This window comes from Gordonia sp. ABSL11-1, from assembly GCF_030315685.1.
Taxonomy (GTDB): domain Bacteria; phylum Actinomycetota; class Actinomycetes; order Mycobacteriales; family Mycobacteriaceae; genus Gordonia.
Genome location: NZ_JASXSI010000015.1, coordinates 1 through 57,529, shown reverse-complemented (window position 1 = coordinate 57,529; position 57,529 = coordinate 1). Strand labels below are relative to the sequence as shown.

Annotated in this window: 50 protein-coding genes, 1 tRNA gene and 6 pseudogenes (1 of these 57 cut by a window edge); 27 read left to right on the top strand and 30 right to left on the bottom strand. The window is 64.5% G+C overall.

Translation table 11 applies throughout. The annotated features are described in order from the left end of the window. Positions 1-415, top strand: the final stretch of a protein-coding gene (locus tag QSJ19_RS17020; protein ID WP_286322075.1) for an alpha/beta hydrolase. The gene continues 701 nt to the left of window position 1, outside the view; only the last 415 of its 1,116 coding nucleotides appear in the window; the start codon falls outside the window, past its left edge; the stop codon is at positions 413-415. A 38-nt stretch (positions 416-453) separates the two neighbouring features. Then, positions 454-1,101, top strand: a complete 648-nt coding sequence (locus tag QSJ19_RS17015) for a DUF5701 family protein (RefSeq protein WP_286322073.1) — start codon at positions 454-456, stop codon at positions 1,099-1,101. 39 nt (positions 1,102-1,140) lie between these two features. On the opposite strand, the gene QSJ19_RS17010 is transcribed toward QSJ19_RS17015, so the two are convergent. Both QSJ19_RS17010 and QSJ19_RS17005 read right to left on the bottom strand, forming a co-directional pair. Then, entirely contained in the window at positions 1,141-2,373 is a 1,233-nt protein-coding gene (locus tag QSJ19_RS17010; RefSeq protein ID WP_286322072.1) for a multidrug effflux MFS transporter, read from the bottom strand. A gap of 158 nt (positions 2,374-2,531) precedes the next feature. Beyond that, positions 2,532-2,616: transfer RNA gene (locus QSJ19_RS17005), tRNA-Ser, on the bottom strand. A gap of 44 nt (positions 2,617-2,660) precedes the next feature. Here QSJ19_RS17005 and QSJ19_RS17000 point away from each other — a divergent pair. Beyond that, complete coding sequence (locus QSJ19_RS17000) at positions 2,661-3,626, top strand: NAD(P)H-quinone oxidoreductase (RefSeq protein ID WP_286322071.1); 966 nt, start codon at positions 2,661-2,663, stop codon at positions 3,624-3,626. A 22-nt stretch (positions 3,627-3,648) separates the two neighbouring features. Here the strand turns inward: QSJ19_RS17000 and QSJ19_RS16995 are convergent, their stop codons facing one another. Continuing rightward, a complete protein-coding gene (locus tag QSJ19_RS16995; RefSeq protein ID WP_286322069.1) occupies positions 3,649-4,122 on the bottom strand; it encodes a MarR family winged helix-turn-helix transcriptional regulator in 474 nt (157 codons plus the stop codon). Between the two features lie 109 nt (positions 4,123-4,231). After that, complete coding sequence (locus QSJ19_RS16990; RefSeq protein WP_286322067.1) at positions 4,232-5,428, bottom strand: cysteine desulfurase-like protein; 1,197 nt, start codon at positions 5,426-5,428, stop codon at positions 4,232-4,234. Positions 5,429-5,510: 82 nt separating this feature from the next. Here QSJ19_RS16990 and QSJ19_RS16985 point away from each other — a divergent pair, with 82 nt between their 5' ends. The 4 genes and pseudogenes from QSJ19_RS16985 to glfT1 all read left to right on the top strand — a co-directional run. Further along, the gene (locus QSJ19_RS16985; protein ID WP_286322066.1) at positions 5,511-6,050 is read left to right on the top strand and encodes a bacterial proteasome activator family protein; all 540 of its coding nucleotides are present in this window, start codon (positions 5,511-5,513) and stop codon (positions 6,048-6,050) included. Positions 6,051-6,075: 25 nt separating this feature from the next. Continuing rightward, entirely contained in the window at positions 6,076-6,939 is an 864-nt protein-coding gene (wzm, locus tag QSJ19_RS16980) for a galactan export ABC transporter permease subunit Wzm/RfbD (protein ID WP_286322065.1), read from the top strand. 12 nt (positions 6,940-6,951) lie between these two features. Further along, positions 6,952-7,761: a galactan export ABC transporter ATP-binding subunit Wzt/RfbE gene (gene wzt, locus QSJ19_RS16975; protein WP_286322064.1), complete on the top strand. Its 810-nt coding sequence runs from the start codon at positions 6,952-6,954 to the stop codon at positions 7,759-7,761. Beyond that, positions 7,758-8,624, top strand: a pseudogene (gene glfT1, locus QSJ19_RS27000) (galactofuranosyltransferase GlfT1); the annotation flags it as partial. The gene wzt and the pseudogene glfT1, both read left to right, overlap by 4 nt. Here glfT1 and QSJ19_RS16965 read toward each other — a convergent pair. Next, entirely contained in the window at positions 8,566-10,098 is a 1,533-nt protein-coding gene (locus QSJ19_RS16965; RefSeq protein WP_353507152.1) for a DHA2 family efflux MFS transporter permease subunit, read from the bottom strand. The pseudogene glfT1 and the gene QSJ19_RS16965 overlap by 59 nt on opposite strands. Before the next feature lie 100 nt (positions 10,099-10,198). Between QSJ19_RS16965 and QSJ19_RS16960 the strand changes: the two genes are divergently transcribed. After that, positions 10,199-10,678, top strand: a complete 480-nt coding sequence (locus QSJ19_RS16960; RefSeq protein ID WP_286322060.1) for a winged helix-turn-helix transcriptional regulator — start codon at positions 10,199-10,201, stop codon at positions 10,676-10,678. 38 nt (positions 10,679-10,716) lie between these two features. On the opposite strand, the gene QSJ19_RS16955 is transcribed toward QSJ19_RS16960, so the two are convergent. Continuing rightward, a complete protein-coding gene (locus QSJ19_RS16955) occupies positions 10,717-11,160 on the bottom strand; it encodes a pyridoxamine 5'-phosphate oxidase family protein (protein WP_286322058.1) in 444 nt (147 codons plus the stop codon). 132 nt (positions 11,161-11,292) lie between these two features. On the opposite strand from QSJ19_RS16955, the gene QSJ19_RS16950 reads away from it, so the two are divergent. Further along, entirely contained in the window at positions 11,293-12,171 is an 879-nt protein-coding gene (locus QSJ19_RS16950) for a TIGR03619 family F420-dependent LLM class oxidoreductase (protein WP_286322056.1), read from the top strand. Between the two features lie 12 nt (positions 12,172-12,183). On the opposite strand, the gene QSJ19_RS16945 is transcribed toward QSJ19_RS16950, so the two are convergent. Together QSJ19_RS16945 and QSJ19_RS16940 are read right to left on the bottom strand one after the other, a co-directional pair. After that, on the bottom strand, positions 12,184-13,599 hold the full coding sequence (locus tag QSJ19_RS16945) for a phytoene desaturase family protein (protein WP_286322055.1): 1,416 nt from the start codon (positions 13,597-13,599) through the stop codon (positions 12,184-12,186). A gap of 4 nt (positions 13,600-13,603) precedes the next feature. Next, positions 13,604-14,107: a GtrA family protein gene (locus tag QSJ19_RS16940; protein WP_286322054.1), complete on the bottom strand. Its 504-nt coding sequence runs from the start codon at positions 14,105-14,107 to the stop codon at positions 13,604-13,606. A gap of 127 nt (positions 14,108-14,234) precedes the next feature. On the opposite strand from QSJ19_RS16940, the gene QSJ19_RS16935 reads away from it, so the two are divergent. Then, positions 14,235-14,906: a DUF3137 domain-containing protein gene (locus tag QSJ19_RS16935; protein WP_286322053.1), complete on the top strand. Its 672-nt coding sequence runs from the start codon at positions 14,235-14,237 to the stop codon at positions 14,904-14,906. 154 nt (positions 14,907-15,060) lie between these two features. Here QSJ19_RS16935 and QSJ19_RS16930 read toward each other — a convergent pair whose 3' ends face one another. Both QSJ19_RS16930 and QSJ19_RS16925 read right to left on the bottom strand, forming a co-directional pair. Beyond that, a complete protein-coding gene (locus tag QSJ19_RS16930) occupies positions 15,061-17,070 on the bottom strand; it encodes an MDR family MFS transporter (RefSeq protein ID WP_286322052.1) in 2,010 nt (669 codons plus the stop codon). An 88-nt stretch (positions 17,071-17,158) separates the two neighbouring features. After that, a complete protein-coding gene (locus QSJ19_RS16925; protein ID WP_286322051.1) occupies positions 17,159-17,989 on the bottom strand; it encodes an aldo/keto reductase in 831 nt (276 codons plus the stop codon). Positions 17,990-18,057: 68 nt separating this feature from the next. On the opposite strand from QSJ19_RS16925, the gene QSJ19_RS16920 reads away from it, so the two are divergent. Then, positions 18,058-19,275, top strand: coding sequence for an alpha/beta hydrolase family protein (locus QSJ19_RS16920; protein ID WP_286322050.1), 1,218 nt, complete (start codon positions 18,058-18,060; stop codon positions 19,273-19,275). Between the two features lie 7 nt (positions 19,276-19,282). Continuing rightward, positions 19,283-20,836 (top strand): phytoene desaturase family protein, encoded by a 1,554-nt coding sequence (locus tag QSJ19_RS16915; protein WP_286322049.1) that lies wholly within the window; start codon positions 19,283-19,285, stop codon positions 20,834-20,836. 40 nt (positions 20,837-20,876) lie between these two features. Here the strand turns inward: QSJ19_RS16915 and QSJ19_RS16910 are convergent, their stop codons facing one another. Then, positions 20,877-21,143, bottom strand: coding sequence for a hypothetical protein (locus QSJ19_RS16910; protein WP_286322048.1), 267 nt, complete (start codon positions 21,141-21,143; stop codon positions 20,877-20,879). A 110-nt stretch (positions 21,144-21,253) separates the two neighbouring features. Here QSJ19_RS16910 and QSJ19_RS16905 point away from each other — a divergent pair, with 110 nt between their 5' ends. The 4 genes and pseudogenes from QSJ19_RS16905 (at position 21,254) to eutC (ending at position 25,996) form a co-directional block, all read left to right on the top strand. Next, positions 21,254-22,786, top strand: a complete 1,533-nt coding sequence (locus QSJ19_RS16905) for an acyl-CoA carboxylase subunit beta (RefSeq protein WP_286322046.1) — start codon at positions 21,254-21,256, stop codon at positions 22,784-22,786. 50 nt (positions 22,787-22,836) lie between these two features. Then, a pseudogene (locus QSJ19_RS16900) lies at positions 22,837-23,817 on the top strand (permease); the annotation flags it as partial. Continuing rightward, positions 23,814-25,223, top strand: a complete 1,410-nt coding sequence (locus QSJ19_RS16895) for an ethanolamine ammonia-lyase subunit EutB (RefSeq protein WP_286322045.1) — start codon at positions 23,814-23,816, stop codon at positions 25,221-25,223. The pseudogene QSJ19_RS16900 and the gene QSJ19_RS16895, both read left to right, overlap by 4 nt. Then, the gene (eutC, locus tag QSJ19_RS16890; RefSeq protein ID WP_286322044.1) at positions 25,220-25,996 is read left to right on the top strand and encodes an ethanolamine ammonia-lyase subunit EutC; all 777 of its coding nucleotides are present in this window, start codon (positions 25,220-25,222) and stop codon (positions 25,994-25,996) included. Before QSJ19_RS16895 ends, eutC begins: the two co-directional genes overlap by 4 nt. 9 nt (positions 25,997-26,005) lie before the next feature. Here the strand turns inward: eutC and QSJ19_RS16885 are convergent, their stop codons facing one another. Next, positions 26,006-26,359, bottom strand: a complete 354-nt coding sequence (locus QSJ19_RS16885) for a type II toxin-antitoxin system PemK/MazF family toxin (protein WP_286322043.1) — start codon at positions 26,357-26,359, stop codon at positions 26,006-26,008. 175 nt (positions 26,360-26,534) lie between these two features. Between QSJ19_RS16885 and QSJ19_RS16880 the strand changes: the two genes are divergently transcribed. Beyond that, positions 26,535-27,473, top strand: a complete 939-nt coding sequence (locus tag QSJ19_RS16880; RefSeq protein WP_286322040.1) for an AurF N-oxygenase family protein — start codon at positions 26,535-26,537, stop codon at positions 27,471-27,473. A gap of 8 nt (positions 27,474-27,481) precedes the next feature. On the opposite strand, the gene QSJ19_RS16875 is transcribed toward QSJ19_RS16880, so the two are convergent. Together QSJ19_RS16875 and QSJ19_RS16870 are read right to left on the bottom strand one after the other, a co-directional pair. After that, on the bottom strand, positions 27,482-27,697 hold the full coding sequence (locus QSJ19_RS16875; RefSeq protein ID WP_353507154.1) for a DUF1905 domain-containing protein: 216 nt from the start codon (positions 27,695-27,697) through the stop codon (positions 27,482-27,484). Next, positions 27,698-29,197, bottom strand: coding sequence for an IS1634 family transposase (locus tag QSJ19_RS16870; protein WP_502876208.1), 1,500 nt, complete (start codon positions 29,195-29,197; stop codon positions 27,698-27,700). It lies immediately after the preceding gene. 414 nt (positions 29,198-29,611) lie between these two features. Between QSJ19_RS16870 and QSJ19_RS16865 the strand changes: the two genes are divergently transcribed. Continuing rightward, positions 29,612-30,816, top strand: a protein-coding gene (locus QSJ19_RS16865; protein WP_286322187.1) for an IS3 family transposase whose coding sequence is annotated in 2 segments (ribosomal slippage) — positions 29,612-29,872 and positions 29,875-30,816 — 1,203 coding nt in all. Because the reading frame shifts where the segments join, the coding sequence is not laid out codon by codon here. A gap of 38 nt (positions 30,817-30,854) precedes the next feature. Continuing rightward, positions 30,855-31,135, top strand: a pseudogene (locus QSJ19_RS16860) (transposase); the annotation flags it as partial. A 158-nt stretch (positions 31,136-31,293) separates the two neighbouring features. Here the strand turns inward: QSJ19_RS16860 and QSJ19_RS16855 are convergent. The 11 genes from QSJ19_RS16855 to QSJ19_RS16805 all read right to left on the bottom strand — a co-directional run bounded on the left by QSJ19_RS16855 (position 31,294) and on the right by QSJ19_RS16805 (position 46,480). Further along, on the bottom strand, positions 31,294-32,412 hold the full coding sequence (locus tag QSJ19_RS16855; RefSeq protein WP_286322039.1) for an iron-containing alcohol dehydrogenase: 1,119 nt from the start codon (positions 32,410-32,412) through the stop codon (positions 31,294-31,296). After that, positions 32,409-33,509: a phosphoglycerate kinase gene (gene pgk / locus QSJ19_RS16850; protein ID WP_286322037.1), complete on the bottom strand. Its 1,101-nt coding sequence runs from the start codon at positions 33,507-33,509 to the stop codon at positions 32,409-32,411. Before pgk ends, QSJ19_RS16855 begins: the two co-directional genes overlap by 4 nt. Before the next feature lie 134 nt (positions 33,510-33,643). Next, positions 33,644-34,750, bottom strand: a complete 1,107-nt coding sequence (gene argC, locus QSJ19_RS16845) for an N-acetyl-gamma-glutamyl-phosphate reductase (protein ID WP_286322036.1) — start codon at positions 34,748-34,750, stop codon at positions 33,644-33,646. Then, entirely contained in the window at positions 34,747-35,793 is a 1,047-nt protein-coding gene (locus QSJ19_RS16840) for a zinc-dependent alcohol dehydrogenase (RefSeq protein WP_286322035.1), read from the bottom strand. The genes argC and QSJ19_RS16840 overlap by 4 nt, the downstream gene beginning before the upstream one ends. Before the next feature lie 22 nt (positions 35,794-35,815). Continuing rightward, positions 35,816-36,772 carry an NAD(P)-dependent oxidoreductase gene (locus QSJ19_RS16835; protein WP_286322034.1) on the bottom strand — a complete coding sequence of 319 codons (957 nt, stop codon included), beginning with the start codon at positions 36,770-36,772 and terminating at the stop codon, positions 35,816-35,818. A gap of 36 nt (positions 36,773-36,808) precedes the next feature. Beyond that, entirely contained in the window at positions 36,809-37,462 is a 654-nt protein-coding gene (locus QSJ19_RS16830) for a pyridoxal 5'-phosphate synthase (RefSeq protein WP_286322033.1), read from the bottom strand. A 94-nt stretch (positions 37,463-37,556) separates the two neighbouring features. Next, complete coding sequence (locus QSJ19_RS16825; protein WP_286322032.1) at positions 37,557-39,770, bottom strand: FAD/NAD(P)-binding protein; 2,214 nt, start codon at positions 39,768-39,770, stop codon at positions 37,557-37,559. Then, entirely contained in the window at positions 39,767-40,873 is a 1,107-nt protein-coding gene (locus QSJ19_RS16820) for a pyridoxal-phosphate-dependent aminotransferase family protein (protein WP_286322031.1), read from the bottom strand. The genes QSJ19_RS16825 and QSJ19_RS16820 overlap by 4 nt, the downstream gene beginning before the upstream one ends. Positions 40,874-40,942: 69 nt before the next feature. After that, positions 40,943-42,400 (bottom strand): MFS transporter, encoded by a 1,458-nt coding sequence (locus QSJ19_RS16815; protein ID WP_286322030.1) that lies wholly within the window; start codon positions 42,398-42,400, stop codon positions 40,943-40,945. Then, a complete protein-coding gene (locus QSJ19_RS16810; RefSeq protein WP_286322029.1) occupies positions 42,397-45,531 on the bottom strand; it encodes an AMP-binding protein in 3,135 nt (1,044 codons plus the stop codon). The genes QSJ19_RS16815 and QSJ19_RS16810 overlap by 4 nt, the downstream gene beginning before the upstream one ends. A 91-nt stretch (positions 45,532-45,622) precedes the next feature. Further along, positions 45,623-46,480: an isocitrate lyase/phosphoenolpyruvate mutase family protein gene (locus QSJ19_RS16805; RefSeq protein WP_286322028.1), complete on the bottom strand. Its 858-nt coding sequence runs from the start codon at positions 46,478-46,480 to the stop codon at positions 45,623-45,625. Positions 46,481-47,095: 615 nt separating this feature from the next. On the opposite strand from QSJ19_RS16805, the gene QSJ19_RS16800 reads away from it, so the two are divergent. Both QSJ19_RS16800 and QSJ19_RS16795 read left to right on the top strand, forming a co-directional pair. After that, positions 47,096-47,533: a GNAT family acetyltransferase gene (locus QSJ19_RS16800; RefSeq protein ID WP_286322027.1), complete on the top strand. Its 438-nt coding sequence runs from the start codon at positions 47,096-47,098 to the stop codon at positions 47,531-47,533. 238 nt (positions 47,534-47,771) lie between these two features. Then, positions 47,772-47,969, top strand: a pseudogene (locus QSJ19_RS16795) (transposase); the annotation flags it as partial. Positions 47,970-48,005: 36 nt separating this feature from the next. Here QSJ19_RS16795 and QSJ19_RS16790 read toward each other — a convergent pair. Then, on the bottom strand, positions 48,006-49,505 hold the full coding sequence (locus QSJ19_RS16790) for an IS1634 family transposase (protein ID WP_502876208.1): 1,500 nt from the start codon (positions 49,503-49,505) through the stop codon (positions 48,006-48,008). A 99-nt stretch (positions 49,506-49,604) separates the two neighbouring features. Here QSJ19_RS16790 and QSJ19_RS16785 point away from each other — a divergent pair. Then, positions 49,605-49,751: pseudogene (locus tag QSJ19_RS16785) on the top strand (diiron oxygenase); the annotation flags it as partial. An 8-nt stretch (positions 49,752-49,759) separates the two neighbouring features. Here the strand turns inward: QSJ19_RS16785 and QSJ19_RS16780 are convergent. After that, complete coding sequence (locus QSJ19_RS16780; RefSeq protein WP_286322026.1) at positions 49,760-50,044, bottom strand: DUF1905 domain-containing protein; 285 nt, start codon at positions 50,042-50,044, stop codon at positions 49,760-49,762. Positions 50,045-50,493: 449 nt separating this feature from the next. On the opposite strand from QSJ19_RS16780, the gene dprE1 reads away from it, so the two are divergent. Genes dprE1 through QSJ19_RS16760 form a run of 4 tightly spaced genes read left to right on the top strand, consistent with a single transcriptional unit; the run spans position 50,494 to position 55,441 of the window. Further along, entirely contained in the window at positions 50,494-51,912 is a 1,419-nt protein-coding gene (dprE1, locus tag QSJ19_RS16775; protein ID WP_286322025.1) for a decaprenylphosphoryl-beta-D-ribose oxidase, read from the top strand. 57 nt (positions 51,913-51,969) lie between these two features. Beyond that, on the top strand, positions 51,970-52,731 hold the full coding sequence (gene dprE2 / locus QSJ19_RS16770; RefSeq protein WP_286322024.1) for a decaprenylphospho-beta-D-erythro-pentofuranosid-2-ulose 2-reductase: 762 nt from the start codon (positions 51,970-51,972) through the stop codon (positions 52,729-52,731). 2 nt (positions 52,732-52,733) lie between these two features. Further along, entirely contained in the window at positions 52,734-54,683 is a 1,950-nt protein-coding gene (locus QSJ19_RS16765; protein ID WP_286322023.1) for a galactan 5-O-arabinofuranosyltransferase, read from the top strand. After that, on the top strand, positions 54,680-55,441 hold the full coding sequence (locus QSJ19_RS16760; protein WP_286322022.1) for an MBL fold metallo-hydrolase: 762 nt from the start codon (positions 54,680-54,682) through the stop codon (positions 55,439-55,441). The genes QSJ19_RS16765 and QSJ19_RS16760 overlap by 4 nt, the downstream gene beginning before the upstream one ends. Before the next feature lie 26 nt (positions 55,442-55,467). Here the strand turns inward: QSJ19_RS16760 and QSJ19_RS16755 are convergent. The 3 genes and pseudogenes from QSJ19_RS16755 to QSJ19_RS16750 form a co-directional block, all read right to left on the bottom strand. Continuing rightward, positions 55,468-55,839 (bottom strand): annotated as a pseudogene (locus QSJ19_RS16755) (SRPBCC family protein); the annotation flags it as partial. Beyond that, the gene (locus QSJ19_RS26815) at positions 55,760-56,269 is read right to left on the bottom strand and encodes a DUF389 domain-containing protein (RefSeq protein WP_502876207.1); all 510 of its coding nucleotides are present in this window, start codon (positions 56,267-56,269) and stop codon (positions 55,760-55,762) included. The pseudogene QSJ19_RS16755 and the gene QSJ19_RS26815, both read right to left, overlap by 80 nt. Before the next feature lie 251 nt (positions 56,270-56,520). Further along, positions 56,521-56,748 carry a hypothetical protein gene (locus tag QSJ19_RS16750; protein WP_286322021.1) on the bottom strand — a complete coding sequence of 76 codons (228 nt, stop codon included), beginning with the start codon at positions 56,746-56,748 and terminating at the stop codon, positions 56,521-56,523. Between the two features lie 183 nt (positions 56,749-56,931). On the opposite strand from QSJ19_RS16750, the gene QSJ19_RS16745 reads away from it, so the two are divergent. Then, positions 56,932-57,345 (top strand): hypothetical protein, encoded by a 414-nt coding sequence (locus QSJ19_RS16745; RefSeq protein WP_286322020.1) that lies wholly within the window; start codon positions 56,932-56,934, stop codon positions 57,343-57,345. Positions 57,346-57,529: the final 184 nt, after the last annotated feature.

Genomic DNA, 57,529 nt, shown 5'->3' with positions numbered 1-57,529 from the left:
CTGCGCCAACATCTCCAGCCTGCAGAACCAGCTGCTCACCAGTTGGGATGTGAGCCGCGGCGGCGGTGATGCCGCCAACATGTGGGGTCCGGTGGGCGATCCGGCGTGGGCCGATCACGACCCGTACCTGCTGGCCGAAAAGCTGCGCGGCAAGACCATCTATCTGTCGACGGGCAACGGGCTGCCGGGCAAGTACAACAACCTCCTCGGCGACCCCGTCGACGAGACGTTCCGCGGCATCGTCGGCGAGCTGGGGTCGTCGTTCTGCACACGCCAGATGACCGCGCGACTCTCCTCGCTGGGCATCCCGTACACCGCGAACCTGCACACGACCGGCACCCACAAGTGGGGTTACTGGAAAGACGAACTCACCGTGGCATGGCCAGTGCTCATGCGATCGCTCGGATTACGCTGAGCCACACTGATTTTCAATCCACGGGTACAATTCGTGTGATGAGCGCGCCGATCGCCACCCTTCCCGACCTCACGACCCAGGCACGACGGCTGATCGACCTCGGAGCCGGCCGGATCGCCGGCATCCCGGACACCGACCTGCTCGCCGCCGCCGAGGGCGCCACCGAGGGCGCCCTCCTGGTGCCGAGCCCGCAGCTGATCACACCATCGGCGTTGGCGCCGTTGCTCTCTCGCTCCGGCACATCCGGATTCGTCGTCGTCGACATGACCGACCTCGACGACTTCGCGCCCATCGCGGGCGTCGACATCCCGGACGGCCCGTTCTACACCATCGACGGTATCGACCGTGGCGAGGAGATGCTGAACTGGAGTCCCGACGAGGCGTTGCCCGTCATCACCGGCGCCGGACGGACGCCGCTGACCATCGGGGAGGGCATCGCGTGGCTGCTGCAGCAGCCCGACCGGCTCGAGCCGAACAGGTGCTTCATGACCATCGGCTCACGGCTCACCAGACCGAACGGCACACTCGACGCACGGACCCTGGCGATCTGGATCTCCGGCGGCACCGGCCGCGACGGTCGCGAACGCAAGAACGCACCCAAGGTCGGCTGGTGCTGGGCGGGCAACCGGCACACGTGGCTCGGGTTCGCATCCGCGGCCGGCAGGTGCGCGCTGTCGGCGGAGTGACCCGCGGTCACCGCCACCGACGGAGTGCCGTGATGCACCTCAGGCCGTGAACGCGGCCTCGCCGTCGGGGTGACGGGACGCGTAGTGGCGGGCGACGACGAAGCAGGCCAACGCGAGCACTGCGGGGCCGACCATCACACACGCCATCGGGACGGCGGTGTCGTCGCCGGCGAGACCGCCCAGCGGGGAGACCAGGCCACCGACGAGGAACATCAGTCCTCCGAGCACCGCGCTGCCCGCCCCGGCCGCGTCGCGCGTGTGTTCCATCGCGAGCGCCGCGCTGTTGCCCATCACGAATCCGACGGACGTCACCGCGACGAACAGCGGGATCACCAGTAGGACGGGCATCGCCGACAGTGTTGCGGCGAGCACGCACACCGACGCGACCACCAGCACCGGCAACGCCACGCGGATCGTGTGCGCGGGGTGAATTCGTCTGCGGGACAGCCGGGCCGCGACGAGGCCGGCCGCCGTCATGCCCAGCGCGTTGACCGCGAAGCACAGCCCGTACACCATCGACGACGTCCCCAGCACCCGCTGGTAGACGAACGACGAACTCGAGATGTAGGATATCAGCGCCCCGAATGCGAACGCCTGCGTGAACACGTAGGCGAGGAACGCCGGTCGGCCGAAACGCCCGAGCAGGTCGCGAAATCCCAGACGCGGCGACCGGTCGTCGCGCGGCAACGTCTCCGGCACCGCCGTGAACGCCATGATCAGCTGGATCACGGTTGCGCCCAGGATGACCGCGAGCACCCCGCGCCACGACACGTGGCCGGCGAGGACACCGCCGATGACCGGCGCGATCACCGGGGCGAGGCTCTGGATGGTCATCATCAACGTCATCGACCGCGCACCCGCGAAACCCAGGAGGAGATCGGCGATGATCGCGCGGGCGATCACCATCCCCGCCGCGGCCGCGACTGCCTGCGCGAAACGGGACGCGATGAGGACCTCGATGTTCGGCGACGCCACGACGACGACCCCGGCGAGCACCGCGACCGCCGAACCGATCAACAGCGGGTTCCGTCGACCGTAACGATCGGACACCGGGCCCCAGAGCACCTGTCCGACAGCCACACCCACCAGGAATGCGGTCAGCGTCAACTGCACGTGCGTGGCGTCGGTGTGCAGCGACTCCTTCACCTCGATGAACGACGGCAGGTAGAGGTCGGTGGCGATGGGAGCGGTCGCCGACAGCATCGCGAGCGCGAACAACAGCAGCGGCCCGAGACCTTCGCGGCCTTCGCGGGAGGAGCTCGACGACGTCACCGGGTGACGATAGCCTCGGACCCTCCCGCGGCCCGATCCACCCCGAATGTTCAACATCACCTCCAGACGAAACCGGGTGATGTTTCACAATCGAGGTGTCTGGCGCGGGGCGGTGGGCAAGGAGACAGGCATGTCGGACACGACGCCCACCGCAACTGCGGAAGCGGAGGGATTTGAACCCCCGGTGGTTTTACCCACGCTCGCTTTCAAGGCGAGTGCATTCGGCCGCTCTGCCACGCTTCCCTGCCGATGAGGCTACTGCAGAAACTGTGACTAGCATCGGCAGGGTGCGCGCCATAGCCGGAACCGACCAGCTGTCCGTCGTCACCATCCCCGATCCCGAACCGGGTCCGGGCGAGGTCGTCATCGACGTCGCCGCCGCCGGGGTGAATCGGGCCGACCTCCTGCAACGACAGGGCAACTACCCGCCCCCGCCGGGTGCCGTGGACACTCTCGGGCTCGAGGTGTCCGGGCGCATCTCCGCGCTCGGCCATCGCGTGACGGGCTGGTCCGTCGGCGACGAGGTGTGCGCGCTGCTGACCGGCGGCGGTTACGCCGAGAAGGTCGCGGTGCCCGCGGTCCAGCTGCTGCCGAAGCCGCCGACCGTCGATCTGGTGTCCGCGGCCGCCTTGCCGGAGGTCGCGTGCACGGTGGCGTCGAACCTGTTCGACGCCGCGCACCTGCAGGGCGGCGAGCTGCTGTTGATCCACGGCGGGTCGAGCGGCATCGGCACCCATGCGATACAGGTGGCCCATGCGCTCGACGTCCGCGTCGCCGTCACTGCCCGCACGCGGGCCAAGCTCGACTTCTGCCGCGATCTCGGCGCCGACATCCTCATCGACTACACCACCGACGACTTCGTCGACGTGATCCGCGGCAGCGGGGGCGCCGACGTCGTCCTCGACATCATGGGCGCGAAGTACCTCGAACGAAACGTCAAGGCGCTCAACACCGGTGGACGACTCGTGATCATCGGTATGCAGGGCGGGGTGAAGGCCGAGCTGTCGATCGGCGCACTGATGACGAAGAGGGCTTCTGTGCTCGGCACGACCTTGCGGTCCCGGCCGGTCACGGGTGCCGGTTCGAAAGCCGACGTCGTCGCGACAACACGCCGGATCACGTGGCCGCTGATCGACACCGGTCGGGTGGCACCCATCGTCGACTCGACGTTCCCCCTCGCCGACGCCGAGGCCGCGCACGCCCGCCTCGACAGCGGCGACGCGATCGGCAAGGTCCTGCTGACCATCGACTGACGCCGGGCCCCGCAGGTCGTCGTCAATCGGGTCGACGCTCCGACAGACCGGCGTCGATCTTCCGGAAGATCTCTCCGAATGTCTGATACTCGTCGGGACTCAGCTGATCGATGACCAGCTGACGGATGACCGTGTCGCGGACCGCCATGTGCCGGTCAAGCACCCGCCGTCCGTGCGCGGTGATCCGCACGAAGCGATGCCGGCCGTCGGTTCCGCGTTCCACCCGTCCGACCGACCCCTCGTCGATCAGACGGGTGATCTGCCGCGACACCGTGCTGACCGTCATGTGCACGGTCGCGGCGAGCTCACTGATCCCCCGCTCACGCTCGTCGGCGAGTGCCTCCAGAATCCGCAGGTCCACCTGCGACATCCCGTGCTCCGACATCGCGGCGTTGATCTCGGCGAACAGACCCCACCCACCGCGAACGACGGTCCGCCAGATCTCCCGTTCGGTGGGGTCGAGCGGCCGGTCGGCTCCTCCGGCTGTTGCGCACATCAACTCTCCGCGATCGATACGACAACCTTCATTGTCGTAAACCTAGCGGCCACGATGGCGGATTGCGAGCCTCCTCAGGTGCTTCTCAGCCAATCGGCCCGGTAATCGTTCAACCGAGTGAACCGAGGGCCCTCACAAGGTGATCCACCTCATAGGGCGTCGAGTACGGACCGAGTCCGAGCGTGACGGCGCCGCCGAAATCGCCCGCACCCATCCGTGACAGCGCGCGGCTGGGAGCGTCGGCGATGGCGCAGATGCCGTTGTCGGCGAGCCGTCGGACGACCTTGTCCGCACTGATGCCGTCGAAGGTGAAGCTGACTGCCGGCACCCGGTCCTCGACCGTGCCCACCAGATTCACCTGATTCAGATGCTGCAGGGTCGTCGTCAGATAGAAGGTGAGCCGCTGCAGGTACTCATAGACGCCGTCGAGCGCGGTCACCAGCCGTGGCCGGCGTTTGCCGATCGCGTCGTCGTCGAGCGATGCGAGGTGCTCGACGGAGGCCACCAGGCCCGCGAGCAACGCGCCCTGATGCGGTTCCGGCTCGAAACGCGCAGGTCCCTGCGCCCGCGGGTCCATCGACACCGAACGCAGCCGGTCCATCGCTGTCACACTCCGGAACGCCATCGCCGACACCCGCGGACCTCCCCAGCGTTCGGCCGAGACGAGGACGACGTCGGCGCCGAGCCGGCCGATGTCGAGCGAGAGATAGGGAGCGGCGCTGCTGGCGTCGACGACGAGCAGGGCGCCCGCCTCCTTCGCCAGTGCTGCGATCGCCGACACATCGGTGATCGCACCGATCGTCGACGACGCAAGGGTCACCGCGACGACGGCGGTCCGCTCGTCGATGAGATCGCGGTACTGCCAGGTGGGCAGGGCGCCGGTCTCGACATCGACCTCGGCCCAGCGCGTGGTGGCGCCGTGGTTCTCGGCAGCACGCAGCCACGGCACGATGTTCGGTTCGTCGTCCTGCCGGCTCAGCACCACGTTGCCGCCCAGCCAGGTCGTCACCGGCAGCGACTCGGCGAGTCCGGTGACCAATGCGGACCGCGACGGCCCGAGCACCACCGTCGACGGGTCGGTCGCGAGGAGGTCGGCGACGGCACGTCGTGCCCGATCAACGGTGTCGGCGGCGGCACGCGCCGCCGGGTAGACGCCGCCCGGCGTGGCCGCCAATTGACGGAAACCGGTGGAGACCGCGGAAGCCACCGAGTCCGGGATCTGCATCCCCACCTGCGGATCGAGGTGAATCCAGCCGTCGCCGAGCGAGGGAAACAATCCACGCACGTGTGCGACGTCGAAGGCCATAGATCACACGATAGACAGGGGGTATCGGGCTCATGTGCACATGCCTCGAGCACGGCGCACATGCCTTCGGCACAATGGGTCCATGACTTCTGGACCGTTCCCCGGCAACGACCCACGGACCAACGCCTCCGGCGAGGAGCCCGACAACGTGGTCGTCGTCGGAGGTCAGGCAGCAGGTGTCGACGACGAGGAGGCCAACAGCGTCGCCGACATGGTCGAGCAGCCCGCGAAGGTCATGCGCATCGGCACGATGATCAAGCAGCTCCTCGAGGAGGTGCGTGCCGCGCCGCTCGACGAGGCGAGCCGCAACCGTCTCCGCGAGATCCATCAGTCGTCGATCCGTGAACTGGAGGACGGCCTCGCGCCGGAGCTGCGTGAGGAACTCGAGCGTCTGGTGCTGCCGTTCACCGACGACACGACGCCCTCGGACGCCGAACTGCGTATCGCGCAGGCGCAGCTCGTCGGCTGGCTGGAAGGCCTGTTCCACGGCATCCAGACCGCGCTGTTCGCCCAGCAGATGGCCGCACGCGCACAGCTCGAACAGATGCGTCAGGGACAGCTCCCACCCGGCGTCATGACCGGCGGCGGACCCCACGGACCCAGCACCGGGCAATACCTGTGACGCCCCGCTTGTATGCTGAGTCCCCGTGTCATCGGTAGTCAGCGGCGAGGTACCCCCCGCACCAGCGTCGTCGGACTCACGCACGCTGCGGCGCGCGTTGAGAGATCTCGACGTCGGGCTGCGGACGTCCGAGTTGTGGCTGCACCTCGGATGGCAGGACATCAAGCAACGCTACCGACGTTCGGTGCTCGGTCCGCTGTGGATCACGGTCGCGACCGGCGTGACCGCCGTCGCCATGGGACTCCTCTACGGCGAGCTCTTCGGCATGGACATCAAGGTGTTCCTGCCGTACGTGGCGCTCGGCTTCATCTTCTGGAATTTCATCCAGAGCTCGATCCTCGAAGGCGCCGAGGTGTTCGCCAAGAACGAGGGCCTGATCAAACAGATCCCGGCCCCGGTGAGCGTGCACGTCTACCGCGTCGTGTGGCGGCAGCTGATCATCTTTGCGCACAACGTCGTCATCATCGTGCTGCTGTTCGTGATCTTCCCGCCGCCGCTGCACTGGTCGGTGTTCCTGGTGATCCCGGCGATCGGGCTGTATGTGCTCAACTCGGTGTGGGTGGCGATCGTGTTCGGCATCCTGTCGACCCGCTTCCGCGACATCGGTCAGCTGCTGACCACCGTCGTGCAGCTGGTGTTCTTCATGACGCCGATCATCTGGACCACACAGAGTCTGGGCAAGACATCCGGCGGTCAGGAGTCGTCGCGGCTGAGGCTTGTCGAGCTCAATCCGATGTATCACTACCTCGACATCGCCCGCGGGCCGCTGCTCGGACAGTCGGTGGCGTTCTATCACTGGGCGATCGTGATCGGCTGTACCGCTCTCGGGTGGGTCATGGCGCTGATCGTGATGCGCAACTACCGTGCCCGCGTGGCGTACTGGGTGTAGGGACGGCGAGACATGGCATCTGACAGCAAGGTTCGCGTCGACACCTGGGACGCATGCGTCGACTTCCCGATCTTCGACGCCAAGACCCGTTCGCTGAAGAAGTCGGTGATCGGTGCCGCCGGCGGTGTGATCGGTTCGACCGATTCCAATGTGGTGGTCGTCGAGGCACTCAAGGGCATCAACCTGCATCTCGAGCACGGTGACCGCATCGGGCTCGTCGGACACAACGGCGCCGGCAAGTCCACACTGCTGCGTCTGCTGTCCGGCATCTACGAACCCACCCGGGGCTCCTGCCAGGTCCGCGGCCGGGTGGCCCCGGTGTTCGACCTCGGTGTCGGGATGGACCCGGAGATCTCCGGCTACGAGAACATCATCATCCGCGGCATGTTCCTCGGCATGACCCGCAAGGAGATGCTGACGAAGATCGACGACATCGCGGAGTTCACCGAGCTCGGCGACTACCTGCAGATGCCGCTGCGCACGTATTCGACCGGTATGCGGGTCCGGGTCGCGCTCGGCGTGGTCACCAGCATCGACCCCGAGATCCTCATCCTCGACGAGGGCATCGGAGCCGTCGACGCCGACTTCATGAAGAAGGCCCGCACGCGTCTGCAGGCTCTTGTCGAGCGGTCGGGAATCCTGGTGTTCGCCAGTCATTCCAACGAGTTCCTCGCGCAGTTGTGCGACCGTGCGCTCTGGATCGATCACGGTCAGATCCGGATGGAGGGTGGCATCGAGGAGGTCGTCGACGCCTACGAGGGCCCGGCCGCCGCGGCGCACGTCCGCAAGGTGCTCGCCGACCTCGAGGACAAGACGCAATGAGCGAACGGGCGGTCGCGGTGGTGGTCACCCACCGCCGCGCCGAATTGCTCGCCGGTTCGCTGGCGGTGATCTCGACGCAGGACCGCCCCGTCGATCACCTCATCGTCGTCGACAACGCCGCCGAGGATCAGGTCGCCGAACTGGTCTCCGGACAACCGATTCCGACGACCTACCTCGGCTCGCAGCGAAACCTCGGCGGCGCAGGCGGATTCGCGCTCGGGATGCTGCATGCGCTGGCGATCGGCGCGGACTGGATCTGGTGCGCCGACGACGACGGCCGTCCCGACGGCCCGACGGTGCTGAGCACGCTGCTCGAGTGCGCCCACCGCCGCAACCTCGACGAGGTGTCGCCGGTGGTCGCGAACATCGACGACCCGGACACGCTCGCCTTCCCGTTACGTCGCGGAATGGTCTGGCGGCGCAAGCGTTCCGAACTCTTCACCGACGCCGGGAGCGAAGCGAGCGGGTCGAATGTCACCGAGGATGAATCCGACTTCCTCCCCGGGATCGCCTCCCTGTTCAACGGCGCCCTCTTCTCGGCCCGCGCGATCGAGGAGATCGGGGTTCCGGATCTGCGTCTGTTCTTCCGTGGCGACGAGGTGGAGATCCACCGACGACTGCAGCGGTCGGGTCTCGCGTTCGGCACCTGCCTGACCGCCGGCTACCTGCATCCCGACGGTTCGGACGAGTTCCACCCGATCCTCGGTGGACGCATGCACACCCAGTACCCGGACAACGAGGTCAAGCGCTACTTCACCTATCGCAATCGCGGTTATCTGATGAGCCAACCGGGGATGCGTAAGCTCATCCCCCAGGAGTACGCTCGGTTCGGGTGGTATTTCCTGGTGCAGCAACGTGATCCGAAAGGGTTCGCGGAGTGGCTGCGCTTGCGACGGCTGGGTCGGAAAGAGCGGTTCGCGCGACCGTAGGGTGTGACCCTTCGCGCCGCGGAGTCATCCCCGACGCGGTCACCGCGCCGGCGATCGCGACCGCGCCGAGCACCCACCACGCCTGCTGGAAGCCGTGATGCGCAGCGGCATAGCCGACCGGTGTGCCGATGATCGCGACGAGCAGGCTGACGCCGAGCGCCATCCCGATCTGACGGCTCATGTTGACCACGGCACTGCCGGTGGCGGATTGGTGTGCGGGTAGATCCGCGGTCGCCGACGACAGGATCGACGGCAGCGCGAGTCCGACACCGACGCCGCCGATCAGCCAGCCGGGCAGGATCTCGGTGGCGTAGTCGGGCGTCGCGTCGGCCGACATCGCGATGATGATCCCGCCGAGACCGAACAGGACGCACCCCGCGGACACGATGGCACCCACCGGGATTCGCGCACTCAGACGATGTGCGACGGCGGCGAAGATCGGCACCATGAGCGGCCCGGTGGACACCGCGAACCCTGTCTTGATCGCCGAGTATCCCCAGACCTGTTGCAGCCAGAGGATGTTGGCGAGCAGGGCACCGGCGAACGGGATGGCGAACAGTACCGCCGTCACATTCGCGAACGAGAACGCGCGCACCCTCAGCAGGGCCGGGTCGATGACAGGTTCCGGACTGCGGACGGAACTCACGACGAACGCGGCGAGGGCGCCGACCGCCACCACCCACGCACCGACGATCCGCGAGTCCGCCCACCCCCACTCCGGCCCCTCGACCAAACCGAGGGTGAGCGCACCGATCGAGATCACGAGCAGTGCAGCGCCGACGAGATCGGGCAGTCGGGTGACGATCTCGTTGCGCGATCGGGTCAACATGACCGCACCCGCGACGAGTGCGACGATCCCGACCGGGATGTTCACGAGAAACACCCACCGCCAAGACGCCTCGACCAGTAGACCGCCGACGGCCGGGCCCAGTGCCGCCGCCAATGCGCCGGTGGCCGCCCAGATCCGGACCGACCGCGCACGCACTTGCGGCGGCATGGTCGACACGACCAGCCCCAGACTCGCGGGCGTGAGGATCGCGGCGCCGACGGCCTGCAGGCATCGGAACGCGACCAGCCACCAGATCCCCTGCGCTGCAGCGCAGGCCGCACTGGCGACCGTGAACAGCGCCAGCCCGATGAGGAATCCGCCCTTGCGGCCGTACCGGTCGACGATCCGTCCGGCCGGCACGAGCAGCGCGGCGTAGATGATCGTGTACGCGTTCAGGACCCACGACAGCTGCGACAACCCGACGCCGTCGAAGTCGCGACCGATGTCGTCGAACGCGACGTTGACGATGAACACGTCGAGGCTGGCCATGAACGCGGCCGACGACAAGATGAGGAGCACGAGACCGGGGCGAGCCTGTCGCCGCGTCGGTGGCCCGTCGGCGATCTCGGTGGCGGTCATCGGGCCATCCCACCGGGAACACGCGTACATCTGATGAGTTGTTTCACGCAACTCAGCAAAGCAGTTTGAGTTGCGTCACGCAACTCGATAGGGTGAACGCATGCGCCGCGCCACCTTCACCGAGATGAACTGCTCGGTCGCCCAGACCCTCGAGATCATCGGCGAGTGGTGGACGTTGCTCATCATCCGGGACGCCCTGTTCGGGGTGACGCGGTTCGACGAGTTCTCCAACCGCCTCGGGATCGCCCGCAACGTGCTCACCCAGCGTCTCGACGCGCTGGTCGAGCACGGCGTGATGGTCAAGGAGCCGTACCAGGACAAGCCCGTGCGCTACGACTACCGGCTGACCGACAAGGGCCGCGACCTGTGGACCGTGTTGTCGGCGTTGCGTCAGTGGGGCGACAAGTGGGCCGTCGACGGGCCGCCGCCGGTCGTCACCAGCCATCGCTCCTGCGGCCACACGATGACGGTCGAACCCGTCTGCTCCGAATGCGGCGAACGCGTCACCGGCGGCTCCCTCCGAATCCACCGCGGCCCCGGCGCCGACGATCACACCCCGTTGCCGACGACGGCGCTGTGACGTGACGTCACGGCCGGGTCACCGACAGAGAACGACCCTCAGAAGCTGTACCGCCGCACCTCGTCGGGCCGAATCACCAGGCGGAGCTGATCGTCGGACAGGATCGCCTCCAGATCCCGCACACGATCCGGGTCGTCGAGGTCCCAGTACCGCTCGGCCAGGCGAGCGGCCAGTTCGTGCGCGCCATCGGACTCCACCGTGACCGTGCCGGCTATCGACACCCATCGCTCACGCTCACCCACCGGAGCGGCGACCACGAGTGACGCCCGAGCATCCCGACGCAGTCGGCGGATCTTCAGCGACTCCGGTTCGGTGAACAACTCGACGGTGCCGTCGGCGGTGACCTCGAACCACACCGGTCGCGGCTGGGCGGGTACCGGGCCCGAGGCCGTGGACAGGAATCCGTGCAGCGGTCGGCGGAGGAACCCGAGGTCGTCGTCGGTCAGCAGGCGGTCGTCGGTCGCGGGCTCGATGTTCGTCATGTGGGGTCGAACGCCACACGTAGTCGGACAATTCCGACGCGTGGTGCGGGAGCATCCGGTAACCGCTACCGCAGGCGAACTAGAACGTGTTCTACTCTGGGGTGAAGACCGTCACACGTCACGAGGAGCACGATGCGCTTCACCTTCGCCGAGGCCATGACCGATCCGACCTTCTACGCGCCGCTCGCGCAGGCCGCGGAGCAGGCCGGATACTCCGGTTTCACCATCCCCGACTCACTCGCCTATCCCGCCGAGTCGGACGCCACCTACCCCTACACACCCGACGGAAACCGCGAGTTCCTCGACGACAAGGCGTTCATCGAGACCTTCATCCAAGCCGCGGCGTTGGGAGCGGTGACCGAGACGATCCGGTTCACCCCGTTCGTCGTGAAGCTGCCGGTGCGTCCACCGGCACTGGTCGCGAAGCAGGCGAGCTCGGTCGCCTTCCTGACGAACAACCGCTTCGCGCTCGGCGTCGGCACCAGCCCGTGGCCCGAGGACTACGACTTCATGGGCGTCGACTTCAAGCGCCGCGGCAAGCGCATGGACGAGTGCATGGACATCATCCGCGGCCTCACCACCGGCGAATACTTCGAGTTCCACGGGGAGTTCTACGACATCCCCAAGATCAAGATGACGCCCGCGCCCACTGAGCCGATTCCGCTGCTGGTCGGCGGCCACGCCGATCCGGCGTTGCGTCGCGCGGTGATCCGGGGCGACGGCTGGATGCACGGCGGAGGTCCCGCCGAGGAGCTCGACGAACTGCTCGACAAGATCGCCGACATCCGCAAGGCCGAGGGAAAGATCAACGATCCGTTCGAGATCCACGTCATCTCGACCGACGCCTACACCGTCGACGGGTGTAAGCGACTGGAGGACAAGGGCATCACCGATGTGATCGTCGGCTTCCGGCTCCCTTACATCAAGGGACCGGACACCGAGCCCCTCGCCAAGAAGATCGAACATCTGAACTGGTACGCGGAGAACATCATTGCCAAGGTGAACGGCTGACGATCCGCCGGGTCACCGCTGAATGGACCGGAGCGCGGCATGTGCGGCATGGTGTCCGCACATGCCGTGCACCCCACCGCCGGGTGGCGTCGCCGACGAACACAAGAACACGCCCGGTACGCCGGTCGCGTACGGATTCGGCGACAGGCGCGGCCGGGCCAGCAGATGGATCAGATCGTTTCTGCCGCCGCCGATATCACCTCCGACGTAGTTGGCGTTGCGCTCCTGCAACCGGGCCGGGCCGGTACTCACCGAGTCGACGATCCGCTCGCGGAAGCCGGGTGCGAATCGCTCGATCTGGGCGGTGATCGCCGCGGTCGCATCACCCGTGTAGCCGTGCGGCACATGCGCGTACGCCCACAACGGCTTCACCTGCCCGATGGCCCGGGACGGATCGGCCAGCCACTGCTGGCCGACCAATGTAAACGGGCGTTCCGGCATCCGGCCGGCCACGACATCTCCCTCGGCCGCCACGATCTCGGCGACGTCGCCGCCGAGGTGTACGGTCCCGGCGCGCCGGCAGCCCTCGTCCGTCCACCCGACCTCTCCGTCGATCAGATAGTCGACCTTGAATGCGGCGGGACCATGGCGAAAGCGTGTGTACCGACGGAACATTGCGCGTGACAACCGATCCCCGAGTAGGCGCGCTGCTGCTCCCGGCATCACGTCGAGCAGGACGAGGTCGGCGGGCTCGACCTCCTCGATACGCGTGACCTCCTGCCCGGTGGTGATCGTCCCGCCCGCGTCGATCAGCGCCGACGCCAGCGCCGTCGCGATCGCCGACGATCCGCCCTCGGCGACCGGCCAGCCGTGACGATGTCCGGCGGCCAGCAACATCAGGCCCGCGGCCGCGGATCCCGGCCGGTCGAGGCGGGTGAACGCGTGCGCGGCGACTCCACCGAACAGCGCACGGGCCTCGTCGGACCGGAACACGCGAGCGAGCGCCATCGCCGGGTACAGGGCGCGATGCCCGAACTCCGCCAGTCGCACCGGATGGGCGGGCATGCGCACCATCGGCCCGAGGATGTCCGACGACAGGTCGTCGAAATCGGCTGCAAGACCGCCGATCATGTCTCGCCAGATAGATTCGTCGACGTCCAGGCCGGCCGCGGTGTCGGCGACAGACCTGTACAGCAGAGCGGCCCGCCCGCCGTCGAGCGGGTGGGCACAGTCGATGTCGGGATACCGCCACCGCAGCCCGTGGTGTTCCAGGGCGAGCGCACGGAACGCCGGTGACCCCGCGCCCAGCGGGTGGAAGGCAGAACAGTGGTCGTGCACGATGCCGGGGCGGAGCAGCTCCGCGGATCTCGTGCCTCCGCCGATCTCGTCGGCCGCCTCGATCACGCGGACCGCGATCCCCGCGCGGGCCAGGGTGAGCGCCGCGGTGAGACCGTTGGGTCCGCTGCCGACGACGACCGCGGTGATCATCGACTCACCGTATCCGGAAGATGACCAGACGCTGGACCACGAAGTTGATCACCGTGGCCGTGCCCTGCGCGACGCAGTAGGCGAGGAAGCTGTAGAGGATCGTTTCCGGCCACATGTGCGACAGCCAGGTGTAGAGCCCGACATTCACGAAGAACGTGACGCCGTAGAGGGCAGCCACGGCGACGAAACGCAGTGCACTCGGCTCGGCCTCGAAGGTCCAGCGGCGGTTCAGGAGATAGGCGGTCGTCGTACCGAGGATGAAGCCGAACGACTTGGCGATCCAGAACGGCGTTCCGACCACGTACTGCAGCAGCAATGTGAGACCGAAGTCGAGGACACCGGACCCGGCGCCGGTGATGGCGAAGCGGATGATCTGCGTCTTGAGGTCGACATTCGTCGACGCCTCACCGTCGTTGAACGGCAATTCCAGCGGAGTCGGCGCATGTCGGGTCGTGAAGTCCTCGTGGCGCTGTCGATGCTCGTCAGAGCCGGATTCGGGTCGAGACACGCCACAACCCTAGTCCAGCCGTCGATCGGATGGCCGATGGCGGTGACAACAGACCCACCCCTACTGTGGTGGGCGATCTGTGACCATCGGGGGCCACACAGTCGGTCGCCAGACGGGGGAAACGAACGTGCCAAGCAGTGTCATCGTCATCGCCGTGATCATCGCGGTGATCGTCATCGGGAGCTGGTCGCTGCGGCTGTATCTGACCGTACGACGACGCAAGGAGCGCATGGCGTTCGCCGCCGACCGCGAGTGGGAGTATCTCGGCGACCAACAGTCCTTCGCCGACCAGTTCCAGGGCCCGCCGTTTCGCGCGTGGGGACGAGGGCGCGTGCACGACCTGATGGCGGGCCGGCATCGTGACCGCAACATCTGGGTGTTCGAGTACGAGTACACCGAGAAAGACCGGGACGACGACGACCGCCAGACCACTCGGCACCATCACCACATGATGTGGGTCGTGGGGTTGCCCTGCGCCATGCCGGATCTCGAGGTGCGACCCGAGGGGCTGCTCGGCGGGCGGGTCGCCTCTGCTCTCGGATTCCAGCGAATTCGGCTGGACCGCCCCGACTTCGACGCCGATTTCCTGGTGAAGTCCTCGGATGAGGCCTTTGCCCGTCGGGTGCTGACTCCGGAGGTCGCCGACCGCCACCTCGGGGTGCGCGACTTCGACTGGCGCTTCGAGGGCATGTACATGGTGTCGTTCGAGGATCGCCGGCTCGAACTCGACCGACTGATGCCGCATCTCGACATGATGTGCGACATCCTCGACCGCATGCCCGCCGACGTCTGGGCCTGACCGGATTCGTGAGTCGTCGGCGTCGGCCTTCGTGACGCCTCGCTCGTACCTCACGAGGCTCCTCAGGCACCGGGGTCCAGTCACCACTGCCGGTCGAGTAGCGACGAGCGAGCACAGCGAGCCCGACGCGTATCGAGACCACGGAACCGCCAGATCAACCGTTCCCGGTCGCGACCAGCCCCGGCGGCGGCACCTCGTCGTGCAGGCGGCGCGCGATCTCGTCGAGCATGTCGTCGACGTCGGCCTCATCGCTGCCGGGATAGTCGACGATGAAGTCGCGCAACCGCTGACGTTGCGCCTCGAGCAGCCGTTGCGCCTCGGCATCGCCTTCCGGCGTGATCGCGACCAGGCCGTGGTCGACGGTGACCATGCCGCGGGCGGCCAGCGACCACGCCGTCCGCTCGACGACCTCGTGCGGCGACTGCGACGCCTCGACCATCGCGGAGATCTCGCGAGTGCCCTCCTCCGAGGCCCGACTGACCATCCACGCCTCGCCACGGGTCAGCGAACTCTGGGCCGTCTCGACGACGAGTTCCCAGGCACGCAGCCGGTCGTCGCGGGCCAGGGTCTGCCACACCTTCAGCCGGAGCTCCTCGAGCGAGGTACGCGCCGACGGCATGCCGAACGTCTCGCCCGGGTCCGGCGTCTTGGTGACCGTCCGCAACGACACCTCGGGCAGCAGCCACGACAGTGCGAACGCGATGGCACCGATCGGCACGGCGACCAGGAAGACGACGTGGAACGCGTCGGTGAATCCGTCGAGGAACCAGTCCTGCACGTTCGGCGGGCACGACGGCAGCGACAGCGTCGAGGCCTCCAACACCTCCGCCGAACACCGGCCGACCGCACCGGCCGGTGGCTCACTGGTCAGCAGCGTGTCCAGACGCGTGTTGAACACCGCACCGAAGGCGGCCACACCGACCGACGACCCGATGGTGCGGAAGAAGGTCGCACCGCTGGTACCGGTGCCCAGGTCGCGGTACTCGACGGCATTCTGGACGGCGAGGACCAGTACCTGCATGACCATGCCCAACCCCACACCGAGGACGAACAGGTAGACGCTGGTCATCACCTCCGACGTCGTGCGGTCCATCGTCGACAGCAGATACAGCGCGACCGTGAAGATGCCACATCCGACGATCGGGAAGATCTTGTACCGGCCCGTCCGGCTGATGATCTGGCCGCTGCCGATCGAGGTGATCAGCAGGCCGACCATCATCGGGATCATCCGCAGCCCGGACGACGTCGCCGTGGCGCCCTGAACCGACTGCAGGAACAGCGGCAGGAAGGTGATGGCCCCGAACATCGCGAAGCCGACGACGAACCCGACCGACGCGGCGATGACGAACACCCGGTTGGTGAGCAGTCGGATCGGCAGGACGGGTTCCGGTGCCCGGAGTTCGACGAAGACGAAGACGACCACCGCGACGACCGACAGCGCCGCGAGGCCGAGGACGCGCGGGGACGTCCAGCCCCACAGCGATCCGAAACTCGTGACGAGCACGATCCCCGTTGCGGCGCCGGCCAGCAGCAGGATGCCGAGGTAATCGATCGACGGCTTCACCGCCGCCGTGGTCGACGGCAGCACCAGGATCACGGCGATGAGCGCGACGACACCGATCGGCAGGTTGATGTAGAACACCCACCGCCAGCTGAGGTTGTCGACGAAGAACCCGCCGAGCAGCGGGCCGACGACACTGGCGAAACCGAACACCGCACCGAACACGCCCTGGTAGCGGCCACGTTCGCGAGGCGGCACGACGTCACCGATGATGGCCTGCGCCAACACCATGAGTCCACCGGCACCGACGCCCTGCAGTGCGCGGTAGGCGATGAGTTGCGTCATCGATGTCGCGGTGCCGCACAGTGCCAACCCGACCAAGAAGATCACGACGCACCCGATGAACAGGTACCGCCGGCCGTACAGGTCACCGAGCTTGCCCCACAACGGTGTGGTGGCGGTGGTCGCCAGCATGTAGGCGGTGACGACCCAGGTGAGATGTTCGGCGCCCCCGAGGTCGTTGACGATCGTCGGCAGGGCGGTCGACACGATCGTCTGGTCGAGGGCCGCGAGCAGCATGGCCAGCATGAGACCGCCGAAGACGGACAGGACCCGACGTTGATCGAGTTCCTCCGACGGCGCGTCCGGTGCGGCCGCGGTCATGTGGGGCCAACCCTCATGGGCCCGACCTTACGACCGGGACGGTGTGTCGGCCGGCGGTTCGTCGGATTCCCGAACGCCCGGGTACGGTCTAGAACTCCTCTTCGACGTCGGAGTCGCGGGCCGCCTTCTCGCCGCGGTCGAGGGCAGCGAGCGCGCTGAGATCGTCGGTGTCGAACTGGAAGTCGAACAGGTCGGCGTTCTCCAGCTGCCGACCGGTGTGCGACGACTTGGGGACCACACCGATACCGTGCTGCACCGACCAGCGCAGCGCGATCTGCGTCGGCGACTTGCCGTACTTGCGCGCCAATTTGATGACCGCGGCCTCGCCCAGCATGCCTTCCTTGCGGCCCGTAGGGTGCCAGGCCTGGGCATGAATGCCCTTCTCCTCCATGAAATCACGCAGCTCAGTACGGGCCAGCGCGGGTGAGCACTGGATCTGGTTGAGAGCAGGCCAGCGACCGGTCTCGTCGTAGAGCATCTGCAGATGGTGCTGTTTGAAGTTCGACACTCCTGCGGTCCGGATGAAGCCCTCGTCGGCGAGGGTGAGCAACGCCTTCCACGAGTCGACGGTGCGTCCGAGGCTCGGGCACGGCCAGTGGATGAGGTAGACGTCGATGTGGTCGACGCCCAGTCGCCGCGCGCTGTCCGTCGCGGCGTTGATCGCCTCGTCGAATCCCTGATCGCCTCCACCGAGTTTGGTCTGCACGACGACCTCGTCCCGGTCGACACCCGACTCCCGAAGTCCCAGACCGACACTGCGCTCGTTGCTGTAGCGGCTGGCGGTGTCGAGCAGGCGATAGCCGGCGCGCAGGGCCCCCGCGACGGCCGAGACACCCGGCCGACCCAGCATGTCGAAGGTGCCGAGGCCCACCATCGGGATCGAGTACCCGTTGTTCAACTCCACTGACGGAATGTCCACTCACCAAGAATAGGTCCAACCCGACATCCCGGCGTACCGGTCGAGCGGGTGATCTACGGTGAGACATCATGACGTCTCGAGGTGTGCGACGATCCGTCGCGGCGATGTTCCTGGCGGTGGCCGCCATGGCCGGGATGACGGTGTCGTCCCCCACTGCGGCCGCCGAGACCGTCCCGCCGACCGCGACACCCATCTGGTCGGGCATGGACGTCCGCGACTACCGGGGTCCGGTCCCGTCACGGGCGGGCAGTCTCATCGCACAGGTTCCGCTCGCGTCGCAGCTGAGCATCCCCGGCGCCGCGCAGGCCCGCCGAATCCACTACGCGACACCGGATCAGCACGACCGCCCCGCCACCAGTACCGGCGCAGTGTTCGTTCCCGCCGGCACCCCTCCGCGGGGCGGGTGGCCGGTGATCGCGTGGGCGCACGGGACGACCGGACTCGGCGACGCATGCACCCCCTCGGCGCAGCCACGCAGCGATCGCGACACCGCATATCTGTCCCACTGGCTTCGCCAGGACTACGCGGTCGTCGCGACCGACTACGTCGGGCTCGGCACCCCCGGCCTGATGAGTTATCTCAACGGCGAACCCGAGGCGCACTCCATCGTGGACTCGGTCAAGGCGGCCCGTCAGACGGGCCTGCCGCTGAGCCGGCGGTGGGCGATCGTCGGGCAGTCGCAGGGAGCCGGGGCCGCACTCAACGGCGCCCGCCGCGCGACCGAACTGTCGCGTGGTTCGGATCTGGATTATCGCGGTGTCGTCGCGACGGGCACACCGGCCAACATCGAGCAGATCATCGCGCTCGGTGGACCGACGTTTCCGCCGTTCACGCTCCCCGCCGGGCTGAACACCTACGCGACCTACATCCTGGCCGGCTTCATCGACGCCCGGCCGGATCTGCGTCCGCAGTCGGTGCTGTCCCCGCTCGGCCGCGATCTGATCGAGAAGGCCCGGCATCTCTGCTATCCCGAGATGCAGTCGGTGATGCAGGGTCGCGATCTGCGGACCCTGTTCCGCGCACCGCTGGCCGGAATCCCCGGCGCCCGTGCCGCCCTGGCGCGGTACATGGGCACGCCGTACTCCGGTTACGATCGGCCGATCTTCCTCGGGCAGGGTCTCCTCGACACCGACGTCCCGGCGCCGTCGGCGTTGTCGCTGTATGCACAGATGCGCGCCGCGAACCAACCGGTCGAACTGCATGTGTACCCGTCCAAGGATCACTCCGGCACGGTGCTCGCCTCGATGCCGGATTCCACTCCGTTCCTCGCACGCATCATGAGGTGACACGCGCATGACCGCAGCCGCACACGTCGACGACATCATCATCGGGGCGGGCCACAACGGCCTCACGGCCGCCGCCTACCTCGCCGATGCCGGACGCTCGGTGTTGGTGCTGGAGAAGGCCGATCACGTCGGCGGCGCCGCCGTGTCCGCCATGCCGTTCCCGGGACTGCCGGCGCGGTTGTCGCGCTATTCGTATCTCGTGTCGCTGATGCCGCGCGCAATCATCACCGACCTCGGGCTCGATCTCCGATTCGTGCGGCGGCGCCATTCGTCGTACACGCCGCTACCCAGTGACCCGTCGACCGGCATCCTGATCGACACCGAGGACGAGCATGCCACCGCCGAGTCCTTCTGTCTCGCAACCGGTTCCGACGCGGTGTTCACCGCCTGGCAGTCCTTCTACCGACGGATCGCGACGGTCGCGGAACGGGTCTTCCCCACGATGATCGAACCCTTGCGGTCGGCGGCGGACATCCACGATCTCGTGACCGGTTCGGACTCGAGCGAGGCCGAACTGTGGGAGACACTGACGACGCGACCGCTCGGCACACTTCTCGACCAGTACTTCGACGACGACGTCGTGCGTGGGATCGTGGCGACCGACGGATTGATCGGCACCTTCGCCGATCTCGACGACACATCGCTTCGGCAGAACATCTGCTTCCTGTATCACGTGATCGGCGGCGGCACCGGCGACTGGGATGTCCCCGTCGGCGGGATGGGTTCAGTGTCCGGCGCGCTGTATCAGGCGGCGTCGGCGGCGGGTGCGGAGATCCGGACCGGCGTCGAGATCGTCGGGATCGACCCCGCCGACGGCACCGTCGAGTTCGCCGACGGGACCACGGTGATCGGATCGATGCTGTATGCCGCGTGTGCGCCGCAGGCCGTCAACGCCGTGCTCGACGACCCGATCGCCACCGAGAACGACACCCGCGGAGCACAACTCAAGATCAACCTGTTACTCGATCGGCTCCCCCGATTGCGGGATCGGACGGTCTCGCCGGAGGTGGCGTTCGCCGGGACATTTCACATCAACGAGACCGCGTCGCAACTGCAGCGGGCCTGGCGGCAGGCGGCCCGCGGGGAGATGCCCGAACTCCCTCCGTGCGAGATCTACTGTCATACCTTGTCGGATCGGTCGATCCTCGGTCCCGAACTCGACGGCAAACACACGTTGACGTTGTTCGGATTGCACACTCCCCCCGAGGTGTTCGACGAGCCCGGAGCCGTCGAGCACGCCGTCGGCGCCACCCTCGCCTCACTCAATTCGGTTCTCGCCGAGCCCATCCAGTCGGTCATCACGCACGACGTCAACGGGAGTCCGTGTGTCGAGATCAAGACGCCGCACGACCTCGAGGACGCGGTCGGACTCCCCGGCGGCAACATCTTTCACCGCAGCCTGCAGTGGCCGTGGGCCGAGTCCGACGACGAGGTCGGCACCTGGGGCGTCGAGACCCGTCATCCCCGCCTGCTGCTGTGCGGTGCAGGCGCCCGACGCGGAGGTGGCGTGAGCGGCATCCCCGGACGCAACGCGGCGATGCTGGTGCTGGACCGGACGTGATCACACCCCGAAGACGATTACGTCAGATGCGATACACCCCTCACGCCGTCGCAGCGCGCGACAACGCCTCACCGTCCGTCTTGGGTCCGAGCTCGGCGAGCCGCCGGGTGACGACCTGCGCGATGTCGCCGGCCGTCTGCGGGTCCAGTCCGTCATAGTCGACGAGCGCATCGCGCAGGCGGACGAAATAGTCCCGCTCGGACAGGCCGAACTCGATCATGATGTCGGTCGGGTCGCCGCCGCCATAGCGGTACCACCGTTGCGCGAAGGCCACCACATCGGCGGCATCGTGTGATTGGGATGTCATGACATAGATCATGCCTGATGCCAGTGAACACGAGGTTGCAGCGAGTGCACCCTTTGTGTGACCGAGAGCACTTCGCGGCCCCGTTTCCGCTGTCGGGCGTTATACGAATCATGCCCGACCGCGACCACGAGCCAGACGAACTGACGTCCCCCGCGACCGGACTCGAGGAGATCCTCGCTCGCCGGTATCTGACCACGGATGCCGCCCGGCCGGACACGGTCGCCCGCCGCCATACGGTGGGTCGGCGAACGGCGCGGGAGAACATCGCCCACCTCGTCGACGACGGATCACTCATCGAATACGGACAATTCGCCACCGCGGCTCAGGAGCAACGCACCGAGTTGGTGGATCTCGTCACGCGGACGCCGGCCGACGGACTGATCGGCGGGACCGCCACGGTCGACGGTCGCGCGTGCGTGGTGATGTCCTACGACTGGATGGTGATGGCCGGTACGCAGGGGATGCGCGGGCATCACAAGACCGATCGACTGATCGATGTCGCCACCCGCCTACGCCTGCCCGCGGTGTTCTTCACCGAGGGCGGCGGCGGACGCCCCGGCGACACCGACTATCCGGTCGTGTCCGCACTCGACGTCGGCTCGTTCCGCATGTGGGGCGCGCTCGGCGAGGTCGCGCCGCGGATCGCCGTCGTGTCGGGACGGTGTTTCGCGGGCAACGCGGTGCTCGCGGGCTCGGCCGATCTGCGGATCGCCACCCCTGACGCCAATCTCGGGATGGCCGGGCCGGCGATGATCGCCGGTGGCGGGCTCGGGCAGGTCGCCGCCGAGGAGATCGGGCCGGCGGACGAGCAGGCGGCCAACGGCGTCATCGACATCCTCGTCGACGACGAGACCGAGGCCGTCGAGGTGACCCGGCGTCTCCTCGCAGTGCTCGCCCCGACCGCGTTCGGCGCCGACCACGTCGAGGCAGCTGATCAGACCTCGCTACGCGAGATCATGCCCGCCAATGACCGCGAGGCGTTCGACGTCCGCCCACTCGCCGAGACCCTCCTCGACGTCGGATCGGTGATCTGGCTCCGCGAACGCTGGGCGCCCGAATTGGTCACCGCCCTCGCCAGAATCGACGGGATGCCCGTCGGCGTGATCGCCAATCAGTCGTCCCATCTTGCCGGCGCATTGACGTCGGACGCTGCCACCAAGGCCGCCGACTTCCTCGAACTCTGCGAGCGATGGGCGATCCCGATCCTCAGTCTCGTCGACACCCCCGGCTTCATGGTCGGCCCCGAGGCCGAACGAACCGGCCTGGTGCGCAACGCATCCCGCATGGTCAACGCCGGCTCCCGCTTCACACGGCCGCTCATCGGAGTGGTTCTGCGCCGTGGCTACGGACTCGGCGCCCAGGCCATGCTCGGCGGCGACACCCACCGCCCGATCCTCACCGTCGCGTGGCCACAGGCCCACCTCGGACCGATGGGACTCGAAGGCGCCGTACGGTTGTCGATGGCCAAACACCTCGCCACCCTCCCCGAGGACGAGCGCGAGGAACTCGTCCGCACGAGCACCGACGCCATGCGCGAGCATGCCAAGGCGCTCAACGCCGCGCGAGTGTTCGAGATCGACGACGTCATCGACCCGGCGGACACACGGCGGGTGGTGGTGGGGATGTTGCGGCGGGCGGGGTGAGTCGCGTTCGCGCGTGGCCGCGGGGTTGCTGACTCGCCCAATAGCGTTCTGCGATCTTCATCGGCATTCATCGGTCAGGCGCCGGTGAGGCACTCAAGGTCATGTTCGTGATCACCGCCATCGCGTTGGTGGGCCTCGTGGTGTTCGCGATCACAGCCATCGGACATTTCGATCTGAGCAACCTGACCGGCATCGCACCGACCGACGATGCCGGGTCGTCGTCGTTCCTGCCGTTCGGTTACCTGGGGATCTGGTCGGCGATCCCGTTCGCGATCTGGTTCTTCCTGGCGATCGAAGGCGTCTCCCTGGCCGCCGAGGAGACCGCCGACCCCGAACGGAATGTGCCGCGCGGGATCATCGCCGCGATCAGCGTCCTGCTGGTCACCTGCGCGACCGTTCTCCTCCTGAACACCGCCGCGGAGGTGCCAGTCCGATGTCGGCGTCGGGCAATCCTCTCGTCGAGGCCCTCGGGGATTCGTCGATGGCCAACGTGGTCAGCTACATCGGGTTAGCCGTGGGTTAGCCGGTCTCGTCGCAAGTTTCTTCTCGGTCATCGACGCGTACTCGCGACAATTGTTCGTCCTGTCGCGTGCCGGATACCTGCCACCCGTGTTGTCGGTCACGAACCGCCGCAAGGCGCCGACACTGGCGCTGATCGTCCCCGGGGTCGTCGGCTTCCTCCTCTCGCTGACCGGTAAAGGCGACCTGCTTCTGAACATGGCAGTGTTCGGTGCTGCGTCGAGCAATGTGCTGATCATGGTCAGCCACATCGTCCTGCGTCGGCGCGAACCCGACATAGCCCGCCCGTACCGGACCGCGGGCGGTGTCGTGACCACCGGGTTTCCCCTGGTGATCGCCGTGGTGGCTGTGATCGCGACCTTCTCGTCGACGTGGAGGCGGCACTCTGCTGCCTCGGCGTGTTCGCGATTTTCATGCTGTACTTCGCTCTGTACAGCCGACACCGGCTCGTCGCGAACTCTCCCGACGAGGAGTTCGCAGCACTGGCCGAGGCCGAGGAGGATCTGCGATGAGATACACCCAGTCGATCTCGGGAACCACCTATGAGTTCGACGGGCTCGTCGACCTCATGGCCAAGGCGACCCCGTTGCGCTCCGGCGACGAACTCGCCGGGTGCGCGGCACACTCCGACGCCGAACGTGCAGCTGCGGCATGGCAACTCGCCGACCTCCCGCTGACGACGTTTCTCGACGATCAGGTCGTGCCGTACGAGTCAGACGAAGTGACCCGGCTCATCATCGACTCCCACGACCGGATGGCGTTCCAGGCGATCTCGCATCTGACGGTCGGAGGCCTGCGCGACTGGCTCCTGGCCGTATCCGCGCGGGAGGACAGCGCTGCTCAGATCGCCGCAGTCGCACCGGGTCTGACCCCGGAGATGGTTGCCGCGACGTCGAAGATCATGCGAAACCAGGACCTCATCCTCGTGGCGTCCGCGGCGACGGTGACCGCAGCGTTCCGGACCACCATCGGACTGCCCGGTCGGATCACCACGCGCTTGCAACCCAATCACCTCACCGACGATCCACGAGGCATCGCGGCGGCCACCCTCGACGGACTGCTGATGGGCTGTGGCGATGCGGTCATCGGCATCAACCCGGCCACCGACTCGCCTCATGCCACGTCGGATCTGCTCTACCTGCTCGACGACATCCGGCAACGCTTCGAGATCCCGATGCAGTCGTGCGTGCTCTCCCACGTCACCACCACGGTCGAGCTCATCGAGAAGGGTGTGCCGGTCGATCTCGTGTTCCAGTCGATCGCCGGCACCGAGGGCGCGAACAGCAGCTTCGGAATCGACATCTCGATCCTGCGCGAGGCCAACGAGGCCGGCCGCTCCCTGAAGCGCGGCACGGTCGGCGACAACGTCATGTATCTCGAGACCGGGCAGGGATCCGCTCTGTCGGCCGGCGCGCACATCGGGACCGGCGGCAAACCTGTCGACCAACAGACCCTCGAGACCCGCGCTTACGCGGTCGCCCGGGTGCTCGAGCCGCTGCTCGTCAACACCGTCGTCGGGTTCATCGGGCCCGAGTACCTCTACGACGGCAAACAGATCATCCGCGCAGGTCTCGAAGATCATTTCTGCGGCAAGATCCTCGGACTCCCCATGGGCGTGGACGTCTGCTACACCAACCATGCCGAGGCCGACCAAGACGACATGGACACCTTGCTGACCCTGCTCGGCGTCGCCGGAGCCGCGTTCGTCATCGCGGTTCCCGGAGCCGACGACGTGATGCTCGGATACCAGAGCCTCTCGTTCCACGACGCCCTGTATGTTCGCCAGACACTTGGCCTTCGGCCTGCACCCGAGTTCGAGGAATGGCTCGCCGGACTCGGCATGGCGGATGCGCAGGGGCGGATCCTCCCCGTCGACGTCGCGAGCTCGCCACTCCGATCGCTGACTGTCGCGCGATGAGCACCACACCAGAGCCCGCCGACGACCTGTGGGCCGACCTCCGACTCACCACCCGGGCACGAATCGGCCTCGGACGCGCAGGCAATTCGCTGCCCTCGCAGCGGGTGCTCGAGTTCAAAGCAGCCCACTCCGCAGCGCGCGATGCCGTACACGATCCCCTCGACATCGACGACCTGACAACCCAACTCGGAGACCTCGACGTCGACGATGCGCTCCACGTGCAGAGTCGAGCCGGCTCCCGCAGCGAGTACCTCCGTCGCCCCGATCTCGGACGGCAGCCCGCCGACGTGTCCCATCTCCCGGAGACGGGCGCCGACATCGCGATCGTTCTCGCCGACGGACTCTCACCCAGGGCACTCACCGATCACGGCCGTGGGCTGCTCGAGGCACTCGTGACGGCCCTGCGCACTCGTTTCACGCTCGCACCACCGGTCATCGCCACCCAGGCGCGCGTCGCCCTGGGCGATCACATCGGCGAAGCCCTCGGCGTCCAGACGCTGATCGTTATCATCGGCGAACGACCGGGCCTGTCCGTTGCCGACAGCCTCGGCATCTACCTCACTCACCTCCCTCGCCCCGGCCGCAGCGATGCCGATCGCAACTGCATCTCCAATATCCATCCACCCGACGGGCTCGACTACGCCACTGCCGCAAGAATCGCGGCCGCACTCGTCGAAGGCGCGCGCAAGCTCGGTCGCTCCGGCGTTGCGCTCAAGGACACCTCACGAGCACAACTCACCGAGAGCGAGGCTGCCGTGTTGGAGCAGTCGTAGAACGGCCACTCATCGTTCCGGGAGCGAGAGGAAATCGCGGAGCCACACGTCGACCTCACCCATGGTGTCCGTGTCGACGACACCGATCACGTCATGCAACCGTTCGCGCGTGACCGTACGGGGTTGCTGGGTCATCGCGAATGTCGGACGAGATGGCGTGAAAGCGGGTCCGCGCAAGCGGATGTGATTCGGCCAGCCCCGGTCCGTCGTCGTCGCGGGCAGGATGATCGCCAGCGAATCCGCCTGTTCGAGATACAGATTGCTCGCTATCACCAGCGCCAGACGCCTGCCGGACTGCTCCCGTCCCCGAACGGGATCCAACTCGGCCCAGACGACCATCCCGCGCCGAAGGTCAGCCGACATCGTATACCCAGTGGTCTACCTTCCCCACCCGAACACCTTGGGCCGCGCCGCTCCCACCCTATACCTGACCATTGACGAACGTGACATTAAGTGATGTCATAAACGGGTAGCCGCATTCGTCCTCGACAGCCGCTCGATCGTCGACGACGCACGACTTTCTGGGAGACGCTCATATATGTCCGTAGGCACTGACCAACAACACATCTCAGATACCGGAGCCGTCGAGAGTTTCTGCGACACCGGCCCCGACGAGGTGTCGGACCGGTTGCTGCGATCGGCCGCATGCTCCTCACGCAACGCGATGGTCGAGATCGACTGGAACGCGCCCCTCGATCCGACGAAGTACGGCTGCAGCCCGGAGTGGTCGACACTGTTCGGCACCGCCTACTGGAACGAGATGACCGAGGAACAACGGATCTCGCTGACCCGGCACGAGTTCGCGTCGATCATGAGCATCGGGATCTGGTTCGAGATGATGCTACAAGAGTTGGTCTTTCGCGATCAGTACCTGGCCGACTATCACCGGCCGGAGTTCCAGTTCGCCATGACCGAGGTCGCCGACGAATGTCGCCACTCGCTGATGTTCGCCCTGGCGACGAAGAAGATGGTCGGCACCTGCTATCAGCCGCATCCACGCCTCGGGCGTTTCGCGAAACTGTTCAAGAGCACCGCAAGGAACGAGGTCGCCTACGCCGGCATTCTGGTGGCCGAGGAGATCCTCGACGTCTTCCAGCGTGGATGCATGCGCGACGAGCGCGTTCTGCCCTTCATCCGCACGGTGAACGAGATCCACGTCCTCGAGGAGTCCCGTCACATGCGGTTCGCGCGCGAGGAGGTCAGGCAGCGGATGCAGGGAGTCGGGTGGCTGCGCAGGCAGTGGAGCGCGCTGAACGTCGCCCTCGCGTCGTCGTACATCGTGTTGAGCCTCGTGCGACCTCGCGCCTACGCCGACGCGGGCCTGGACTACCACCGGGCGGTCGCCGAGATGCGTGCGAATCATCATTTCCAATCGATGGTCCGCAGCGGCTGCGCTCACCTGATGCAATTTCTTGACGAAGTAGGCCTACTCACTCCCGCGGCGGCCCGCATCTATCGGAAGGTACACATGCTGTAGGCGCCGATTCATCGACGCTGCGTCAACGACACCTCCACCTCATCGCCGATCCCTTTCCCGATCTGCGACAGAAATGCCACCGTGATCGGGAGCTTGTGCCGGCCGTCGCCGAGCGCCATGAACGAGCTCTCGAACGGGCTGCCGTCGATGGTGCCGGTGACCTTCACCAGACCGCGTGTCCCGAAATGCGCCGCGGTCCAGTCAGTGACCTGACTTGGCTCAATTTAGTGTCCACCCCGGATCGCGTTGAGGGCTTGGTAAAGGTCGTTGGGTAGCGGGTCGGCAGCGGTGATGGTTTGTGGCCCAGCTTGGATGGTGATTGTCCGGTAACGGCGAGCGGTGGTCACGAACTTCTTGATAGACCATTCGGTGCGGGCTTCAATGACACGGGTGATCGCGAGGGCGGCGAACACGATCGTCAGGTGCGCCCGGATGGAGTCTTCGGTGTGGTGGAAGATCGGCCGGGCAGCGAGATCGGATTTGGACATGCGGAAACTCTTCTCGATCCGCCACAGCTGGTGGTAGGCACCGATCACGAATTGCGGTGTCGGAGAATCGATATTGGTGGCGTAGGCCTTCCACCCAGCCAAGGTTCGGGCCTTGGTCTCGAGCTGACGATTCACGCTCTTGTCGGCACCTTTGAGCGTGACGAACCGGTTGCGTTTGACCGGAATATTCCCGGCGACGGCCTTCTCGGCTTTGTCGACCTGCTCGTTGATTCCGCGCAGACTGCGGCGGGCCCGGTCGGCGCTGTACTGGAAGTAGACGACCTGATCGCGGCGGTAGCTGGTTTTGGCGTTGGCCGGTGACCGCTGGGTCAACACCAACCGATCCGGCGGGATCGAACCAGGATTGTTCTTGTGCCACTTGCTGATCTGGTAGGGAATGGTCGGGACTTTGTCGCCGAGGATGAACGAGAGCCCGGCGTCTTCGATGGCCTTCTTGTTCGCTGCGGAGATCATCCCGGCATCGGCGACCACGGTGACGTCGGTGAGCTGATGGGCCTTCATGAACGCAGTCAGCGTCGGCATCATCGTCAGCGTTTCGGCCTTGTTGCCCTCGAACGCCTCGACCATCAACGGAAATCCGGTCGCATCAGTTAACAGGCCGACGGTGATCTGTGGCTCGAGGCGGCGTTCCTTGGAGAATCCAGGTTCGCGGAATCCGTCGGCCTTGTCAGTCTCGAAGTACAGCGTGGTGACGTCGTAGAGCACCAAGGTGGTCGGGCCCAGGCCGGCATGCGCGGCGCACACCGCGGCCAGGGCCTTGCGCCACCCGGCGTTCGCATAGGTTTGCAGTCGACGCTTGACCGTCGCATACGAGGAAGCCGCGACCCCGACTTCCTCCAACACGCGCAGCGAGTCGAGTTTGCTCGTCGGTTCAATGATTCTGGCGAGGACTAGATCGCGAAACACGCTGTCGCCGTTAGTCGCTGCACCGAATCCGAGTTCGATGTACACGTCGTTCAGGCACTCCCAGAGCACTGCCATCCGAGCACTGGTGATCGGCAGTGGTCCGGCGCCATCGGCAGCGGTGATGCCCAGATCCAGGTGCAGTTGACCGGCGGCGAGTCGGCCGGCCGCGGCCGCTTTCAACGCCGCCAACTCCCGCTCATCGTGGGCTGAACCGATGTGCTCAATCTGACGTGACCCACGCCGATTCGAATGCACGATCTGCACCGCCGTCGCTCCCGACGCAGTCTTCACCGTCCGCACAAACGCCACCCAGCAAGCCTAGAACCCACCGATTAGTGTCCACCACCGAACCCATCACCCCAGGTCACTGACTCGCGAACCGCCAAATCCCGAAAAATGAGCCAAGTCAGGCAATTGATCTCTGTCCTGCCACGCCTGCGCGAATTCATCTGACGTCCACGCCTGTCGCCCGAAAAAAGTTGAGCTCCAACCTACAAACAGAAAATCTGAAACAGGAAATTTCGTTCGAGCGAACCTACATCGGGTGATGCCACCAATACGGCGGCAGGGCCGGCGAGGGGCAATCCCTCACCGCACCCTCTCTCCCACCGGGGGCATTCGCAGTGACCCCAATACTAGCCTCGAAATTTCGTGCTGTGAGGTTGACCCCGTTTGCCGGACATCCTGATGGCCAGTGTGAGGCTGGCGAGAGAGGATGTGGTGATGGGAGCGAAGCGGAGGAGTTTCACGCCGAAGTATCGGCGTGAGGCTGCGCATTTGGTGATTGATACCGGTCGCACGATCGCGGAGGTTGCGCGTGAGGTCGGTGTGGGTGAGCAGTTGCTGGGTCGGTGGGTGGCTATGGAGCGTTCACGTATGGATGATCCGCCGCCGGCGGTTGATGCCGATGAGCGTGCCGAGTTGGAGCGGTTGCGTCGTGAGGTGGCTGAGTTGCGGATGGATCGGGAGTTTCTAAAAAAAGCGGCAGCCTTCTTCGCCGCCGAGAATTCGTCGCAGAACAAGCGTACGAAGTAATCGAAGCGGAGAAGGCTAGTTTTCCGATCACGCGGGCGGCTGAGTTGTTGGGTGTCTCGCGTTCTGGGTTTTATGAATGGCGGGAACGCCAGGGTTCTGGGCCGAGTGCCCGTCAGGAGCGTCGTCGGGAGCTGACGGAGAAGATCGTGTCGTTTCATGATGAGTCTGATCGGGTGTACGGCGCGCCGCGGATCACTGCTGATCTGCGGGATGCGGGAGAGGTGGTGTCGCAGAAGACGGTTGCTAAACTGATGCGTGCCAACGGTATTGAGGGAATCAGTCCTCGTTCGTGGGTGCCGGTGACGACGATTGCCGATCCTCATCCACATACGATTCCGGACCTGGTGGGTCGCCGATTCGATCGGGGCGTGTTGAATATGGTGTGGACCTCGGATATCACGTATCTACGCACGAAATCGGATGGGTGGCTGTATTTGTGTGCTGTGCGTGATGGTTGTTCGCGTCGGGTGATCGGCTATGCTTTTTCTGATAGTCTGCACACTGATGTTGTGGAGACCGCTTTCCGGAATGCGATGATGTTTCGGGAGTCGGATACCGGGCCGACGGAGCGGGTGATTTTTCATGCTGATCGTGGGTGCCAGTACACGTCGGCGCAGATGGCTGAGGTGGCCGCTGAGTTCAACGCGCGGCTCTCGGTGGGCCGGACCGGGGTGTGCTGGGACAACGCCCAGCAGGAGAGTTTCTGGTCGACGTTGAAGACCGAGTACTTCGACCGCTACGAGTTCGACACGCACTTGCAGGCCATCGTTGGGGTGTCACGGTGGATTGATCAGGTCTACAACCGTAGGAGGCGTCACAGCGCGCTGGGCAACACCAGTCCGGTAGCGTTCGAACGCAACATGATTGACCAGGCGGCCGTACAAGCCGCTTAACCGGTGTCCGGCAAACGGGGTGAACCCCAGCTGCGACGGTGTCTGGTTGGGACGAGGTGGATCAGAAGCAGTTGGCCGAGCAGCTCCTGGCTCAGGCCAAGGAGCAGGGCGTGGAGTTGATGGACCCGAATGGGTTGCTCAATCAGCTCACCAAGAACGTCCTCGAAACCGCATTGAATGCGGAGATGACCGACACCTTGGCTACGAGAGACACGATGCTGCCGGTCGCGGCAGCGGCAATTCCCGGAACGGCACCCGATCAAAGACCGTGCTCACCGAGATCGGGCGAGTGGAGATCGAGGTCCCTCGCGTGCATGCGCAGCGCCAACACCACCGCTACCTGCTGACACCTTTCTCGGACACATCCATCCGGGTTATCCTGAATCTCGAAATAATCTGTCCGACAATATATTTTGTGCTGAATTGCCAGCCGGTCCGGGTGCGTTATCGCCGATCACGCACCACAGGTGAGTACATCTACAGCGACCGGGCGTAAATGGAGTGTATGTACGTTGCGTCGATGTCGATCGCGGGGTCGTTGTCCAGATTTCCGGTGACGGCGTTGACCACTGTCGGCAGGTCGCAGTGGTCGATTCCCCAGTCTCTCAGTCGCGTTGCGGTGCCCGTTTGCTTCGTGAATTTCTTGATTCCCTCGTAGACGGTGTCGTTGTCCAATACGTGTGCGATGGCGGAGAAGTGCATCGCTGATGGTTCGGTATGTTCGAGCCAGGCCGGATACAGCGCGGCCAGCCCTCGGCCGTGTGAAATATTCAGCTGTGGAAGCGCTCCCAATGCTTGTTGCAGACGGTGCGGTAGGCAGGTGCTGACGGTGGCGACGTTGATCCCTCCCAGTACCGATGCGAGGGCGAGGGCGTCGAGATGCTTCGGGTCGCGGTTGCCTTCGAGCACGGGAGGCAGGTTTTCGGTGATCAAGCTGATTGCGTGTGTGGAGATGGTTCGGCTTACGGGCGTGGAGCGCCGAGCGACGGCCCCTTCGATTGCATGGGCAAGTGAGTCGAAGGCTGTGTCCGCGAGAACGGTGGGAGGGACCGTTGCGAGTAGGTCCGAGTCGATGATGGCGGTACGTGGGGTTACTGCCGCACCGCGGATGCCGGCGCGAAAGTTTCGGGTGGTGTCGGTGATGATTGCACCTTTGGTCACCTCGGAGCCACTTCCTGCGGTGGTGGGGACAGCAATGATCGGCAGCGCTGATGTTGTGGTGTCGAGGGTGTGTCCGATCAGGTCTCGAACGGTGCTGTCGTAGCTGTGCGTTACTGCGATTGCTTTGGCTGCGTCGATGGCGCTGCCGCCTCCCAATCCGATCACGACGTCGATATCTCGTGCTTTCGTGATTGCGGCGGCCGCGTCGATTTCGTCTGATCGTGGGTTCGGTGATACCTCGTCGTAGACGGTGCTGTGGATGCCCGATACCTGCAATGAATCGAGGACACGTTGAAGGTGACCGTGTGCTCGTGCTGCTCTGCGTCCGGTGACGACGAGTGCGTGTGAGCCGCTTTCACCGGTCAGCTCTCCGGTGCGGTTGACAGTTCCGGCGCCGAATACGATGCGGGTGGGAATGTGCAGATCGAAAGTCATGACAGTCCTGGTGTGGTGATCGTCTGACGGCGGTGTGATCGCCGGAGGGGGTCGAGGACGGTGTTCGTGCCTTCGGTGATCAGCTGCAAGGCCGATCCACCTCCGGTCGATGTTGCACCCTCCCAGGGTAATTCCAGAACGGTGTCGCCGCCCAGTAGCAGTGCGTGTGTGGGTAGCACCTCTGCGATGGCTGAGGTAGCGGTGGTGTGTCCTGCGGCTGTGTACGCCGGGGGACCTGCTACGAGCACGCTGGTGGCCTGCTGCACACCTTGCAGGGCCCAGGGTTCGACATCGAAGTCGACGATCGCGTGATCGGCAGGCACACCATCTGTGATGGCCACGGGCCGCGCAGGTTCTGTGCGCAGCGAGGCGACAGGGGCGATGTACACCGTCTTCGGTAGGTGTAGTCGGGTACGACCCGGTGCAGCCAGTGCACGTCGAGCGGCGGCCGCGCAGGCACCAGCTTGCGAGCCGAGATCGGATTTGCCGATGTCGTACCCGGATGCCTGGAGCAGCGTGTTGAGTACCACTCCGCCCGGAACGAGGACGTCACATCGTCCCATCAGGTGTGCAAGACCGGTCAAGGTTTTTTCGGGTTTGGTGCCGCCAAGCACGACTGCTGATCCGGGCCGCGCGTCCGCTCCGATTATCCACGGAGTCAGGAAGTCGATGTCCGAGACGAGCGCGGTAGTCGCCCAACCGGGTCGGTGGTCGAGCACACCGACATTCGATGCATGTGCCCGATGGGCTTTGGAGAACCCGCTCAGCGCGACGTAGTCACCCAGGTGCGCAAATTTCGCCGCCAGCTCGGGTGTGTTCTGTTCTTCTCCGCGGTGGAATCGGGTGTTGCCGAAGACCACGATCTCACCGTCGGTCATTCGTTCCGCACGGTCGCGGGCTGCATGGGAGGCGTTGTCGGGAAAGTAGGACACCGCCCGGTCGAGGGCTCGGGTAAGGTAGTCGGAAATGTAGTCCAGATGTCGAGCGGAGTCGTCACGGTGGCTTCCCTGGTGGCTCAGTATCGCGACACGTGCGCCGTGATCGGAGAGACGACGCAGGTCCTTGAGCTCGGTGTCGATCCGCGAAGTGGCGGTCAATGCTGGTCCGACATTGAACCCTGCGCTGTAGATCCATCGCTGCCCCGGCTCGACTGGGTGCTCACGCAGCAGGGGCACCCCATCGAGCGGACCTTCGGGTGTCGCTGTATTCGATGTCGCTTCGGTTTGTCGGGTCATAGGCCGTAAGTCCGTAGTCCGGTGGTTTCGTCCAGTCCGAGCGCGACGTTCAGGTTTTGGATGGCGGAGCCGGCTGCACCTTTGACGAGGTTGTCACTGACCCCGACCACGCGTACTACCCCGATTCTGGGGTCGTAGTCCAGACCTATGTGGCAGAAATTGGACCCCACGACCGATGCCAGACTGGGATAGCGTCGATAGTCTTTGTCAGTGAGTCCGCCGACAGCGTTGTGTTCGTTAATGCGTACGAAGAAGTCTCCGTCTCCGTCGCGTCCGTAGCGGCGGGTGTAGATCCCGAGAATGTCCTCTCGGGTGACGTCGGTTCGGATATCGGCGCGTAGCGATACGCTGGCTTGGATGAAGATGCCACGTGCGTAGTTGCCGTGTGCGGTGGCGAGGTCGACGGTGATCGGTGTCCCTGCGATTCGGCTGAGCTGATCTTCGATCTCCGGTGCGTGCCGGTGGCCGCTGAGGTTGTACGGGAGCATCGAACCGAAGACCTCGGCATGCGAGGTCTCCGGCCTGGGGGTGATGCCCGCGCCGGTTGTCCCGTTGACTGCGGCGATGTGTATCAGGGCGGCGGTGTCCACCCAGGGTGAGTCGATGAGTGGGGCCAACGCAAGCAGTGCGGTGATGGCGTAGCACCCAGGATTGGCGATCAGGCGGGCACTGTCGAGGGAGTGTCTGTTCAGTTCCGTTGCTCCGTAGACCGCGTCGGCGAGTAACTGTGTGGCAGTGTGTTCTTTTCCGTGGGCGGATCGGAACGAACCTGGATTGTCGAAGCGGAAGTCGGCACTGAGATCGACGACCGTGAGGCCGGCTGCCAGTAGTGCCGGGGCGATGCGCATCGCTTCCCCGGTCGGAGTGCACAGCAGTGCGGCATGGAACTTGCTCGGATCTTCCAGGACGGAGTCCGTGTGTTTGAACGAGAGTCCGCTTCCAAGGAGGTTGGGATGCGCGCGGTCGAAGTCGTCGTCGCCGCGCGAGGTCGGGACTACCTCGCCTACAGCTGGGTGGTTGCTCAGTAGCCGACATGCCTCTCCCCCTGCGTAGCCACTTCCGCCGACCACAGCGACCCGGAGTTTGCTGTTTGGACTGCTCATTGCTTCGTCCCGTCTGACTGAGGATTTCCGGTTGCTATGTGCAGCATGATTTTTCCTGTCTGAGTGGCATCATCGTGCATGAGCGAGAATGCTCGATCCGCCTCATCGAGGGCGAATCGATGCGTGATCAGTGCGGTGGGGTCCATTCCCTGTTCGAGCCAACCGATAACGGCGCGGAAGTCGGCGGCAGTCGACAGCGCGGAGCAGCGAATGGTGGCTTCCTTGCCGACGAACGCATTGACCTCTACCGGTGTGGCGCCGGCGAAGTAGCTGACCACGATGACCTCACCGCCTGGGCGCACTATGTGCGCTGCATGCTCGAACACCCCGCGGTAGCCGCTGGCGATCACGACGACATCGGCCGCGCCCGCCAAGGCTGCGGTGACGGCGGCGACCGGGTCCGAACGGGAGGCGTCGATGTAGTGATGCGCGCCCGCAGCTGTTGCCAGCGAACCTTTGTCGGATCCGAGATCGACGCACGCCACGGGTCCCAGGTCGTGCTGGCGGGCGGCGATCGAGCAAGCCAGCCCGATAGTTCCCGAACCGAGAATGGCGACGCTTCCGCGGTTCTGCGCGAGTGCGATCGCATGGCGACCGATCGACAGCGGCTCGACCAAGGCGCCCGCTGCCGGGTCGAGTCCTTCCGGTAGGCGATACGTCATGGATTCGCGCAACATCACGTATTCGGCGAAGGAGCCGGTCCAGTCGAGGTGGCTGAGGTTGAGTTTGTTGCGGCACAGATTCGTCGCTCCGTCGGCGCAGTCGCCGCATCGGCCACAGTGAGCGAAGGCGGCTGAGCAGACGAGATCTCCGTGTGAAAACCGCGTGACCGCAGTGCCGCTGTCGATGATCGTGCCCGAGAATTCGTGTCCTAGGACCGCGGGCGCGCTCTTGTAGGGGTGCGTGCCGCGAAACGCCGCGAGGTCAGATCCGCAGATTCCACTGGCTTCGACTCGAACCAGCAGCTCGTCCGATCGGGGTTGGGGGCGAGGTATTCGTCGGTGCTGTATGTGGCCTGTTTCGGTCAGGACGGCGGCGTTCATGTAGTAGGTGTGCGGCGTCATGTTAGACGATTCGGTTGTCGACGGGGCGGCCCGAAAGCGCCTCTGCGAGGCGCTCGATGAGGATGGTGCCCACTCTGCGTTGCGCGTCGACGGTGCCTGCGCCGATATGCGGAGTCAGCACGACGTTGTCGAGTTCTGCCAGTGGCGGCGTTCCCCACTCGCGGTTGTGCACGTCGAGTGCTGCGCCGGCGATAGAGCCGGACCGTAGGGCGCGTTCGAGAGCATGTTCATCGATCACTCCTCCTCGCGAGACATTGATCAGGTATGCGTGCTTGGGCATCGCGCGCAGTTCAGGGGCTCCGATGAGGTGGTGTGTGCACGGGGTCAGCGGAACGGTCACGAACACGAAGTCCGATCGGTGCAGCAGTTCGTCCGTCGACACGCGGGTGACTCCGCGCGCAGCGAGCTGGCTGTCTCGTTCCCGTGTCGGATGTTCGAGGGAGCCGAGCACGAGTGCGCCCAGTGCGGTGAAGATGTCGGCCAACCGTGTTCCGATGCGTCCGAGTCCGATGATGCCGACGGATCGAGAAGCCAGCTCCGGGCCGACGGAGCCCTGTTTGTCCCAGAATCCGGTTCTGATGTGTCGGTCGCTACGGGCTATGTTGCGGGTCAGTGCGAGCACCAGACCGAGAGCCAGTTCGGCTACAGCGTTCGCGGATGCTCCGGGGATATTGAACACGCAGATGTCGGCTCGTCTGCAGGCATCGAGGTCGATGTTGTCCGTGCCAGCACCGGCACGGGCGATGACCCGTAGCTTGGGTGCGCGTTCGATGGTGTCGGCAGTGAGTTCGACTCCGCTGCGCATAACGATCGCGTCCGTATCGAATACGAGGGCCATGAGTTTGTCCGGTTCTGGTCGGATGCTGACGCTCACGTCGTATGCGCGCCCGAGCTGTTCGAGTGCGCTGGGGGCAATGGGATCGACCACGAGCACTCGTGTTCGTTGCTGTTCGGCCATGGGTGTCAGGTGCTCCTCGTGTCCGGATCGATCCGGTCAGGGTTGTAGTCGCCGGTGGCTCCAGTCGGCTGTAGGTACGGGGCGCTCGTAGACCAGACGTCGATGAAGACGGTCGGGGCTTCCGTACCAAAACTCGATGCTGACCGGACGCAACACGAACGCTCGCCATCGCTCGGGCCGGGGTATCTCGTCGGTGCTGGCGAGCAGCTCATGGGCTTGCGCTCGCAGGTGGTTCTCGTCGTCGAGGCGGTGACTTTGGTGGGACACTGCCGTGGTGGCCTGGGCTTGGCGCGGCCGCTCGGCGAACAACCGATCCGAGGTCTCGTCACCAGCATCGTCGATCGGGCCCGAGAGGTTCACTTGCTGCAAAGTCTCGCGCCAGTAGAAATTTACTGCGCCGAATGGACGCACATCGAGATCACGGCCTTTGCGACTGTCCGCGAAACTGGTGAAAACGATGCCCTCGGAGGTGATGTCCTTCACTGACACCACTCGTGTGGAGATTGTGTCCGACGCTGTAGCCAGTACCGCCGAACTGGGTTCGCGGACATGCCGTTCGGCAGCGCTGGCGGACCACTGTTGCAGGAGCTGCAGTGGGTGTTGTGGTGGCGTGTCGAATTCTGGGAGCTGCAGGGTGGCGTCACCAGTCAGCGAGCTATCACCGGGTTGGTTGGGAGGGGTCGGTGCCATGTGGACTCCTGTGTGTCGACAATGGTCGGATTGATACTTCAGCGCTGGGTTCGACTGCTGCAGTGGCGGGTTCGATTGCCGCGCGGCGCATGTGTCAGACCAATTGGTGTGCGGCGGCGCGGCGAGCCGAGGACCAGAATTCGCGGAGCCACCGCAGTACGTCCTGCATGACGTGGTGGTTCTGGTTGGGGCGCAGCGCTCCGAGTTGGAAGAACATCACGCCCTCGCTGGGTGGTCCGAGCAGAGTCAGACGTCGATCGGGTGCCCCGTCGGCACGGACGGGATGGAAGTCTTCGGTCAGGTCCAGACCGCCGGGTGCGAAATCTGAATGTCCCTGCAGGCCGGGGTTGGTCCAGGTGCGGACGAGTCCGCGGCGGAGCAGGTTCGGGTAAAGCGGGAGGATGTCGTGTTCGGCTGCGAACGGATGGACACGGGAGTCGACGAGAACATCGATCTCCGTGTCCGTTCCGGTCAACGGGCCGACCACGTGAAAGTGCCCGGTCTCCTCGTCTGTGCGTACGTAGGCATCGGGGCCGGCCGAGACATCGACGATGCCCTGCTCGATCAGTACACGCACCTTTTCCATCACTTCCAGCGCGGCTCCATTGCAGAGGCGATTGTGGTGTCGCATGAACACATCGAGAAAATCCCGGTGCGAGTCCGCCTGCAGGCCGCCGAAGTCCAGAACAAAGGCGAGCACGTCTCGGAGATCGCGCCATACCCCGTCGGCAGCGGCTTTGGCTGGGTTGTCGAGGTTGTTCTGGGCAGCCCAGCGATGATCGATGTCAATGAAATTGAGCAACGCATCGCGATAGTGGCGACCTGATGAGTACCTGGTGCGCGGCAACGGCTCGATGGCCTTCTCCCAGGAGAACCGGTTGTCCGAAGCGCGGGTCGGGTGTCGATACGGTGATTCGGCGCGTGCGACGTCGGCAGCGAAGGCGTCCGTGTCGATTGCGGCTGTCAACTTCTGCGCACGGCTTGGCCCGAAGACGACCTCGAGGTAGCGGTTCAGACCCGCGCGTGCGTCCCATGACACATCGGACAGAGCGCCGAGCGTGCTTGCGCCGGTGAGTACTTCGTCGATGCGGGTTGCTGCGTCATCGACGGCACGTTCGAGCGGGCCGAGAACTCTGGTGATGGCCTCGTCGGAGCTCGCCCCGGCGCCGCCGTCGGCCAGGAACGCCCGATACTCCCCTTCGGCCACCTGCGCGAGATACTCGCCGAAGTTCTCGCCGTACAAAGTTCGGTAATACAGGTGTGCCATTTCGAGGACGACCAGGGGAAGAACCTGCTTGCGAAAGTCGAGCTGCAGCGCTGTTCTGGTGCCGAGTCGATTCGGAACACCGACCACGCGTCGCAGCTGGGCTACGGCGTCTTCGGTCAGAAAGACCCCTCGGTGTTCGAGCCGCCCCAGGTCCTGCTCTTTTGCGTTGTACGGTCTGGCGAAAGTGAACAACCCTGATCGACTGAATACCGCGATCGACTTCGGCTCCTGCCCGGACGGGTGGTATACCAGTTCAGCATCTGGAGGGCGCTCGAATCGCCCCCCGCGGCCTTCTGTCAGATGCAGGATGATGTCGATGCTGGTCAACCCCATTCCCAGGCATCCGACGACGCTGGACGTGTCGATCACCCCCGCGCCGAATGCCGCGTCGAGGGGGTATGCGGAGGGGACGAAGACAGCCCGGTGTTTGGCTGCGAAACTGGTCCACTGCCGGCGGCTCGGGTAGTGAAGTGGGTCGTTGGAGGAATGACCGGTGATCATCAGAACGTGGTTCGCCTCGACTGTGTCGCCACCGTCGGCGGTCACCACGCCGAGCGTGCGGTCGTTGTCGACGAGGTCGATCACTTCACCGTGGTGTAGTTCGACTTCGACACCGGGGTGCTCGCGCAGGAGAGCGACGTAGCGATCGAATCGCTCACGCAGTGCTTCGCCGTGGATGTAGCGTTTCGGCCAGCCCTCGGCTTGCAGGTCGTAGACCGGATCACCGGTCTCGTCGAATTTGTTTCGGCACCAATCCAAGAGTGTCGGCCTGTCCGCGGGGCTCAGTAATGGGCCTGCGTCCTCGACCGATTCATCGGCGGCGAAAGCTACTTGACCGACGATGCGATTGAGGAAGCTGGTGGTCGGTTGGTCGGGGCTGTGGACCTGGCCTGCGCCGAACTGCCCGGACTTGTCGAAGATGTGGATATGCAGCTGGATCGGTCCGGTTTCGGCTCCGACCGTCGCTGCCAAGCGGTCCAGGACGTACGTGCTGCTGGGTCCGCCGCCGACGATCGCCAATGTCGATGTCTGCGCGTTCATGCACCGACCTCCACATCGAGCTGCTGTGACAGCGCCGTGAGGGCGTCGTCGTATGCGTGGAGGAACCCGGTGATGTCGTTGTCGGTGAGCTGACCCATGTTGGCTACTCGGAAGAGACCGTCGAGTTGCGCTTGGGTGGAGTAGATGACGTAACCGCGTTCTTTCAAGGCATCGTGCAGCTGAAGGTACGAAATTCCACTGGGGAGGTAGACATTGGTGACCGAGTTTGCCTGGTGCTCCGGGTCGAGCAGGAACGTTGCTCCGCGCTCACGCAGTCCCTCTCGGATGCGTTGGGCCAGTGCCGCATAGCGTTTTCCTCGCGCCTGGACTCCTTCGTCGAGGGTTCTGTCCAACGCCGCGTCCAGTGAGGCGAGGACCTGCAGTGCGGGGGTGAACAGCGGCGCGTGTTCGTGTTCTTGCGCGCGGTAGTGTGCGTGCAGGTCCAGGTAGAACGTGTGTGGCGCAACATCGGCGAGGGCGGTGAAGCTGCTGTGCCGCGCGGTGACGATGCTCGAACCCGGTAGTGCTTCGAGATTTTTGTTCGCTGTCGAGACCAACCAGTCGATGTGGTCGGCGTACACATCGACCTTTTCCGACCCCAGGCTGCTGATGGCATCGACCGCCAGCGAACGTCGGTGCCGGGCAACGATTTCGCCCACCTCGCGCAAAGGGTTGAGTTGACCTGTGCTGGTCTCGTGATGTACCAGGGCCACATGTGTCAGTGAGGGGTCATCGGCCAACACGCGATCGACCTCGGCGAGGTCTATGGCGTGAGTCCATCCGAATTCCAGCCGCTGGTACGGAATTCGATGCAGATCGACGATTCGAGTTATTCGATCGGCGTAATGCCCGTTGTCGAGGATCAGGATGCGCCCGTTTGCCGGGACCACGGAAGAGAACACCGCTTCCAGAGCTGCGGTACCTGATCCGGCCAGTACCACGGAGGTGAACGAATCGTCTCCGCCTGCCACGGTGGTTGCCTTGGCTCGCACGCGGTCGATCAAGGCTGCGGCCTCCGGTTCGCGATGGCAACTGTCCGGTGCCGCGATAGCGGCTCGGACATCGTCGTGGACATTGACCGGACCAGGGTTGAGCAGAACCAATCGACGTGTATCTGAATTGGACATCAGATCCCTATCTTTGGGTGCGAAGTCGTTGCCTCGACCAATTTTTCAGGCCGTGGACGGTTTGTCTCGGTGGCGGCGGGTGACGAAACGATCGGCGGGTAGAGCAGTGAGCAGCAACACGGCGCCGCACACGAAGACGGCTGCTCCTATCGCCCCGATAACGGTGACAGCGGTATTGTGCCGCAGGAAAAGCTCGAGTATCACCGAGGCGAGCGCTGCCGCGATGTACTGACAGGTTCGATAGATTCCCGATGCGGTCCCGATGTGGTCGTGGTCGGCGCTGTCGAACATCGACTGTTGATTGCCGATGCTGTTGAATCCGTTGGGAAGCCCAAGGAGGGCGGCGATGACTACGAGGAACCACACGGCCGAATCGGCATCGACAACGAACCACAGCAGCAATCCGACGATCGTCATCGCTGCATTTCCCACTGTGAGGCTGCTCAATGTTCCTGCTCGTTTGATCAGCCGCGATCCGAGTGCAGTGCTGACGAAGCCCACCGCGGCGACAGGAAACACTACCGCTCCGGTAGCGATTGCGCTGAGACCGTAACCGGTTTGCAGCCACACGGGCAGTCCGTAGAGCACCAGATAGAACGCAGTGTAAGTCACCGTGGTGCGTACATAGGTCACGCTTAATCCAGTGTTGCGCACTAGTAGACGTACGTCGATGAACGGCGAGGTGCTGCGCCACTCCCAGACGATGTGGGCCACGACGAATGCGCCCGTCGACACACCCAGCCAGATCGCTGTCGATGCCTCGACCGTGCGCCCGACGGACAAAAGCAGAACCATCAGCGATACCGTCGCACCGACGAATGTCGCCAACCCTGGTAGATCGATGGCCCGGATTACCGTCGACCATTGTGGTCTTGTGCGGTCTGCGTCGTCGGTGCTGTCGGCCGGTGCGGTGCGTCGAACCCACAACCATGCCGCTGCCGCCAGAGGAACATTGACCACAAACAGCGCGCGCCAACCGAACCCGCTGACCAAGAGCCCCCCCAGCGGCGGCCCAAACGCTACGGCGGTCTGGCCTGCCATCGACAGTGTCGCAAGCGCTTTGGTCATTGACCGGCTCTGCGTAGAGGTGTAGGCACGCACTATGGCGATCGCCGCCGGGTACTGTGCAGCACCGCCGAGTCCGATCACGACGCGGCTGATCGTCAGAGCGGTGATGTCGGGTGAGAACGACCCGGCCAGCGATCCTGCCAACAGCAGTGCCAATCCGCCCAGATACACCCCGCGTGGGCCGTACAAATCGACCAACCGTCCCGCGGTGGGCGCCCCCACAGCCGCCGCGACATACAGCCCTGAAATCAACCAGGCCAAGCCGGAGGCGGAACCACCCAGATGGTCTCTGATTTCCGGGATCGCGACCGCGATCATTGACGAGTTCAAGGAGAGCAGGAAAACTCCGGTCCCGATGGCGTAGCGAAGTCCGGCCGGAATCTCCCAGGGCGCAGGGTCAGCCTGTATCGTCGAGTGTGTTCTCTCGGTGCTCATCGCGGTACCGCCGACGTCTGGACCTGCATTGAGGAAGTGGTGGTCGCGAGCGCTGCGAATCGGTCGATTTCGGCCGCTACCGTCTGCCACCACACGTCGATGTCGCACGATGAGTACAGATCGGTCTTGTAGTTCACAGACATTGCGAGCCCGCCGTCGTCCAGTTCCCGCCATTGTGTGGCCAGTGCAGCGTCCTGCCACCCCACCCGCACTGGAAGAGCGCTCAGCAACACCCCAGGAAAAAGGTTGGGGTCTGTACCACGTTCGGCGCCGAGGGGTGTGGCGTTGAAAGACAGGAACGGCTCCTGTGCCTGGTGCCCGAACGCCTCGGCAGCGTGGTCGAAAATCTGAGCCGGCCAGGGCACCCGGCTCGTGTCGATCGCCCTGACAAGTGAGTTACGGACACTCTCGAGATACCCACGCGCGTCATCGACGAGCGGGTAGCTGTCGACGACGACCTTGCTCGCGAACCATCCCACACTCTCCCGCACCGACGGGTGCCCGCGGTTGGCGACCGTCACGGTGGTCGCGACCTGCGACTGCCCGGACAGAACAGACAGCGCCGAATGTGTGGCAGCCAGAACAATATTCAGTTTTGTCATTCGGAGCGACGAAGCCAGCGGGGCGAGGTCCTGGTAGACCGAAGGCGGAACGATCCGATGGAGCCAGTTGCTGTTCTCATGCCGATCTATCCGCTTGCCCACAGGCCACCGAAGACTGGGTATCGGCTCAACCGGCCAGTCCCATTCGGTAGCGATACGTCGGCGTAAACGCTGCCCATCCGAACTTTCAAGAAAATCATTCTCACGAACGACGACGTCGACGAAGTCGCGTTCGACAGGCGGTAAGACCGCGTCCTCAGGACTGCCGACCCTGCGGTACAACGCACCCAAGTCGCGGAGAAGCACCGACGCGGACCAGCCGTCGGTGACCAGATGATCGACAACCAATGCGAGGACCCATCGGCCTGGGTCGTCAACGATGTCGATGACGACCAGTCGAGCCAAAGGGCCTTGCACGACATCGAACGGCTCGACCGCGACGCCGTGCACTGCAGCGTCGCGGTCGATGCGGCGAGTTGCGAGGTGCTCGATGACAGTTGCTGGAGCGTGTCCGGGTATCCAGGTGTCCCAATCAGGGAAAGCGCTGCGCAGCACAGGGTGCCGGACTTGTAAGTCCTGCCAAGCGCGGTCCAGGGCGGCGAGATCCACCCGGCCCACCATCTCGAAAGCGCGGACCGAATGATGCGGATTGAACACCCCCCGTCGCGCTTCGTGGGCGCTTTGCCGCAGACGGTGACGATGGTTCCAAGAGGCAGTCAAAGCTGTGCGCGCGGCATCTGTGTCCACGACCGTTCGTATCTCTGCACCGGCGAGTCGTGATTCTGCACCGGCGAGCTGCTCTGCGATGGCTCGGACGGAACGGTGCTCGAGCACTGTTCCCATCGGGACCACGGCACCGAAACGATCTTGTAGGAGCGATGCAATCTCGAGCGCGTCCAACGAGTCCAGACCATGGTCGAACAAATCCTCTTCGCGCCCGATCGACTCGGCGTCCAGTACTCGTGCGCATATCTCCGCCACCGTTGTCTCGTTTCGGTCCAGAAAGTCGGCCGGCGGTGTCGGATGTGTCGAATTGGAGCGTTGTGTATCGGTCGGAGCGCTGCGTAGGTGTTCTTCGTGCTGAGTCCGCAACGAGGCTCGGTCGAGTTTTCCGGTCGGCAGCAAGGGGAGCTCATCTGCCAGGTGGATCACCGTCGGTACGGCGGCGGGGTCTACTCGGGCACTCAAGTACGCCTTGATTGCCGATGCCGGGGTCGCAGTGTTGGTACGAACGACGGCCACCAGTTGCAGCAAGCCTTGGGTAGTGCGTACTGCGATCACACCGGCATGATCGACGCAGTCGATGTGTTCGAGTTCGCGTTCGACGTCTTTGAGGTGCACACGCACACCGTTGATCTTGACTTGGTCGTCGCGTCGTCCATGTAGATGCAGTAGACCGTCACCATCGAAGTGACCGAGGTCCCCGGTCCAGTAGAGCAGGTCGTCCGGATCGTCGGTGTAGGGGTTGCGCCCGAATGTGTCGTCGCGTCCGAGGTAGCCGACCGAGCGGAAGGGGGTTCGGATGACCACCTCCGATTCGGCGGTGAGGGCTACTTCGGTTCCGGGTAAGGGGGAGCCGACTGGTATTGCTCCCGAGTGTGATTCGGGCGGAACTCGGTACCACATTTTGGCCAGCGTTGTCTCCGACGGCCCGTACAAATTGATGATGTCGGAATCAGGGGCCCACCGGGTACGCCAACGGGCAGCGATCTCTGCATCGAGAACTTCGCCGGCGAAGAATGTCAGACGCAGATGCGGCAACGGGTCCGTCGAGGTATTTTTGTCGAGCCACCGGCGAGCAAGTGAAGGAACGGTGTGCAGAACTGTTATGTCCTCACTATGCAGGAACTCATGTACCCGTTGCGAGGTCAGTGATCTCGACGCTGGAAGGTGGACGGCAGCACCGCCCACCAATGGCGTCAACACATCTCTCCAGGCTACATCGAATGCCCAACTGGTGAGTTGAGCGAATCGATCACCTGGTCCGATCCCGAACTGTTCCCGTTGCCATGCGAGGAAATGCGACAACCCTGAGCGACTCCCCTGGATTGCTTTCGGTTCTCCCGAACTACCCGAGGTGAAACTGACGTACGCCACCTGCGAGGTCGTGTTTGGCGGCACCGAGCGGACAACAACGCTGGCCGAACTGACCTCATGAACACGGTCTTGCGCATCGGCACCGGTCCTGACTGTCCATCCCTCGTCAGAGGCAGCAATTGTCCCCCACGGACGCGTCACCGCGAATACCGCATCGATGCGGCGAGCAGTCACAGTAGGGTCCACCAAAACGACCGTTGCACCCAAATGAAGCACCGCTAGCACAGCGGAAATCGCTTCCGCTCGCGCCGACTGTTCGACGGCAACAACGTCGGACGCGGTCGCCCCGGCATCGCCGAGAACGCCAGACAATGCTGCGACTTGTTCGCCGAGTTGCGAGTATGTAGTGACGCCTTGCCTTGTCACGACCGCCGGCCGATCTCCGTGGCCGCTCACGACCTCCCAGAATTGCCCGATCACATCGATCGGCATGGGGGCCGACTGCGGGCCGGATAGAGGAGGACTAAGTCGTGTACGAGCTGACATGTCCGAGTGTGACCCTGCCGATGACACCGTTAGTCGTTCAGACATCCAGTTTTTGCCAATCCGCGAGCCGCTGGAGGGCGAAGATGTCACTCACAGGTGCGATACTGCTCTCCAGTGCCGTGGTTTCTCCGTTCTCGAATATGGAACGGAAAGTCGACCGGAGGGATGACACTGTCGCCCGTAGGCCCTGGTTGGCGTAGATCACCACTGACACTCCGGCGGCGGCCGCATCGTCGATGTGCCATTCTGGATACGTCGTGGGCACGACGACTACAGGGAGTTTGCCACGCCATTCGTCGAGAAACAGCAGGACTTCATCTTTCGTCTTCTGCTTCGAATGAATGAGAATGGCGTCTGCACCTGCATCTGAATATGCATGTGCGCGCCGAAGCGCTTCGTCGACGCCAAGGCCAGCGATGAGCGCCTCGGTCCGTGCGATCACGAAGAACTCGTCCGAAGATTGCGCATTCTTGGCCGTGGAAATCTTGCGCGCGAACTCGGTCGATGGCAAGAGTCTCTGGCCCGAGTCGACGAAGCTGTTCATTTTCGGAAAAAGCTTGTCTTCGACGCACACTGCTGAAATACCAGCCCGTTCGAACTCTCGGACCATATGCGCGACATTCAGGTTGCCACCGTATCCGGTGTCTCCGTCGACCACGACTGGAATATCGAGCGCCCGTTGTATATTGACAGCTGCTGTGAGGTACTCCGTCATGGTCAGAATGCTGGCGTCAGGAAGGCAGCGTGCAGCCGAGACCTCGAAGCTCGATGACCACACAGCATCGAATCCTGCTTCTTGTGCGAGGACCGCCCCGAGGGCGTCGTGAGCACCTGCCACTCGGACGGCGCTGCTGCCTTCGATGACTTCACGGAAAGTGCGGATTTTGTCGCTCATCGGGGTCCCATCGAGTCACGTTCACGAACAAACCAACTGGAAAGTAACGGTAGCGACGACACGCGATGAACAAAGGGATAAAACCAGCGCGATCTAGTTAGCTTGTTGCGCGTGATGTTCGAGGATCATCGATGATAGCGCGAGGGCGGCGTTCGTTAATGTGCAGTGTCGCACCGTTATCGGAAGTGGCACTCCGGCGAGAAACGGCGTAGAGATTGTGCGAGGGTGTCCACGTCGATGACGGAGTGGACAGCGTGGCCGCCGTCAATGACGGCTTCGAGCTTGGTGGTCAGTGTGGTCAAGGTCGGTGGCTGTCAACTTGGACGACCTCATCTGTCTGCCAGGCCATCTCGATGGGAGGACCGAACACATGAGTAAACGGTACGGTCGCCGCAATCAGAACCGTCCGCCACGTGTGCAATCTCCGGGCGCAGATCGCCGGTCACCCGATAGCCCTGGAGCGTCCGGCGGCAGTGAAGATGATGAGTTCGATTCCGCGGTTCGAGCCCAGCTGGCCCACCTAGAAGAGAGCATAGAAGCGCGGCTCGAAGACAGCGCAGTTGTAGCCCGATGACGGTGCACGAGGGAACATTACTCGAAAGATAAAGGAATGAAATGGTCAATATACGACCCTTTGCCAGCGCGGATGAAGAAGCCATTGTCGCGCTTTGGGAAGAATCCGGCCTAACCAGACCATGGAATGATCCATTGAAGGACGTGCAGCGTAAGACGAAAACTCAGCCTGAAATGTTTCTCGTAGCTGAAGCGGATCACGGCGCTGTTGTCGGGAGCGCAGTTGTCGGGTATGACGGCCATCGCGGGTGGATCTATTACCTTGCCGTAGCCAAGTCGCACCGGGCCACCGGCCTTGGGAAGAGCCTGGTGCAGCGAGCCGAATCCATGCTCGCAGCGCTTGACTGCCCGAAAGTGCAGCTTCAGGTGCGGCCGGAAAACACCCAGGTGATTGCCTTTTACGAAGGTCTTGGCTATTCAACCTACGAAGCGATTAACTTAGGCAAACGACTGGAAGACGATGAAAAGGCCATGTCGTGACTCGCCACCTCCTGCGTGACGACAGTACTTCTCCTCATGAACAAGGAGCGATCTTGGAACTCGCTACAGAACTGAAGAAGAACCGCTGGTCACAGAACCACTAGCGGGTCCGCCGACCGTGGCGGCACTCCTCGACAAGCCTTCCACACGGAAGCAAGCCTCTTTTAGCGTCGGCATTACAGGGGACTGTCGTGAAAACGGTGTAAGTGGTCTTACCGCCCTCGGTGTATCGGAGGCAGGAAGGTCACGTCATGACCGAAACTCTGGTGGCTGTGGCAACTCGCGCAACGGGTCGCGGTCGAAGACGGTGCTGACCGATGCGTGTGGCCGGGTCGAGATCGACGTGCCGCGGGATCGGGCGGGCACCTTCGAGCCGCAGATCGTGAAGAAGCGCCAACGACGTTTGACTGATGTCGATGAGGTGGTGTTGTCGCTGTAGTAGCCGCATCGTGAGTGCCTGACTTGGCTCAATTTAGTGTCCACCCCGGATCGCGTTGAGGGCTTGGTAAAGGTCGTTGGGTAGCGGGTCGGCAGCGGTGATGGTTTGTGGCCCAGCTTGGATGGTGATTGTCCGGTAACGGCGAGCGGTGGTCACGAACTTCTTGATAGACCATTCGGTGCGGGCTTCAATGACACGGGTGATCGCGAGGGCGGCGAACACGATCGTCAGGTGCGCCCGGATGGAGTCTTCGGTGTGGTGGAAGATCGGCCGGGCAGCGAGATCGGATTTGGACATGCGGAAACTCTTCTCGATCCGCCACAGCTGGTGGTAGGCACCGATCACGAATTGCGGTGTCGGAGAATCGATATTGGTGGCGTAGGCCTTCCACCCAGCCAAGGTTCGGGCCTTGGTCTCGAGCTGACGATTCACGCTCTTGTCGGCACCTTTGAGCGTGACGAACCGGTTGCGTTTGACCGGAATATTCCCGGCGACGGCCTTCTCGGCTTTGTCGACCTGCTCGTTGATTCCGCGCAGACTGCGGCGGGCCCGGTCGGCGCTGTACTGGAAGTAGACGACCTGATCGCGGCGGTAGCTGGTTTTGGCGTTGGCCGGTGACCGCTGGGTCAACACCAACCGATCCGGCGGGATCGAACCAGGATTGTTCTTGTGCCACTTGCTGATCTGGTAGGGAATGGTCGGGACTTTGTCGCCGAGGATGAACGAGAGCCCGGCGTCTTCGATGGCCTTCTTGTTCGCTGCGGAGATCATCCCGGCATCGGCGACCACGGTGACGTCGGTGAGCTGATGGGCCTTCATGAACGCAGTCAGCGTCGGCATCATCGTCAGCGTTTCGGCCTTGTTGCCCTCGAACGCCTCGACCATCAACGGAAATCCGGTCGCATCAGTTAACAGGCCGACGGTGATCTGTGGCTCGAGGCGGCGTTCCTTGGAGAATCCAGGTTCGCGGAATCCGTCGGCCTTGTCAGTCTCGAAGTACAGCGTGGTGACGTCGTAGAGCACCAAGGTGGTCGGGCCCAGGCCGGCATGCGCGGCGCACACCGCGGCCAGGGCCTTGCGCCACCCGGCGTTCGCATAGGTTTGCAGTCGACGCTTGACCGTCGCATACGAGGAAGCCGCGACCCCGACTTCCTCCAACACGCGCAGCGAGTCGAGTTTGCTCGTCGGTTCAATGATTCTGGCGAGGACTAGATCGCGAAACACGCTGTCGCCGTTAGTCGCTGCACCGAATCCGAGTTCGATGTACACGTCGTTCAGGCACTCCCAGAGCACTGCCATCCGAGCACTGGTGATCGGCAGTGGTCCGGCGCCATCGGCAGCGGTGATGCCCAGATCCAGGTGCAGTTGACCGGCGGCGAGTCGGCCGGCCGCGGCCGCTTTCAACGCCGCCAACTCCCGCTCATCGTGGGCTGAACCGATGTGCTCAATCTGACGTGACCCACGCCGATTCGAATGCACGATCTGCACCGCCGTCGCTCCCGACGCAGTCTTCACCGTCCGCACAAACGCCACCCAGCAAGCCTAGAACCCACCGATTAGTGTCCACCACCGAACCCATCACCCCAGGTCACTGACTCGCGAACCGCCAAATCCCGAAAAATGAGCCAAGTCAGGCGGGCGGTCGCCGAGATGCGTGCGAATCATCATTTCCAATCGATGGTCCGCAGCGGCTGCGCTCACCTGATGCAATTTCTTGACGAAGTAGGCCTACTCACTCCCGCGGCGGCCCGCATCTATCGGAAGGTACACATGCTGTAGGCGCCGATTCATCGACGCTGCGTCAACGACACCTCCACCTCATCGCCGATCCCTTTCCCGATCTGCGACAGAAATGCCACCGTGATCGGGAGCTTGTGCCGGCCGTCGCCGAGCGCCATGAACGAGCTCTCGAACGGGCTGCCGTCGATGGTGCCGGTGACCTTCACCAGACCGCGTGTCCCGAAATGCGCCGCGGTCCAGTCAGTGACCACATGGGTCCAACCACCGGCCGCCGGGCCCTCTCCACGACGGCAGTGGACGGCAGTGAACGTCTTGCCCAGTGGCGTGTTCATGACGGCCTCCTCGAAGTCTGCGTGTCCCTCAGGCCGAGCAGGGCATCACCAGGAATTCATCGGCGAGCAAGCCGCACGGTGCTCCGCGTCTGATCGTGACGGCATCACCGATATTGCCACCATGAACTGAAAAGAATCGTAAGGTGACAAATGATACGAAGCAACGCAAAGTGTTCCTCTGTATCACGCAACAATTGTTGAGAAATAATCGGATACGTCGGGAACGGCGTCGAAAGAAAGAGTGGTACACAATGCTCGCAGCGATCTTCTATGCGATCGAAGCTTTCGACAACATGCTGTGGGACATCGCCGAGTCGATAGTCACCGGCAGCAGCGGTTCGTAGGCCGCCAGGGGTCCGTCGCAATCCTCGAGCGCCGTCCCCGCCCCTGTCACCAGCAGAATCTGATCGGGAACAGACCGCGCAGGCGGCCAGGTACCCTCATGGGCGATGTCTACTGAAGAGTTGTTGCCGATCGAGACCCGCAACCTGATGGGGTGGGGCCGCACGATGCCCATCGAGGGACACGTGCTGTCGACCCCGTATCCCGAGGTCATCGCGGAGGCGGTCGCGCGCGTGGCCGACGACAATGCCGACAAACCGGACTACCTCAAGCGCGGCGTGATCGCCCGCGGACTCGGGCGTTCGTACGGCGAGAACGCGCAGAACGCCGGCGGTCTCACCATCGACATGACGCCGCTGGACCGCATCTACTCGATTGACGAGTCGACGGCCATCGTCGACGTCGACGCGGGCGTGGATCTCGACACCCTCATGCGCGTGGGACTGCCGCATGGCCTGTGGGTGCCGGTGCTGCCGGGTACGCGCCAGGTCACCGTCGGCGGCGCGATCGGCTGCGATATCCACGGCAAGAACCATCACAGCGCGGGAAGCTTCGGCAACCACGTCGTCGAGATCACGCTGCTCCTCGCGAGCGGCAAGATCATCACGATCACCCCCGAGGGCACCGACGACGACCCCGACGCCTCCATCTTCTGGGCGACGATCGGCGGCATCGGACTCACCGGCATCATCCTGCGGGCCAAGATCCGGATGACCCGCACCGAGACGGCCTACTTCATCGCCGACGGCACGGTCACGAGCACGCTCGACGAGACGATTGCGCTGCATCAGGACGGCAGCGAGTCGAACTACACCTACTCCTCGGGTTGGTTCGACGCGATCAGCAAACCGCCGAAACTCGGGCGCGGTACGTTCTCGCGCGGATCGCTCGCCACACTGGACCAGCTGCCGCCGGAGCTGGCGAAGGATCCACTCAAGTTCGACGCCCCGACACTCATGAACTTCCCGGACATCTTTCCGAACGGTCTGGCCAACAGGTTCGACTTCTCCATCGTCGGCGAGGCCTACTACCGGATGGGCGGGAATTACACCGGCAAGATCCAGAACCTGACGAAGTTCTATCACCCGCTGGATCTGTTCGGGAACTGGAATCGCGCCTACGGCTCGAAGGGCTTCCTGCAGTACCAGTTCATCGTGCCGCCGGAGGCCGTCGAGGAGTTCAAACAGATCATCATCGACATCCAGGCATCCGGACACGTCAGCTTCCTCAACGTGTTCAAGCTCTTCGGGCCCGGAAACCAAGCGCCGCTGTCCTTCCCGATGGCCGGCTGGAACATCTGCGTCGACTTCCCGATCAAGAAGGGACTGGCCGAGTTCTGCAACGAACTCGACCGGCGGGTGATGTCGATCGGCGGGCGCCTCTACACCGCCAAGGACTCTCGGACGTCCGCCGACACCTTCCACGCCATGTACCCGCGGATCGACGAGTGGATCGCGACCCGTCGTCGCGTCGACCCGGACAAGGTCTTCATGTCCGACATGGGTCGTCGCCTCGAACTGATCTGACCCGAGCCCGATACGAATCATCCTGATGCGCAACAGCTTCGAAGGGAAATCCACATCATGATCAACGCTGTCGGCGTGCCGCGGTCCGTCCTCGTCCTCGGAGGCAGTTCCGAGATCGGCCTGGCCATCACCGAGGAGTACCTGAAGAAGGGCCCGATCCGGGTGGTGCTGGCCACCGTGCCCGGCGACCCCACCGCCGCCGCGGCCGTCGAGAAGATGCAGAAGGCGGGCGCTGCGAGCGTCGAACAGATCGACTTCGACGCCCTCGCCCCGGACACCCATCCGGCCGTGCTGGACAAGGCGTTCGCCGGCGGTGACATCGATGTCGCGATCGTCGCGTTCGGCATCCAGCCCGACGACGAGAAGGCCTGGCAGGACCAGAGAACCGCGGTGACCGAGGTCGGGATCAACTACACTGCCGCGGTCTCCGTCGGCGTGCTCCTCGGCGAGAAGATGCGCGCCCAGGGCTTCGGTCAGATCATCGCGATGAGCTCCGTCGCCGGAGAACGCGTGCGGCGCAGCAACTTCGTGTACGGCTCCACCAAGGCCGGCCTCGACGGCTTCTATCTCGGCCTCGGGGACGCCCTGCGCCCGTTCGGCATCCACGTCCTCGTCGTCCGGCCCGGACAGGTCCGCACCCGACTCTCCGCCCACGTCGCGGAGGCACCGTTGACGGTCAACAAAGAGGACGTCGCACGTATGGCGGTCGCGGCGGCCGACAAGCACAAGGAGATCGTCTGGGCGCCCGGTCCGTTCCGGTTCGTGATGATGATCCTGCGGCACATCCCGCGGCCGATCTTCCGTCGTCTGCCCATCTGATCGTGAACACGACCGTTCGCCGCGCCCGGGACGTCGGCGAGCTGTTCATCGGCGCGATCGTCGGTGCGCTCGTCGCGTTCGTCGGCCTCAAGGTCATCGCGACGGTCGACTGGCCGTCGTTCAACTCCTCCAACGTCACCCGCGCCCTGACGACCGTCGGCCAGGTCGTGGCCGTCGCAGCGCTGGTGCTCGTGGTGCTGCTCAACCGCCACCGTTCCGGACGGTCGTCGACCGGCTGGCTGACGAGCCTGGTCTCGACGATCGCGACCGCCGGTCTCGTCACCGTCACCCTCGGCATGCCACTGGGCGCGACGAAGCTCTACCTGTTCGGATTGTCGGTCGATCAGGAGTTCCGCACCGAGTACCTCACGCGCATGACGAGCAGTCCGCGGCTCGCGGACATGACGTATCTGGACCTGCCGCCGTACTATCCGGCCGGCTGGTTCTGGTGGGGCGGGCGCTACGCGGGATTGGAAGGCCTGCCCGGATGGGAGGCCTACAAGCCGTGGGCCATCCTGTCGATGGCGGCGGCCGCCGCGGTCGGCATCCTGCTGTGGAACCGGATGCTCGGCGCCACGCGCGGCATTCCGATCGCCCTCGCGGTCACCGTCATCACTCTGATGTTCGCCTCGCCGGAACCCTATGCGGCGGTTCTGGTGCTGCTCGGCGTCCCGATGCTCATCACGATGCTCTACGCGCTGCGCGGGCAATCTCGCTCCGCCGGCGGCCCGGTCGGCGGGCTGCGATCGGGTACGAGTTGGCCGGCCGTCGTGGCGTCGGGCGCCTTCCTCGGTCTGAGCGCCACGTTCTACACGCTGTACACCGGTCTGTTCGCGCTGACCGCGGTGCTGATGGCGTGCTATCTCGTCGTGCAGGCGTGGATCGGCGCGGCCAACAAGGCCGTTCCCGACGCCACCGTGTCCGGCCGACGACGATCGGTCATCGGGGCGATCATCGGAAGACTGGCGTCGATCGCGGCCATCTCCGGCCTCATCGCCCTGCTGGTGTGGGCGCCCTACCTGTGGTCGCGGCTGCGCAGCGAACCCGCGAGCGGCGGCACCGCGGAGCACTATCTACCCGAACGCGGCGCGATCCTTCCGCTGCCGTTCTTCCACCTGACCCTGGTCGGGCTGCTCAGTCTGGTCGGCCTGATCTGGATCCTGTTGCGGTTCCGGAATCGCACGGTCGCCCTGGCACTCGGCATCGCGGTGGCCACCATCTACCTGTTCTGCCTGCTGTCGATGCTGCTGACGGCCGGCGGGACCACGCTGTTGTCGTTCCGCCTCGACCCGATCCTGAACGCCACACTGGCGGCCGCCGGTGTTCTCGCACTCGCCGACCTGTCGCGATGGGCCGTCGGCAGATTCGGTGATGTCCGCTTCGCCATCGGCGCAGTCGCAACGGTCGCCGCGATGGCCGTGGCCCAAGACGTCCCCGGCTTCCTGTCGACCGAGATCACCACCGCTTACACCGATACCGACGGCTACGGCGTGCGCGCCGATCAGCGGCCCCCCGGGGCCGAGTCGTACTATCCCGAGATCCATCGGCTCATCCGCGAACAGACCACAAAACCCGCGACCGACAACGTCGTGCTCACCGCCGACTACGGCTTCCTCTCCATCTATCCCTATTGGGGCTTCCAGGGGTTGACGTCGCACTACGCGAATCCGTTGGCGGAGTTCGACAAGCGGGCGAAGGCCATTGAACGATGGGCGGACTCGACGACTCCGGACGAGCTGGTCGAGAAGTTGGACCGCTCACCGTGGACCCCGCCGAACGTCTTCCTCTTCCGTTATGCCGCAGACGGATACACGTTGCGGCTGGCCGAGGACGTCTATCCCAATGACCCGAATGTGAAGCGGTACACAGTGACCTTCGACCCGGCCGCGTTCGCCGATCCCCGATTCGTCGTGACCGAGGTGGGCCCGTTCGTGGTGGTGGTGCGACGATGATCGTCCGCCGGAGCCCATTCCTGATCAGCCGTGTCGACGCCGGGTCGTCGTCGGCGTTCCTGGTGCACAGCGACGTCGTGAACTGGGTTCTGCTGCAAGAGGGTACGGACATCACCCTGATCGACGGCGGCTACCCGGGTCAGGCGTCCGATGTCGTCGAGTCGATCCGGCACATCGGCGGGCGTCCCGAGGACATCCGCGGCGCCCTGCTGACGCACGCTCACGTCGACCACATCGGCGGGCTCGCCACCCTGCAGGAACAGTACGGTTTCGACGTCTTCATGGATCCCGTCGAAGTCTCCCACGCGCGGCGTGAACACCTGCAACAGGCCGGCCCGGGTGACATCGTGCCGCTCGCCTACCAACCGCGAGTGTTGCGATGGCTGGCCAAGGTGATGCCACTGGGTGTGTTGAGCCGCAAAGGAATTGCGGAGGCAAAGCCATTCCCCGATCCGCTGGACCTTCCCGGCCGGCCGGTCCCGGTGGCCGCTCATGGACACACCGATGGCCATAGCGCCTACCTCATCGCGGACGGTGAGGTGCTGGTGTCCGGGGACGCACTCGTGAGTGGTCACCCCATCTCGACGATCACCGGTCCGCAGTGCATCTCCGACGCCTTCCAGCACGATGTCGCGACCGCCCGGCAGACGGTCGAATCGTTCACCACCTTCGACGCGACGACCCTGTTCCCCGGACACGGTCCGCGCGCCGACGGTGCAGTGGCCGACGCCGCTCGGCGTGCACTCGAGGCGTCCTGACCGGCTCTGGCCGTTGTATCACGCGTGAGATGAGCTCGTGCGAAGTCCAGTTCGATCCGCCAACCCTCCACATTGCTGTCGAGGCGCTCACGGCGCTCCGCGGCGGTGCCGGGCAGGGAGGCGAGCCCGCTCTGGGCGACCTTGAGGACCACTCCGCCGCCGGATTCCTCTGGTGTCACCCAGAATTCGACGAGAGTCGAGTCGCTGTCGGCGTCGTCGGGGTCGGCGAGCCAGCAAAATGCTGCGTACCTGGGCTCGTCGAGTTCGACTGTCCGGAATACGAATGCCCCGTGGATGGGGTCGTGCACAGTGGCCAGCTCACCGTCGCGGTCGATGCGGTGTTCGACGATCTGCCTGTCGTTGATGTACCACCCCGGCTCGCTCACCAACTCCCACACCCGCTGCGGCGGCGCGGCGATGGCGATCTCGCGTTCGATACGATCCTGATCGAGTTCTGTTGTCATGGTTGTTCCTTCGTGGTGGGCGGGACCAGCACTCCTCACGGGTCGGGCGGTGATTCGGCGATCGTCTTGATGCAACCCGGAGCCGCGGACCTCGGTCCATTCGGCGAAGGCTGCGGCCAGCGCCAGGTTGCCGGCGGCCGGGGATCGTGGTCACCGAGATGAACACGCCGGAGAGTGCACCCGTCCGCGCCGAGGTGATCGACAGGACACCGGCGACGGCGGCGAGGATCGCGACGATGAACGACCACTTGTCCGGCGAGTAGATGAACTCGGTCTCCGGGTGATGCCGTAGGTCGTCGACGGTGGCCCATCCGAGTCTGCGCACGACCCCGGCGAACACGAACGTGGCGACGATGCCGACCACGAAATCCGACGACCAACGTGCGCACCGACATCCACAGCAGATTCGGCCGCCAGAGTACCACGGCGACACAGATGGCCCTGATCACCCCGAACTCGGGACCGAGAACCATCGCCCCGACGGTGAGGATCTGCGAATCGAGGACCACCGCGATCGCCGCCAGCACGGTTGCCAGGATCATGAACCCCAGATAGGTGACGTTCAGCTCGGACTCGCCGTAGGCGCGCCGACCGACCTGCGCCCAGACGACCGCATCAGAGCCGAATCCGGGAGCGCGTCGCTCGGCGTCGAGCGCACTGCGCGACAGCGCTGATCAGGTCGTCAGCGGCCTCCCGGGCGACGTCGATCTTGACCAGGTCACCGACCGGTTTGAGCGACGCACCCCGTACGACGGCTACCGAGCTGACGGCTTCGTCGTCTTTCACCAGCCCCAGGACGTCGTCGGTCAGATGCGCAGGCGAGCAGATCTCGATGTACAGCACCACTGCCTTGTGTCTTGTACTGTTTGCCTCAGCGCTACTCGCATAGCCACCCCAGCTGCCGCAGGCACCCGCGTTGCCTGTTCGGTGTTGACGGGCAAGGTCCGCTGGATCTGCGTACCCATTGTCGGCGTCTCGGACTCGGTGCGGCATCGAAACGCGGGTGGCCACGGAGCGGAACGAATTATGACTGAGCGTTATGCGGAGAAGCGCGCCGCCCGGACCTATGCACGTGAGAATGGTGTGCCCTATCGCGCTGCCCTGCAGGTGATGCGCGATCGTCACGCGCACGTCGGAGGCGCGCTGTACACCCAGCGACTCCTGATCGAGGCTGTCGAGGGATGCGGGATTCGGCATTGGGCGCGAATCGACGACTGGGACGGTGTGGGAAGCCTGGCCATCACCGATCTCGGCGGCGAGATGTATCGACTCACCGCTGATGAATTGACGCCGATGCTGAGCGCTTACCGTGGCGTCGGCGCCATCGAGCGACCTCTCGACATCGATGGCTATCTGGCCGACGAGATCATCCAGTCCGCGCTGTTCGGAGGCATCATCTATCGAAGCGAGGTCCGTCGGCGACCGATCGTGGCGGCGTGAATGGCATTCTGAGAGTGATCGTCGACGAGCTGCCACCGTCAAGACCATCGATTCTGTCACCGAGGTCCTGACACAGAACCATCACCGATGTTCCGGTACATCACAGCCGAGATAGTTTCCGGATTTCCTTGCGCTTCGTACATGTGTTCGATAGGCTGGATTCAGCAGGTTCGAATTGATGTGC

What these genes read in the sequence shown, in the direction of transcription:
- QSJ19_RS17015 (WP_286322073.1), top strand. Translation starts at nt 454, where the DNA reads ATGAGCGCGCCGATCGCCACCCTTCCCGACCTCACGACCCAGGCACGA.
- QSJ19_RS16995 (WP_286322069.1), bottom strand. Translation starts at nt 4,122, where the DNA reads ATGTGCGCAACAGCCGGAGGAGCCGACCGGCCGCTCGACCCCACCGAA.
- QSJ19_RS16990 (WP_286322067.1), bottom strand. Translation starts at nt 5,428, where the DNA reads ATGGCCTTCGACGTCGCACACGTGCGTGGATTGTTTCCCTCGCTCGGC.
- QSJ19_RS16985 (WP_286322066.1), top strand. Translation starts at nt 5,511, where the DNA reads ATGACTTCTGGACCGTTCCCCGGCAACGACCCACGGACCAACGCCTCC.
- wzt (WP_286322064.1), top strand. Translation starts at nt 6,952, where the DNA reads ATGGCATCTGACAGCAAGGTTCGCGTCGACACCTGGGACGCATGCGTC.
- QSJ19_RS16965 (WP_353507152.1), bottom strand. Translation starts at nt 10,098, where the DNA reads ATGACCGCCACCGAGATCGCCGACGGGCCACCGACGCGGCGACAGGCT.
- QSJ19_RS16960 (WP_286322060.1), top strand. Translation starts at nt 10,199, where the DNA reads ATGCGCCGCGCCACCTTCACCGAGATGAACTGCTCGGTCGCCCAGACC.
- QSJ19_RS16955 (WP_286322058.1), bottom strand. Translation starts at nt 11,160, where the DNA reads ATGACGAACATCGAGCCCGCGACCGACGACCGCCTGCTGACCGACGAC.
- QSJ19_RS16950 (WP_286322056.1), top strand. Translation starts at nt 11,293, where the DNA reads ATGCGCTTCACCTTCGCCGAGGCCATGACCGATCCGACCTTCTACGCG.
- QSJ19_RS16945 (WP_286322055.1), bottom strand. Translation starts at nt 13,599, where the DNA reads ATGATCACCGCGGTCGTCGTCGGCAGCGGACCCAACGGTCTCACCGCG.
- QSJ19_RS16930 (WP_286322052.1), bottom strand. Translation starts at nt 17,070, where the DNA reads ATGACCGCGGCCGCACCGGACGCGCCGTCGGAGGAACTCGATCAACGT.
- QSJ19_RS16920 (WP_286322050.1), top strand. Translation starts at nt 18,058, where the DNA reads ATGACGTCTCGAGGTGTGCGACGATCCGTCGCGGCGATGTTCCTGGCG.
- QSJ19_RS16915 (WP_286322049.1), top strand. Translation starts at nt 19,283, where the DNA reads ATGACCGCAGCCGCACACGTCGACGACATCATCATCGGGGCGGGCCAC.
- QSJ19_RS16910 (WP_286322048.1), bottom strand. Translation starts at nt 21,143, where the DNA reads ATGACATCCCAATCACACGATGCCGCCGATGTGGTGGCCTTCGCGCAA.
- QSJ19_RS16905 (WP_286322046.1), top strand. Translation starts at nt 21,254, where the DNA reads ATGCCCGACCGCGACCACGAGCCAGACGAACTGACGTCCCCCGCGACC.
- QSJ19_RS16895 (WP_286322045.1), top strand. Translation starts at nt 23,814, where the DNA reads ATGAGATACACCCAGTCGATCTCGGGAACCACCTATGAGTTCGACGGG.
- eutC (WP_286322044.1), top strand. Translation starts at nt 25,220, where the DNA reads ATGAGCACCACACCAGAGCCCGCCGACGACCTGTGGGCCGACCTCCGA.
- QSJ19_RS16885 (WP_286322043.1), bottom strand. Translation starts at nt 26,359, where the DNA reads ATGTCGGCTGACCTTCGGCGCGGGATGGTCGTCTGGGCCGAGTTGGAT.
- QSJ19_RS16880 (WP_286322040.1), top strand. Translation starts at nt 26,535, where the DNA reads ATGTCCGTAGGCACTGACCAACAACACATCTCAGATACCGGAGCCGTC.
- QSJ19_RS16855 (WP_286322039.1), bottom strand. Translation starts at nt 32,412, where the DNA reads ATGACTTTCGATCTGCACATTCCCACCCGCATCGTATTCGGCGCCGGA.
- argC (WP_286322036.1), bottom strand. Translation starts at nt 34,750, where the DNA reads ATGAGCAGTCCAAACAGCAAACTCCGGGTCGCTGTGGTCGGCGGAAGT.
- QSJ19_RS16840 (WP_286322035.1), bottom strand. Translation starts at nt 35,793, where the DNA reads ATGAACGCCGCCGTCCTGACCGAAACAGGCCACATACAGCACCGACGA.
- QSJ19_RS16835 (WP_286322034.1), bottom strand. Translation starts at nt 36,772, where the DNA reads ATGGCCGAACAGCAACGAACACGAGTGCTCGTGGTCGATCCCATTGCC.
- QSJ19_RS16830 (WP_286322033.1), bottom strand. Translation starts at nt 37,462, where the DNA reads ATGGCACCGACCCCTCCCAACCAACCCGGTGATAGCTCGCTGACTGGT.
- QSJ19_RS16825 (WP_286322032.1), bottom strand. Translation starts at nt 39,770, where the DNA reads ATGAACGCGCAGACATCGACATTGGCGATCGTCGGCGGCGGACCCAGC.
- QSJ19_RS16815 (WP_286322030.1), bottom strand. Translation starts at nt 42,400, where the DNA reads ATGAGCACCGAGAGAACACACTCGACGATACAGGCTGACCCTGCGCCC.
- QSJ19_RS16810 (WP_286322029.1), bottom strand. Translation starts at nt 45,531, where the DNA reads ATGCCGATCGATGTGATCGGGCAATTCTGGGAGGTCGTGAGCGGCCAC.
- QSJ19_RS16805 (WP_286322028.1), bottom strand. Translation starts at nt 46,480, where the DNA reads ATGAGCGACAAAATCCGCACTTTCCGTGAAGTCATCGAAGGCAGCAGC.
- QSJ19_RS16800 (WP_286322027.1), top strand. Translation starts at nt 47,096, where the DNA reads ATGGTCAATATACGACCCTTTGCCAGCGCGGATGAAGAAGCCATTGTC.
- QSJ19_RS16780 (WP_286322026.1), bottom strand. Translation starts at nt 50,044, where the DNA reads ATGAACACGCCACTGGGCAAGACGTTCACTGCCGTCCACTGCCGTCGT.
- dprE1 (WP_286322025.1), top strand. Translation starts at nt 50,494, where the DNA reads ATGTCTACTGAAGAGTTGTTGCCGATCGAGACCCGCAACCTGATGGGG.
- dprE2 (WP_286322024.1), top strand. Translation starts at nt 51,970, where the DNA reads ATGATCAACGCTGTCGGCGTGCCGCGGTCCGTCCTCGTCCTCGGAGGC.
- QSJ19_RS16760 (WP_286322022.1), top strand. Translation starts at nt 54,680, where the DNA reads ATGATCGTCCGCCGGAGCCCATTCCTGATCAGCCGTGTCGACGCCGGG.
- QSJ19_RS16745 (WP_286322020.1), top strand. Translation starts at nt 56,932, where the DNA reads ATGACTGAGCGTTATGCGGAGAAGCGCGCCGCCCGGACCTATGCACGT.